The sequence below is a fragment of the Rhizobium sp. 'Codium 1' genome (assembly GCF_020889605.1).
Lineage (GTDB): Bacteria > Pseudomonadota > Alphaproteobacteria > Rhizobiales > Rhizobiaceae > Allorhizobium > Allorhizobium algae.
Genome location: NZ_JAJGPW010000002.1, coordinates 225459 through 283129, shown reverse-complemented (window position 1 = coordinate 283129; position 57671 = coordinate 225459). Strand labels below are relative to the sequence as shown.

Annotated in this window: 50 protein-coding genes and 1 tRNA gene (1 of these 51 only partly in view); 19 read left to right on the top strand and 32 right to left on the bottom strand. The window is 59.7% G+C overall.

What is annotated here, in order from left to right; translation table 11 throughout:
- Nucleotides 1-273: 273 nt before the first annotated feature.
- From LJE98_RS06560 to LJE98_RS06545, 4 genes are read right to left on the bottom strand one after another with little or no spacing between them, the layout of a single operon-like run.
- On the bottom strand, nt 274-1074 hold the full coding sequence (locus tag LJE98_RS06560) for a hypothetical protein (protein WP_229574344.1): 801 nt from the start codon (nt 1072-1074) through the stop codon (nt 274-276).
- A 9-nt stretch (nt 1075-1083) separates the two neighbouring features.
- Entirely contained in the window at nt 1084-2445 is a 1362-nt protein-coding gene (locus tag LJE98_RS06555; RefSeq protein ID WP_229574342.1) for a LysM peptidoglycan-binding domain-containing protein, read from the bottom strand.
- Nucleotides 2442-2972: a hypothetical protein gene (locus tag LJE98_RS06550; RefSeq protein WP_229574340.1), complete on the bottom strand. Its 531-nt coding sequence runs from the start codon at nt 2970-2972 to the stop codon at nt 2442-2444. Before LJE98_RS06550 ends, LJE98_RS06555 begins: the two co-directional genes overlap by 4 nt.
- 13 nt (nt 2973-2985) lie before the next feature.
- Nucleotides 2986-3837: a hypothetical protein gene (locus tag LJE98_RS06545; protein WP_229574339.1), complete on the bottom strand. Its 852-nt coding sequence runs from the start codon at nt 3835-3837 to the stop codon at nt 2986-2988.
- 412 nt (nt 3838-4249) lie between these two features.
- Between LJE98_RS06545 and LJE98_RS06540 the strand changes: the two genes are divergently transcribed.
- Entirely contained in the window at nt 4250-4828 is a 579-nt protein-coding gene (locus tag LJE98_RS06540) for a hypothetical protein (RefSeq protein ID WP_229574337.1), read from the top strand.
- A gap of 148 nt (nt 4829-4976) precedes the next feature.
- On the opposite strand, the gene LJE98_RS06535 is transcribed toward LJE98_RS06540, so the two are convergent.
- The 7 genes from LJE98_RS06535 to LJE98_RS06505 all read right to left on the bottom strand — a co-directional run bounded on the left by LJE98_RS06535 (nt 4977) and on the right by LJE98_RS06505 (nt 17896).
- Nucleotides 4977-5240: a helix-turn-helix domain-containing protein gene (locus LJE98_RS06535; RefSeq protein WP_229574941.1), complete on the bottom strand. Its 264-nt coding sequence runs from the start codon at nt 5238-5240 to the stop codon at nt 4977-4979.
- Between the two features lie 182 nt (nt 5241-5422).
- On the bottom strand, nt 5423-7471 hold the full coding sequence (gene brxL / locus LJE98_RS06530) for a protease Lon-related BREX system protein BrxL (RefSeq protein WP_229574335.1): 2049 nt from the start codon (nt 7469-7471) through the stop codon (nt 5423-5425).
- Complete coding sequence (gene pglZ, locus LJE98_RS06525; protein ID WP_229574333.1) at nt 7471-9747, bottom strand: BREX-1 system phosphatase PglZ type B; 2277 nt, start codon at nt 9745-9747, stop codon at nt 7471-7473. The genes brxL and pglZ overlap by 1 nt, the downstream gene beginning before the upstream one ends.
- Nucleotides 9744-13100, bottom strand: a complete 3357-nt coding sequence (locus LJE98_RS06520; RefSeq protein ID WP_229574331.1) for a BREX-1 system adenine-specific DNA-methyltransferase PglX — start codon at nt 13098-13100, stop codon at nt 9744-9746. The genes pglZ and LJE98_RS06520 overlap by 4 nt, the downstream gene beginning before the upstream one ends.
- 4 nt (nt 13101-13104) lie before the next feature.
- Complete coding sequence (brxC, locus tag LJE98_RS06515) at nt 13105-16518, bottom strand: BREX system P-loop protein BrxC (protein ID WP_229574330.1); 3414 nt, start codon at nt 16516-16518, stop codon at nt 13105-13107.
- A gap of 12 nt (nt 16519-16530) precedes the next feature.
- Nucleotides 16531-17076 carry a DUF1788 domain-containing protein gene (locus LJE98_RS06510; RefSeq protein WP_229574328.1) on the bottom strand — a complete coding sequence of 182 codons (546 nt, stop codon included), beginning with the start codon at nt 17074-17076 and terminating at the stop codon, nt 16531-16533.
- Entirely contained in the window at nt 17063-17896 is an 834-nt protein-coding gene (locus LJE98_RS06505; protein ID WP_229574327.1) for a hypothetical protein, read from the bottom strand. The genes LJE98_RS06510 and LJE98_RS06505 overlap by 14 nt, the downstream gene beginning before the upstream one ends.
- Nucleotides 17897-19556: 1660 nt before the next feature.
- Here LJE98_RS06505 and LJE98_RS06500 point away from each other — a divergent pair.
- Nucleotides 19557-21332 (top strand): recombinase family protein, encoded by a 1776-nt coding sequence (locus LJE98_RS06500; RefSeq protein ID WP_229574325.1) that lies wholly within the window; start codon nt 19557-19559, stop codon nt 21330-21332.
- On the opposite strand, the gene LJE98_RS06495 is transcribed toward LJE98_RS06500, so the two are convergent.
- Nucleotides 21303-21379: transfer RNA gene (locus LJE98_RS06495), tRNA-Arg, on the bottom strand. The two genes, LJE98_RS06500 and LJE98_RS06495, sit on opposite strands and share 30 nt — an antisense overlap.
- 354 nt (nt 21380-21733) lie before the next feature.
- Between LJE98_RS06495 and LJE98_RS06490 the strand changes: the two genes are divergently transcribed.
- Entirely contained in the window at nt 21734-22186 is a 453-nt protein-coding gene (locus LJE98_RS06490) for a MarR family winged helix-turn-helix transcriptional regulator (RefSeq protein WP_229574324.1), read from the top strand.
- 3 nt (nt 22187-22189) lie between these two features.
- Here LJE98_RS06490 and LJE98_RS06485 read toward each other — a convergent pair whose 3' ends face one another.
- The 4 genes from LJE98_RS06485 to LJE98_RS06470 form a co-directional block, all read right to left on the bottom strand.
- On the bottom strand, nt 22190-22666 hold the full coding sequence (locus tag LJE98_RS06485) for a hypothetical protein (protein WP_229574322.1): 477 nt from the start codon (nt 22664-22666) through the stop codon (nt 22190-22192).
- Nucleotides 22667-22766: 100 nt separating this feature from the next.
- Nucleotides 22767-23588 (bottom strand): transglutaminase family protein, encoded by an 822-nt coding sequence (locus LJE98_RS06480; RefSeq protein ID WP_229574320.1) that lies wholly within the window; start codon nt 23586-23588, stop codon nt 22767-22769.
- Between the two features lie 14 nt (nt 23589-23602).
- Entirely contained in the window at nt 23603-24544 is a 942-nt protein-coding gene (locus LJE98_RS06475; RefSeq protein WP_229574939.1) for an alpha-E domain-containing protein, read from the bottom strand.
- 7 nt (nt 24545-24551) lie between these two features.
- Nucleotides 24552-25961, bottom strand: coding sequence for a circularly permuted type 2 ATP-grasp protein (locus tag LJE98_RS06470; protein ID WP_229574319.1), 1410 nt, complete (start codon nt 25959-25961; stop codon nt 24552-24554).
- 379 nt (nt 25962-26340) lie between these two features.
- Between LJE98_RS06470 and LJE98_RS06465 the strand changes: the two genes are divergently transcribed.
- Entirely contained in the window at nt 26341-27237 is an 897-nt protein-coding gene (locus LJE98_RS06465; protein WP_229574318.1) for a DMT family transporter, read from the top strand.
- A 67-nt stretch (nt 27238-27304) separates the two neighbouring features.
- On the opposite strand, the gene LJE98_RS06460 is transcribed toward LJE98_RS06465, so the two are convergent.
- The 4 genes from LJE98_RS06460 to LJE98_RS06445 form a co-directional block, all read right to left on the bottom strand.
- Nucleotides 27305-28720, bottom strand: a complete 1416-nt coding sequence (locus tag LJE98_RS06460; RefSeq protein ID WP_229574317.1) for a DEAD/DEAH box helicase — start codon at nt 28718-28720, stop codon at nt 27305-27307.
- 294 nt (nt 28721-29014) lie between these two features.
- Nucleotides 29015-29317 carry a DUF1905 domain-containing protein gene (locus tag LJE98_RS06455; RefSeq protein WP_229574316.1) on the bottom strand — a complete coding sequence of 101 codons (303 nt, stop codon included), beginning with the start codon at nt 29315-29317 and terminating at the stop codon, nt 29015-29017.
- Nucleotides 29314-30429, bottom strand: coding sequence for a DNA alkylation repair protein (locus tag LJE98_RS06450; RefSeq protein ID WP_229574315.1), 1116 nt, complete (start codon nt 30427-30429; stop codon nt 29314-29316). The genes LJE98_RS06455 and LJE98_RS06450 overlap by 4 nt, the downstream gene beginning before the upstream one ends.
- A 3-nt stretch (nt 30430-30432) precedes the next feature.
- Entirely contained in the window at nt 30433-30732 is a 300-nt protein-coding gene (locus tag LJE98_RS06445; RefSeq protein WP_229574314.1) for a hypothetical protein, read from the bottom strand.
- A gap of 84 nt (nt 30733-30816) precedes the next feature.
- On the opposite strand from LJE98_RS06445, the gene LJE98_RS06440 reads away from it, so the two are divergent.
- Nucleotides 30817-31494, top strand: coding sequence for a helix-turn-helix transcriptional regulator (locus LJE98_RS06440; RefSeq protein WP_229574313.1), 678 nt, complete (start codon nt 30817-30819; stop codon nt 31492-31494).
- A 4-nt stretch (nt 31495-31498) separates the two neighbouring features.
- Here LJE98_RS06440 and LJE98_RS06435 read toward each other — a convergent pair whose 3' ends face one another.
- Complete coding sequence (locus tag LJE98_RS06435) at nt 31499-33085, bottom strand: trimethylamine methyltransferase family protein (RefSeq protein ID WP_229574312.1); 1587 nt, start codon at nt 33083-33085, stop codon at nt 31499-31501.
- 239 nt (nt 33086-33324) lie between these two features.
- Between LJE98_RS06435 and LJE98_RS06430 the strand changes: the two genes are divergently transcribed.
- On the top strand, nt 33325-37314 hold the full coding sequence (locus LJE98_RS06430; protein WP_229574310.1) for a response regulator: 3990 nt from the start codon (nt 33325-33327) through the stop codon (nt 37312-37314).
- On the opposite strand, the gene mnmD is transcribed toward LJE98_RS06430, so the two are convergent.
- On the bottom strand, nt 37315-38040 hold the full coding sequence (gene mnmD / locus LJE98_RS06425; protein WP_229574309.1) for a tRNA (5-methylaminomethyl-2-thiouridine)(34)-methyltransferase MnmD: 726 nt from the start codon (nt 38038-38040) through the stop codon (nt 37315-37317). It lies immediately after the preceding gene.
- Between mnmD and LJE98_RS06420 the strand changes: the two genes are divergently transcribed.
- From LJE98_RS06420 to puuE, 3 genes are all read left to right on the top strand, one after another.
- On the top strand, nt 38039-39247 hold the full coding sequence (locus tag LJE98_RS06420; protein WP_229574307.1) for an NAD(P)/FAD-dependent oxidoreductase: 1209 nt from the start codon (nt 38039-38041) through the stop codon (nt 39245-39247). The two genes, mnmD and LJE98_RS06420, sit on opposite strands and share 2 nt — an antisense overlap.
- Before the next feature lie 136 nt (nt 39248-39383).
- Nucleotides 39384-40091 carry a DUF1045 domain-containing protein gene (locus LJE98_RS06415; RefSeq protein ID WP_229574305.1) on the top strand — a complete coding sequence of 236 codons (708 nt, stop codon included), beginning with the start codon at nt 39384-39386 and terminating at the stop codon, nt 40089-40091.
- A gap of 91 nt (nt 40092-40182) precedes the next feature.
- A complete protein-coding gene (gene puuE, locus LJE98_RS06410) occupies nt 40183-41103 on the top strand; it encodes an allantoinase PuuE (RefSeq protein WP_229574303.1) in 921 nt (306 codons plus the stop codon).
- 8 nt (nt 41104-41111) lie between these two features.
- Here the strand turns inward: puuE and LJE98_RS06405 are convergent, their stop codons facing one another.
- Nucleotides 41112-41984: a LysR substrate-binding domain-containing protein gene (locus LJE98_RS06405; protein ID WP_229574301.1), complete on the bottom strand. Its 873-nt coding sequence runs from the start codon at nt 41982-41984 to the stop codon at nt 41112-41114.
- Nucleotides 41985-42099: 115 nt separating this feature from the next.
- On the opposite strand from LJE98_RS06405, the gene LJE98_RS06400 reads away from it, so the two are divergent.
- Nucleotides 42100-42957 (top strand): urea carboxylase-associated family protein, encoded by an 858-nt coding sequence (locus tag LJE98_RS06400; protein ID WP_229574299.1) that lies wholly within the window; start codon nt 42100-42102, stop codon nt 42955-42957.
- Between the two features lie 12 nt (nt 42958-42969).
- On the opposite strand, the gene LJE98_RS06395 is transcribed toward LJE98_RS06400, so the two are convergent.
- Nucleotides 42970-44376 carry an MFS transporter gene (locus tag LJE98_RS06395; RefSeq protein ID WP_229574297.1) on the bottom strand — a complete coding sequence of 469 codons (1407 nt, stop codon included), beginning with the start codon at nt 44374-44376 and terminating at the stop codon, nt 42970-42972.
- Nucleotides 44377-44444: 68 nt separating this feature from the next.
- Between LJE98_RS06395 and LJE98_RS06390 the strand changes: the two genes are divergently transcribed.
- Both LJE98_RS06390 and uraD read left to right on the top strand, forming a co-directional pair.
- On the top strand, nt 44445-44933 hold the full coding sequence (locus tag LJE98_RS06390; RefSeq protein ID WP_229574295.1) for a helix-turn-helix domain-containing protein: 489 nt from the start codon (nt 44445-44447) through the stop codon (nt 44931-44933).
- 184 nt (nt 44934-45117) lie between these two features.
- On the top strand, nt 45118-45615 hold the full coding sequence (gene uraD, locus LJE98_RS06385) for a 2-oxo-4-hydroxy-4-carboxy-5-ureidoimidazoline decarboxylase (RefSeq protein WP_229574293.1): 498 nt from the start codon (nt 45118-45120) through the stop codon (nt 45613-45615).
- Nucleotides 45616-45861: 246 nt separating this feature from the next.
- Here uraD and LJE98_RS06380 read toward each other — a convergent pair whose 3' ends face one another.
- Nucleotides 45862-46041 (bottom strand): DUF2735 domain-containing protein, encoded by a 180-nt coding sequence (locus tag LJE98_RS06380; protein WP_229574291.1) that lies wholly within the window; start codon nt 46039-46041, stop codon nt 45862-45864.
- Between the two features lie 394 nt (nt 46042-46435).
- Here LJE98_RS06380 and LJE98_RS06375 point away from each other — a divergent pair, with 394 nt between their 5' ends.
- The 6 genes from LJE98_RS06375 to LJE98_RS06350 all read left to right on the top strand — a co-directional run bounded on the left by LJE98_RS06375 (nt 46436) and on the right by LJE98_RS06350 (nt 49853).
- On the top strand, nt 46436-47476 hold the full coding sequence (locus LJE98_RS06375) for a glutamine synthetase beta-grasp domain-containing protein (RefSeq protein WP_229574289.1): 1041 nt from the start codon (nt 46436-46438) through the stop codon (nt 47474-47476).
- 125 nt (nt 47477-47601) lie between these two features.
- Nucleotides 47602-47892, top strand: coding sequence for a nucleotidyltransferase family protein (locus LJE98_RS06370; RefSeq protein ID WP_229574287.1), 291 nt, complete (start codon nt 47602-47604; stop codon nt 47890-47892).
- Nucleotides 47889-48254 carry a DUF86 domain-containing protein gene (locus LJE98_RS06365; RefSeq protein ID WP_229574285.1) on the top strand — a complete coding sequence of 122 codons (366 nt, stop codon included), beginning with the start codon at nt 47889-47891 and terminating at the stop codon, nt 48252-48254. The genes LJE98_RS06370 and LJE98_RS06365 overlap by 4 nt, the downstream gene beginning before the upstream one ends.
- A 5-nt stretch (nt 48255-48259) precedes the next feature.
- Nucleotides 48260-48760, top strand: coding sequence for an ureidoglycolate lyase (locus LJE98_RS06360; protein ID WP_229574283.1), 501 nt, complete (start codon nt 48260-48262; stop codon nt 48758-48760).
- Complete coding sequence (gene uraH, locus LJE98_RS06355; RefSeq protein WP_229574281.1) at nt 48757-49113, top strand: hydroxyisourate hydrolase; 357 nt, start codon at nt 48757-48759, stop codon at nt 49111-49113. Before LJE98_RS06360 ends, uraH begins: the two co-directional genes overlap by 4 nt.
- Complete coding sequence (locus LJE98_RS06350; RefSeq protein ID WP_229574279.1) at nt 49113-49853, top strand: metallophosphoesterase family protein; 741 nt, start codon at nt 49113-49115, stop codon at nt 49851-49853. Before uraH ends, LJE98_RS06350 begins: the two co-directional genes overlap by 1 nt.
- Before the next feature lie 6 nt (nt 49854-49859).
- Here LJE98_RS06350 and LJE98_RS06345 read toward each other — a convergent pair whose 3' ends face one another.
- From LJE98_RS06345 to xdhC, 7 genes are all read right to left on the bottom strand, one after another.
- Entirely contained in the window at nt 49860-51005 is a 1146-nt protein-coding gene (locus LJE98_RS06345) for an alpha-hydroxy acid oxidase (RefSeq protein ID WP_229574277.1), read from the bottom strand.
- A 35-nt stretch (nt 51006-51040) separates the two neighbouring features.
- Nucleotides 51041-51472, bottom strand: a complete 432-nt coding sequence (locus tag LJE98_RS06340; RefSeq protein ID WP_229574276.1) for a potassium channel family protein — start codon at nt 51470-51472, stop codon at nt 51041-51043.
- A 31-nt stretch (nt 51473-51503) separates the two neighbouring features.
- Nucleotides 51504-51926 (bottom strand): hypothetical protein, encoded by a 423-nt coding sequence (locus LJE98_RS06335; protein WP_229574274.1) that lies wholly within the window; start codon nt 51924-51926, stop codon nt 51504-51506.
- 7 nt (nt 51927-51933) lie between these two features.
- Nucleotides 51934-53250, bottom strand: coding sequence for a guanine deaminase (gene guaD, locus LJE98_RS06330; protein ID WP_229574272.1), 1317 nt, complete (start codon nt 53248-53250; stop codon nt 51934-51936).
- Nucleotides 53250-54482, bottom strand: a complete 1233-nt coding sequence (gene puuD, locus LJE98_RS06325) for a urate hydroxylase PuuD (protein ID WP_229574270.1) — start codon at nt 54480-54482, stop codon at nt 53250-53252. Before puuD ends, guaD begins: the two co-directional genes overlap by 1 nt.
- 136 nt (nt 54483-54618) lie before the next feature.
- Entirely contained in the window at nt 54619-55518 is a 900-nt protein-coding gene (locus LJE98_RS06320) for a LysR substrate-binding domain-containing protein (protein ID WP_229574268.1), read from the bottom strand.
- Between the two features lie 403 nt (nt 55519-55921).
- On the bottom strand, nt 55922-56719 hold the full coding sequence (xdhC, locus tag LJE98_RS06315) for a xanthine dehydrogenase accessory protein XdhC (RefSeq protein WP_229574266.1): 798 nt from the start codon (nt 56717-56719) through the stop codon (nt 55922-55924).
- A 129-nt stretch (nt 56720-56848) separates the two neighbouring features.
- On the opposite strand from xdhC, the gene LJE98_RS06310 reads away from it, so the two are divergent.
- Nucleotides 56849-57671, top strand: the 5' portion of a protein-coding gene (locus LJE98_RS06310; protein WP_229574264.1) for a hypothetical protein. It continues 56 nt past the right edge of the window; 823 of the gene's 879 nt are visible here — the first part of the coding sequence; the start codon lies at nt 56849-56851; its stop codon lies off the right edge, out of view.

Sequence of the window (57671 nt, the reverse complement as noted above, 5' to 3'; positions counted from 1 at the left end):
GGACCACACGCGATACGGTCTACTAAGAGGCCGGGAGGTGCACCGACCCCATCTAGTCGTACATCACAGCGACGTTGGACGGGAATTTCGATAATCTCTTACTGACTGGTGCGGCGGCGACGATTGGGGCAGGCTACTCCTTCGACAAAAAAGAAGACGAGCTAATGTTGATGCGGTCCTGATGTGAACTGAACCCAGGCAGCGGCTCCCTCGCCGCTGGCCATTGGGATTGCCATCTACAGCGACTAGCGAGTCAGAGACGCACAGCCAGGCTCATTGCGTCAGGTGCCAATGTTCATTTGTCTGGCCGGCAAATTCCAACATGACACCCGAGAAGAGTTTCTCAGCCTCGACGCGAAAGAATTCCTTCTGGATGTCGTCCATGGTCTGGCTTCGTACATCAGCGTGCCGACCTTCGCGGTGTGTCTGATGAGGCCCTCCCCAAGTGCCGTCAATGTCGAAGAGACCACCCCACACTAGGCTCATGTCGTTGACAGCAATGGGCATGCTGAACTTGGCAAAGAATTTATCTGCCAACGAGTGCAATTGGGTATTCATCTGCGAGGTGCCATAATGATTGTCGGGATGCCTCGAAGTCGCTCCGATCAGAATGAGGCTTTTTGATCCGCTTAGGGCCTCCAAGCCTTCGACTTTAATATGCACATAGTCTGTATCGGGAGCACCGGATGAGAATTTCCAGACAATTTTTATTATACCGCACGCCGCTGGTGCGCGGTATATGACTTTTTTGTTCTGCGGGTAGGGGCCTGTAAGCATAAATTGACTTGGGGAGGCCGACCCTATGGGGCCGCCGGTATGCTGATGCCCACCGCTATTGGCTTCGCGTGTCAATATAACGTTGACGGTGTCGCCCTCCTTACCACGGACGAACCAATCGCAGGACGTGCCCGGTCTGCAAATTTGCGTCTCAGTAGTAAAGGGCTGCGCCAACAAGGTCTTGTAGGAGCTCGTGTCGCCGTGCTGGCGGACCTTCCTCTTGCGAGACCGCGCAGTAAGGTCCTGCGGAAGATCGCAGTGTCCATCATCGACCCAACTCTGTTTCGACACGGTCATCGCCGCCTCCTATTTAGACAACACGTCAAGCGGGTATATGAGGTCTGGCTCCACGATCTCATTTTTTTTCACTAGCTGCTGATATTGCTGTCCGGTGCCGTAGAGCTCGGATGCGATCCCCCATAGCGTATCACGATCACCAACAAGGTAGCCGGAATTGACAATCTGCTCGATGCTGGGCATCCGTATCGTGTCACCCGGCTGAATGATCGCCTCGGAGTTGAGTCCATTTGTCTTTATGACAAATCGAAAAAGCTGTTCATTTTTATAGAAATCGCGTGCGAGACGCCAGACGTTCTCGCCAACGGCAATCGTGTGTTGCTGTTCGAAATTTCCGCTCGTCTCAACGACCATTGGGTCCAACGGCTTGAAATAGTCCGCTGCACCGACCTTCTGCTCTAATACCGGGCGGATCGCAGCGCAGAAATCCGCGTATTCGAAAAGGCCCTTTGCATCATCTTTGGTTGTCTTGCTGAGCTGGTAGCCCCATGGTGGGGCTAGTTGGAATCCTGTGGTCGGTGAGTCGATTACCATTGCGTTCAGGATGAGCTCAAGCCTAGGCCAATAATAAGCACTGACCTCGTCGGCCCCAAAATACGCCTTTAGGTACTCTGAAACACTTTGTCCCGGAAGCGGTGCGCTCGGCTTTCCTATCCCGTCCTCGATGTTTTGCATTATTTCGTCGATGGCCATGTCCGTGAAAGCGAGCCCCAGCCACGCAAATTGCGGCACAATCGCCCCGGCAAGCCCCAAGCCAGCCAGAAACTCGAGCCAGGTCGGCGTATCCTCCACATCAACATTTACCGTGGCGAAGCTGACGGTTGTCTGATCCGCGCTTATCTTTTGCGAAGAGTCAATGTCGATATTTGTCGTCCGCTCCCAAAGGCGAGTCTTCCACTCGCATCTCCGGCACGAAAATCCTTTGCAGCAAAAGCCCGTCATGCTGCCCCATTTTTCCGCATGGAACCCAAAGTCCGTACGGAGGTCGTCCTTCGAGGCCGGACTGGAGCGGATCGCGCCAATGCTGGTGTCGAGGCCGTTGTGCTCGGGCAAGTAGCCCTCCTTTGTCAAGCTTTCGCGGATGCCCTTATCCACAAATGATTGGAATGTGCTGCCCGCAACGACGGAGGCGATAGTCATCCCCACGCGTATCTCCGTCTTCGGTGTGCAGCCTCCCCCCTTTTTCGGAAGGCAGACCTCCCTCGTGAGTGGACGAAATGCGAAGCGCACGTTCTCTACGGGAATACTTGACGAGACTGTCGGCTTAAAATCGATAGGTTCCATGCAGGCGTCGGTCTGAGCAGCCGCGCCATTTGACCAGACAAGATTGATGGCCAGAAAGCCTTGCAACAATTTGCGGACGGTCTTCATTTCGACGCTCCTCCCATCGGACTAAGCGACCCGACCAGCCTTTCCCCCACTTCTCGACAATCCTTCACCTCCGAGACCTCAAGCTTAACCGCTTTTGCCTGCTGCTCCCGTGCTTCCTCGGTCAGGGTCGGGTCGGATGTGATCAACATCAGCAGCCGCTCCAGGCTCTCGATGTTGAGATCGAAGTCTTCTTCAAAAAGCTTGTATCGGGCAGCGCAGTAGGTTCTGTCGGCTACAACAAGCCAGTCAGTGAACGATATTGAGGACCCTGGGGCCTCGGTTAGCACCTCCAGGCCCGGCTTCCCTTCCAGTAGCTTTGCAATACGCGTCAGCCTCTTGGGCAAAGGCGACATGGGCAGAGTGCCGAATGCCTTCAGATATAACTCGTCGTCGAACAATGGTTCAACATTGGGAGTACTCGCCAGCTCTATGAGCTTCTCCTGCGCAGCCTGTACCTCTTGCTTTGACTGGGCGGCGGCAGGCAAGGTCAGAGCAAAGTAAATTGTCGAAGCAACGATGATCCTCACGCGCCACATTTCGCTACTCCAATGATAACGCGATGCAGGAATTCGGCGTGCTAAAATACGCGTTTCCCCCGGTTACATCGACATTGGTAACCGCCCCTCCGTACTTTTGATTGAGTAGTGCATCGCCGATCTGGATGGTGCCGGAATGCTCGTCGTCGGGGAAGCGGATCGAGAACACGCCTCCAGCGTCCGAGATTGTCCCTTGGATCTTCTGTGAGATTTTCAGTGTCAGCGGGATTTCCTTCGCGCCGATCGAGAAAGCTGTTTTAATATCGCAGTCGTATGGTCCGCGATTTTCTAGTACATTGCCTGAAACGATGACCCCTTGGCGCCGGCAGGTGTCGGCCGAAGCCATCACGTTGAAGATGTTATGGATCTCGGAAACCGGAATCTCGCCGTTAGCGGAGGCAAGGCGCTTTTGGAACGTCTGCAACTGTTGTGCGGTGGTTGGAACCACTTTGGCGGCTGCGCATGCGCCGTTGTCGGTATCCTCGCATATGACAGCGCAGTCGAGCGGGTCGTCTGTCATCTTGACCTTGATTACAGGCGTTTGTGGCGCCTCGATTAGACCACCTGCGTCTGCCTTGAAAAGCGACTTCTTTCTCTCGCCGGTCTTGCAACCTTCATAAGTGTAGGTGTCTTTCCAGCCGCTTTCTTCCGCAGGGCAGCTCGGAGATCCCCCAGACTCGGAGGCCGCCTTGATGCAGTCCGTACAACTAGGGACGCAGTAAGATACCTTGCTATCATCGCCATACTTAATAGCACAGCAATTTGGAGCGCCAGATCTGCCGCAAATTTGGTATTCGCCACAACCAGCAATGAACAACGGGCTCGCAACCGCGAACCAATACAATGTTCGTTTCATGCGAGCCTCCCAGAACACTCTCAGCTTTGCACGGAACGGCTTCAACCGCAAGGGGTGTTTTCAGGAAATACTCGAGATAATGGCGGCCAGTACTGTGGTCTAGCTCTTCGTGCGTGTCGACGTCTGTATGGATGGAAGTTGTTCGGAGACCGTCATACTTCACGATATTGATCTCGCCGTGAAAACGATCAGCAATTTCGGTGATGGTTTTCATACGTCTGCAATGGTGGTGACGCGATGCACAAATCGGCTATGGTCGCGGACTTGAGTTAAGGAACGTTGCAGTGACTGAGAAATCTCAAAAGCCATTAGCCGAACGGCTGGCTGCCATCGAAGACATGGAAAAGAGACTGGTGCGGAATGCGTCGTTCGTTGTGTCGAAATCTACTAATCTAACGGTCGTCGATACATTTTGCTTGGTGCGATCAAACGGACATTGTCGCAAGCGTTGGCCTTCCGGACGTTAGTGGAAGGCTGGAACTTCTCATCGGCTGCGGTCATGGTTCGCACGCAACTGGATACGGCCATGCGGATCAACGGGATCAAATACATGACCGACCCGGAGCATGATATCGCGGAGATCTTCTTCGGCAGGACGACGTATCGGAAGCTGAAATCGACCGATGGCGAGAAGATGATGGATGCCTATCTGAAGAACAAGCTGACTGACGAACATCCTTGGACTAGGCCGTTCTACGATGAGCTCAGTGATTTCGTTCATCTCTCCTTCCGGCATTTCTGGCCTGTGCTGGCCGGCACTGATGATGCAACACGTACAGCGCAATTCGTGATCCTTGGTCAGGATCCCAGGAAGAACGAGGCCAACTACTACGATATCACAGACGGCTTCTTTAAGGTCACCCAACTAACATCGATTTTGCTCGTCAGCTTCCTCATGGTTCGCCATGGAGTTCCGCCGTTGGAGTATCAGAAGATGTGGGGAGTAGCAGGAAAGGGGGGTGAAGATGAACAGGAAACCCCCTCCACATGAAGCAGTCGTCGAGCAAGATAACGGAGCAGTCATTCCGAATTTAGGCTGAAGGTGTGATTACTATCCTGAATCTTGATGCCGACATGATGCCATGACGTCGGTTGCTACGCTGTCACACAAGCAGCGTTACGTGGTAGGCGTACCGGGTTCATGTGGCGATGTAGAGCTCCGCACTGCGTTCCTTCGTTACTTTTCTCGACAAAGCCACGCCAGGACCATGGTCGCGGCTTGCCTCAAGAAATATGACACCCCGCGTTTCTAGTGCGACACGTACCTTCGTCACTGCATCCACCAAGACGCTGCCATCCGCTTTCTCGATCCGCACGACCATTTGTCGGCTCACCCCGGCGACGTCAGCCAGCTCATCCTGACTGAGTCCTAGAAGTGACCGCGCAGCGCGGAGAGCAATCATTATTTCCGGCAACGAATCCATCGGCTCACATGGCCAAAAGGCTCGGCGGTTGTCAACAATTCATGAGTTCACTGGCCGCGACCTGAATCCTTTCCAGCAGCAGATTAGGTCGATGCGACTTTACTGCAGTTTTAGATATGCAGCGTGCGTTCGACCATCGACCACGGCGCCGAATGTCGTGGCTAATCGTGCAGCGACTTCTTGAGTGCATCCTGCGCATCCGCGTAAAAGAGGACTTGAATCTTCGTCGCCACCTCATCTGAAAGGTCAACGAGAGTTCGTCGGCAGGACACAGGCATCATCACCGTTGTGGCCCCCTTTTCAAGTGCCAGTTCAACGACATTAACGGGATTGTGAATTGGGTCGATCGAGCCCCCTAGATTGATCCCTCCAACAATAATCAGGCCCCCCTTCAGCGGCTTGCCAATGAGTGCGGAACTTAGAGCGATCAGCACTCCAACACCCGTTTGAGAACCGCTTTTCGCCGCGTCGAAGGAGCGGATTTGAACCGAGAATTCGTGCGCGCGGGGATTTCTGTCACCGACTAACTCCATCGCCCTTGAATATAGGTTTTGCTCGGCGAACTTTACGCTCTCTCGGAAAGAAGGAGGCGGTGATTGGTTGAGGATGCGCACTCCGCTGCCTGAGCCTTCGGTCACCTCGATCCGAAACAAGCCGGTCGCTTCGTCTGCCCCGCCAGGACTAATTACCCAAACCTGCCCCGCGGGAAGAGGATCAGAACCAATGCTATCCTCGCTTTGAAGTTCGGGCGTCGCGACGAACTTCTCCACGCCATCCATTCCAAACATGTAACTGAACTGCGTGTTGCGAAACTCTGCGGAGCCGATGCGCTTCTGCTGCTCCTTCACTCTGCGACGCACCTCAAGCGCCAGGCGAACCGCCCATTCGAGGTCCTCGTCAGTTACTTTCATTGATGAATCTGGATACAAAAGCTTTAGCAGGCCGGACACGGTTTTGTTGACCGCATTTTGGTCTCGTCCGGAAAGCGCGCCGCCGAAATGGACACGCCCGGGAAGTGCGTTCACTCGTGTTTGCGCTCGCAGCCTTGAGAAGCATTCCGCCAGCACGTCGCTCACCATGCCGAACCGGCTCGTGAATAGATCCTTGCTTACCTTCGGAATATCCCATCCTGGGAGGTAGCAATGGATTCGATCCATAAAGGCGGTATCATTGCGCATCTCGGGGGGCATCGGCCCGAACAAGTGGCCGACGCGCTGCTGATGCTGTACGTCTATGTCAAAATTACCCACCATGACGATGCTGCCCTCGGCTCGAATACTTTCGCGACCACGCGAGAATTCGCCCGACTCCATGTAGCCTTTCATGATGTTTACGCCGTCCTTCTGATCGAAGGAGATGCCTGACACCTCATCGAAACAGACAACATCGTATTGACACACCAAGCCACGTTGCCCGTTCGACATATTCACGAACATCCGGGCTACGGTTGCCTTGCCGCCCGAAACAAGGTGTGCATAGGGCGAAACCTGCTGGAATAGGTGACTTTTCCCCGTACCGCGAGGCCCGAGCTCGACCATGTTGTAATTGCTCTCAACGAAGGGCACCATTCGTAAAAGCATACCGTCTTGCGCTCTCGGCGACAGCTTGTCGGGCTCAAGGCCAACGCTCCGAAGAAGGAAATCTCTCCACTCCTTCGTGGAGAGCTGTGCGCGTCCATGTGCAATCCTTTCCAGGATGTCACGGCTGGATAGCTGGATCTCTCGCAGGCTCATGATTTGGAAAGGTCGACCGCCCGTCTCCTGCGCAATGCTCGCGTCATAGCCAAGTTCGACTTCGGCGTAGAAACCGCCTGTGAGCATGCGCTCGTGCGCCTGCACCAGCTTGTCGTCAATGCGTACATCCGTCAGCCGCAGGCTGGGCAATGCTGCGAGATAGCTGTCCGTCTTGGCGTCCAGGCGTGCGGTGACAATATCAATAATCTTGACCGAACCCCGCTCTCTCGCCCGGGCCTTAAACAGCTCTTCCTCGCCGGCACGAACCGTGCGATCGGAGAGCTGCGACTGCACCATCTCCAGACCTTCTTCGATCTCAACTGGATCGGTGCTGGCGGCGTATCGCCCCAGCATGAACTCAACAACGTAAGTCGGTACTGGGAACTGGCCGCGAAAACGACGCACCAGATCCTTTCGCACGATATACCCCGGGAAGGCTTCTGCGGCCTTTCTGTCAAGTGCGTCGAGTTCCAGCATTATTCTCCCCCGACCTTCAGGACGCGATGGGCCAGAATGGTACCGTTGTCGTCCACTAACACCAGGCAGGCCGTGTGGCCAACGTTCTCGTCGCTAACCAAGAAAGAAGTTTTTCCCTTGTCATCCAGCACTCGGCCACCTTTGATCATGCTCGGACCGCTCGTCTCCGATCCTAATCGAAGATCAATGCGGAGGTCAGTTGCGCCAGATACCTCGACCCGAAGCCTCAAGCCTTCCCACTTTGTCTTCAAGTCACCAATATCTTTTTGCGGAACCCCACTCGCCGTGATGTCCAGGATGGGCAATATGCATTCCTGTGGGCTCACCCCACCGTGAGCATATTCCTTCCCAGCAAAGAATGAATGCGCGCCTGTCGCCGTTGCGACAAACACCTCCGGGTTCCATGTCCACGGGATTTGAAGATAGGTGGTGTGGGCCTTCGCCTTCACCATCGCGCATCGGGATCGCTTGCCTTGCGGTTCGGCGAGACCAGTTTCGAGGGCAGCCTTAGGAAGCCCGCCTGGCATCAACAGCCAGCCATGGTCTGTAACGATCCGGACAGCCCGTCCACTCCGTATCAACTGCACCACAGAATCAGCTACATCGCGGATCCCTGCCGCAAGCTGGCCAGCGAGCCTCGCGCCTAGTGCGTGGCCGTCCTCGTCAAACCGTCCGGCCTCTGCCCAAAGCTTGGTGTCAGCGAGCAAGGCATTGCCAGTTTCCCAACCTTGTTCTTCCAGAAGTTTGTACAGCACCGGCTTTGTAGCCGCCTTGCCCTCGGAGGTCACGGGCAGCATGTCTGATGTGATGGGCGGTCCGGAGAGAAGCGAAGCGACGGGCGAGACGAGCGCCTTACAGGTGGCGGTCACCGTGGGGAAACCAGACCATTTCCAGGATTGAACGACTTTCAAGCTTTCGGATTCGAGAATGCGAGCCAACTCTTGGGCCAGGTCCATGCGCAAGCCATCGACAAAAAGGATAGTGGTCGCCGCCGACTTCGCATCCTCTGGCTTCTGCAGCTTCACGCCACCCGACCGGATCAGTTCCTGAAGGGCGTTGGCTCCGTCCTCAAGCCACGGTAGGTAGACCGCTCGCAGAGCTATTGAGACTGCGTTGCGATCGACGTCGCGGGATGCCGCTGCCAAGGCCCGCATGGCTGCGAAATCAACGGCGGCGCCGCTCTCGATATAGGCTTCCGCCAAGGTGTTGCCGTCATGAGCCTGGAGCGGTCTGGCCTTGGCTACCTCGAGCAGAAAGGATAGCGCCTGCGCCAAGGGCGCTTCTCCACGTTTCGCCCATACCGTCTCCCGCCGCCAGCCGTGCTGGCCCTCCAGTTCCAGGATTCGCGAGCGAGCATCAGGAGCCGAGAAGCTCTCCAGCTTCGACAGGCTGTCCCTCAGCTCTTTCTCACCTTTGAGGTTCTGCTTGGGATAGGCTTCAGCGTTCTCGAAGAGCGTAGCCGGTTCCTCCGCCCCGAGAAGCCCCACTACGCCACCGTGCCCCATGCCCGAGGCGAAGCGTGACCAGACATCCGCCCAGTTTCCCTCGCGTTGGGCCAGGCGCCTGGCCGCGTCCTGGACAGATAGCTTGCGGGGGTCGAATTTGAGCTGCTTTTCGGCAATGCTAGCGAACGCGGTGAACCGGGCCGGATCTGCTGCGGCGTCGAACACGCCCTCCATCCAATCCAATATGTCCGCCGCAAGATCCGGAGCCAAGAGGGCGTTCAGTGCGTCAGCATCCCACCGCTTTCCTTTTAATTCCTCAAGCGGCTTGGCGCAGAAGCGCAGGGACGCATGGGAGAGCGCCATCCGGGTGGAGGCATCATCTGCGATGTTAAGCTTCAGTGGCCCTCGATCCGAGGTCAGGAAGGCGCGCAATGTCCAGTCCTTGCCGTTCACATGGCCGAAGAGGTTTCCCGCCACAGTGAACCAGACCAACGGCTGCAGCAGCGTCGGGCAATCCTCGGCACCCTTCAACACTTCCCGGCCTACGCCAGGGAGATAAAGGATCGGTGTTGCCTCGTCTGGGATTGAGACTGACGGAACAGCTCTGGCTGCCACTGCGCGCAGCCAGACTGCGGGTCCGGTACGGGTGGCCAGGTCGTGATCGCCGTAGGTCAGGAGTTCGGGAAGGCGCTCGCGTAAGGTGGGAATGAGGGTCAAGAACTCCCCGTTCGGATCGCACCAAACGATGGCCTCCGGGGCTGATTCCGCACCAGGATTGTAGCTCGCAGTCTCCCGCAGCGCGGCGACCAATGTGTCGAGAGGTGTCGTCACTTCGCTGCCACCATCTCCGGATTACCTGGTCGGGCGGCGTTCTTCTCTTCAATTGTCGTATGATGGTGGTTGATCCGCTCGCCCTTAAAGACGGGGTACCAAGGCGCCGAAGGAACGTCATTGCCACGGTCCTTTGTCCATTTGATCCCCTTGGGTTGCTCGCGAAGGATTCCCGCCTCCACGAAAGGCCGGATGTTCACGCGGACCCCATCATCAAGGTCCGGGTCCCATCCGAGCGGCTGGTCAGCGAGAGACTTCCAACGAACGAAAATGTCGTACGGCGTTTCGCCCTCCAGCACATTCTCCAGCATCTGTTGAAGCTCGCGCCCCTTTTCGTAGCGCAGGTCGTTGTTCTCATCCTTGGCGCGGCGCAGCCAATCGCCCAGCGTAGTGTAGGTCAGCTTGCGCAGATTAGCTTGTGTGAAGCGGTGGTAATGGACGAAAACCGAAAAGCCATCCTTCAGTCCATCCCAGACATGCCAAAGGAAAGGACGCTGGTGGAACAAGGCGCAGTGCTGGCGAAAGGCGCGGTCGCTCAACCAGCCTTCCAGGGAACTGTCTTTCGTTTGCTTTCTATCCAGGACCTCATCAGCTTCAACGACCAATCTCCTCTCTAGTGCATCGGACCATTCCGCGCCGAAGGCGATCGCGAGGTAACCGCGGAGACGATCAGCGAGAGGCTTCTCCCCTGCGACTCCGGCGGTCGCAAGCAGTCCATCCAGATCGCCGGCCGGGAGTGCCGAAGCCTTCGTGATCCATCCACGCGCTTCCGTCGAGAGTCGCATTTGCTTGGCTGTTTCTGCAGGCCAGCGATAGCCGCAAAGCCGAGCAAGCGCCACGTGTAGTGAAGTCCCTTTATCGGCCTTCGCCGGATGCCCGTGGAATAGCCATTGGGTCGGATCCTCAGAATATGGCTCGGGAAGTCCATGCACGAACTTGCCAGAAGCGATTTCCGTCCAGGCTGCCAGGTCGAACGGTACTTTCACAAGTGTCGCATTCGTAACCTTCAAAGATTGATCTACAGTTCGGACATCGGTGTGAAAATCATCCGATGAACAGTATGCCCAAATCGCTGGAAGGTATTCTTCCCGCTTGGGGACGATCACAGCACTGGATTGATCATAGAGATCGCCTTCATAGAGTCCCGCTGGAAGACTTCCCATATGGCGAATGATTACACCCTGTCGCTTCCAGGCTTCTCGACCTTTCACGAATGCTTGCTCGCTCCGAGCTAATTCGCCCGTGCCGCCTTCCCACTTCAATATGGCCGTACGTCCGTTGAAGGGGATCGTCTGGTCGGAGGTCATCTGAAAAAGTGACCACTTCCCATCCGTATTCAATTGTTCCCAGAAACTCCGTATCCATCGCGGTGAATCGCCGTTTTGAAATCCGACATAGCTATCAGCGTACTGCGATAACAGTGTTCCGGTCGGCGAAGCAGAAACCGTGATTCTACTGTCTGGATTCCGAAGCTGTTGGCTTTGTAATGCTATTGTTGGCTCGTCATTACGTATGGAAATCTGCTTCTCACGAAAATCCCGTCCCTGGTTTGCATCAATTCCAAAGAAACTGTGATCTACACCCGGAGCGCTGTTGTCAGCGCAGAAAAGGACTGTGTTTACGACCTCTCCAGAGATCGTTTCGAAAGCGCGTGATCCCAGAGGAGTTACTGTTCGTAGAGATGCTTGCGTGAGAATTGTTTCGCGCAGCGCCTTATAGCTTCCCAGAAATAGCCAACCCTGAGGAGTTACAGCGGCAACGCTTCCTCCGACTGAAGACAATCGAAACATCCGGACAAGCATTGCCGTTGCCAAATCTGTTTTGGCGACGTCAAAGTATCTCTCCAGATGATGAGCCAGTGCTGTGGCTTGCCTACCCTTACCAAGAAACGGTACGTTGGTAACCTGAAGCGTGTACTTGCGGGTCAGGAAACTTGCGGCATCAGCCATCCCTCGCGCTGCGATCACACCCTCCGCAAGTTCGGCCTCGCCGCTTCTAGCCTTCTCCAGAAGCGGCTCCAGCAATTGCTCCACACGAGCAATCCGCATAGGATCGATCAGGTCGCCACCGATTGGTTCCAATAGACTACCGAGTGTGGGTGCCTGCGCAAAGAGCCCGTGCAGAGCGGCGAGCGCTTGCTCTAGTTCCTCGTCCCCGTTCGCGAGCGCGACAAATTCGAGCTTGGGTAGTGGCGGCGGTGAGCCGACCCAGGCAATGTGCGGCAACGGAAGCGTCTGCCACCCGCCGACACGCCAAGCGGTTAAGGCCACAGCAAACGCTGCGATCTGGACGCAACGACCGTCGATTTCCAATCCATGCAAATTGTCCCGCAAAACAGCGGCAACGCTATCCGGGGCCGTCAAATCTTCCTCGACCTTCCGCAGGGACACGAGGATCGTCAGTACCTCCGTCAGGAAGTGACCCGATCCGCAGCACGGGTCGAGCACGGTAATGTTCTTCGCATCTTGCGGCCAGCCTGGAAACGAGCCTGATGCGGGCCGCCATTGCGCCCCATCACCGGCGTCCTCCCTAACGAACCGCAGCATGTCGAAGGAGTAGCCGGGGAGGCTGCAGGCCGCCCTCAGCTCATCTTCGCCCACAGCGCTTTTTGCAAGGTCTGGAATGCGCGCGAGGACCTTGCCGGCCCACCAGGCGCCAAGCGTATTGTGCAGAAGGAATCGAACCATGTATGGCTCTGTAAAGAGCTGGGTGACGGCGGAAATCTCGTCCGGCCCAATCTTGTCGCCCTTCTTGTTGACCGCGTCCTTCTCCGACGCCCGCCAAAACTGGTAGGTCCAGCCGAGGCTATCCTCAGCCTGAAAGACGTCATCGTGAAGCTCCGTCACAAGGCGATGCAACGCTTGGTTCTGCGCCGCGTCAAGCGTTACGGACAGGACGGGATCGTCAATACGAAAGACGGCCGGAAGCATGGATGAGGCATAGCGTTCGGCAACAGCCCACGCATCGGATAATCCATTCTCTTGCGCAATCTCCCTGCAGTCCTCCAGGGTCACGGGTACATTGTGCTCGGGGTGTCGTAGCAGGCCGCGCTCCGCGAGGAAGCGAGCAAACAGCATGCGATGCCAATGCGCGTAAGCCGCAGCCTCGGTCAGCCGCTTCACCTCCTGCCCATCAGAATCTTTATCGAGCCGGTCACCGAGCGTGCGTGCATGCGCCCGCAGACGACGCCGCAACTCCTTTTCCTCCTCCGACAGATAAGTCGGAGCCTTAGCCTCCGTGATCCCAAGGCGACGGATGGCGTCGGATGCTCCCGCTTCGGCGATGACGCGGGCTTCCTTGATGGTTTTCTCTAGCGCACGCCGGAGGGAGGTTGTCAGGTAGTGCAGGGTCATTTTGTCAAACCTTCGGAATCACAGGACCCAGAACCAGGGCGTTCTTCAGAGCATCGCGCGCAGTTTGAAGCCATACTTCAACGTCCTGCTCACTCTTTAGCAACGTACCCGGAAGACTGATGGTCTGTGCCGTAGGTTCAAGCAGGATTGCCGCACTTGCCAGCGTTTCTTCAATTCTTGTTGGAAGTGCCTTCGTCGCGTTCTCCCACCCCATGAACGAACGTTGAGTGAGAGAGTCCAAAATCGAGGCGGGCGTGTCAACCTGAGGCTTGTCTAGGAGCAAAAGACCAGCTTCGCTGCGAATGGCGTGCTTCTGCTCAGGGTTCAACTTGTTCCAAGTCTCGCTGTTTAACAGGCGAGCTTCCCCGTCGTCCCAAGCTTTCTTCCAGGATATATAGGCCTCGTTCAGGCGTCCGCGGAGTGCGTCGGCTGCCGCGGATATGACCGGGGGAACAGGATCGGGGTCTGCCAGTAGCTGGCGATTTTCTCGAATAGTATCGAGTTCCGCCTTCTGTGCCTCCGCACCTAGTTGCACCAAGCGCTCGGCGGTCCTGAATGAAGGCAGGCGCTGGCCAATCTTGGCCGATGCCGCCTTCCATCCTTTCAACTTGTCCCTGAGCGACGGCGCGTCCTCCGCCATTGCAGCCAGGAGGTCGTTGCCGGATAGCGACTTGAAGCTAGACAGGTTCGGTACTGTATCGGCCACCGGCGCGGGCGCGCTGCTGCCCGAACCCGTTGCAGCGGTTTCTAGCTTTTCGAGGAGAGCTGAGAGCGCGTAGGCTTCCTGCCCGTTCTCGAAGTGCACGCCAGCTTCGGCCAGCAGCCCACGCGCGGCCATTCGCTGACCAATAGTGATGACGATCGTTTCCGCGCGATAGGTGCAGACTCCAATTTTGGAGCGCGGAAGGTCCGGTAGTGAAACCTGCTTTCCGTCCTCTCCCGTCACCTTAATCACGCCTGCATTGGCAAGAACCACCAGGGCACCGTCGATGGCATCTTGGGGCCAACCGTATTCTGGTTCGGTGAACTTCGTCCGCAGGTACGATCCTTTGCGCCCGGGACCAAGCTCGGCCAGAAGTGCCTTGCAAATGGGGTGCGTTTCGGGCGCGCCCGAATGGTCCACTGCTTTCAAGGCATCTGGGTCCTTCTTCATCCCGCGATCGAAGACCTTGCTCCATCCTGCGTGGTCGCCCTCCGCAAATCTTGGATAAAGGCGCGCTAGCGCATTTGAAGCTGCTTCTTTTGCGGCATCAGCAAGAGCGCCATTCACGGCCTTGCCGCCTGCCTGTACGACTTTTGCCTGGCGAAGCGCTTCACGAATAAGTTCGTTGGCCTGGGATAGCGCTTTGGACGAGCGGGATTGCATAGCCTTCTGCGCTTCCACACCCGCATCTGTGCCGGGCACACCCTTCAACTGCAAAACACTATCGGCGGCTCGCCATGCGGCGATCTCCCGCGTCAGATCCTCTGGCCTATGCCGAGGCACCAAGAGATGGATTGTCGGATCGTTGGGAGACGCGCCAGCGATTTCCTTTTCGACCGTGGACAAATCCTCATCCCAGCCGATGCGGAGCCGCAGCGGCACACCGTCCGTCGGGGCTTTATCACCCACCTCGAGACGATGAATTTTCCGCTGCTGCTTGCTTATGCCATGCGCTACGCTACCCGCGCCAGCAAGAGCAGTGTCTATGGCCCCGCCCAGAAGCTGACGGCGTTTGCCGGATAGACCTGCTTGATCCGCCAGGACCGACTTCACCTCGGTTCGGTAAGCATTCTCCCAATCCGCGCTCTCCTTGGTCTGAAGCCGCCACTCGCCTTGCACCTCGATCGCGGCACCGTCTTCGAACAGTTCCAGAAGGAGCTGGGGAACCTGCTTCCGGAGCTCGGCATCGCCTCCGAGATCTACGATCATCAAGTCCGCTATCGTTTCCGGAGTTGAACGCACACCATGCCGGTCCGCTTCACCGGAGATGCGACCGAGCATGTACACCAACATGAGGATCCGGGCCTTGCTTTGATCCTTCGCGTCACCACCCCGGAGAGCTTCGATTCTGTTCCGGGTTTCCCCCGGAAGTAGCCCGGCATTGTACGCCTCATTCGAGAAGCGGCCGTACAGGAAATCCACTGGAACTGCATGCCCCAGTGGCTTGCCGCCATAGGACTTTGCGGCGTCGAGCGTTGTCCTCAACTGTCCACGGAGGGTTCCCCCCAATCCTGTACGGTCAAGTTCACGTAGGATGTGTTCCCAGACCCGCCGTCGTGAGGGAAGTAGCGGCCAATCGAGAACGGCTTCGTCGGTATCATTGACGGTGTGCGCCAGCTTACTGCCATGCAACTGACGACTGATTTCGCCTGCATGTTTGCCGAGCATCCCCTTGATGTCGGTCTCCGCGCCCGGCTTCTTGCGAAGCACAGTCTTGCGAATGACCGTATCGATGTCGGCTTCGCCGAGTGCGACTTGGACGGGGAAACGGTCAAGGAGCTTCTGCAGGTTCGGGACGTCGCTAAGAGCCTGCTGTCCGGTTCCGACAATGAGAATCCGACCATTGAACCGACTCGACAACCGCTCGACCAGAGTCTGAATCTTCAGGGTAAGGCTAGGGTCCTGGCGGATGAATTGTTGCACCTCGTCGAGAACGATCAAAGTCAGCGGCAATTCATTGCGGCCGAGAAGTAGCGCCTTACGCGCCATGCTCTCCAGCAGATCGACTGTTACGGGCGGGGGCTCCGGGAATAGTGCCTGGAGTTTCGATCCCAACTCCCGCGGGGACTCGGCAAGTTCCGGTTTCGCTTTAAGAACAGCGGTCCCGAATTTCGGCGAAAGGATGAAGTTTCGGATATGGGTGTCGAATCCATCGCCGAGCTCGGTGCGAACCTCGTTCAGGATACCGGTATCGTCGAGCCAAAACGCCACTTGAGCGGCTCGCAGATCGCTCGGCAGGCCCACGGCGCGCAGGATGATGCCGAGGGTAGCTTCGGCGGGATCCTCAGCTCCTGTTCCGAGGGTGTCGCCTGCTGCGACAACGCCGCCCGCACGTTGTGCGGCGATGCGCAGTTCCTTCAACGGAGCAGCGACTTGTGGTGGTAAATCGGTTAACCCCTCGGCTGTGGCTCCGTCCGCAAATTTTGGATTTGTCCAAAGAGCAGCGAGCATGCTTGCCAGATGCGATTTTCCAGACCCGTAAAAGCCGGAAATCCAGACTGCTGGAGAGGAGCCCCCTTTGCTGACAGAGCCCAGAAACGCTTCCAGGATCCGAGCCAATCCTTCCGCATAAGCCCCATCGCAGACGAAGGTTTCCAGTTCTCCACGCAACGTGTCCAGGCCCTCGGGCGCTGGCGGAAACTGAATCTTTGCAACACCCTGGTTTGCAAGACGATAGTCGGCCGGATCCTTGTAGAACGTATCCTTGTTAAGCATTTAATTTCACCCTCATAACGCGTGGTCCGGTGGTATAGGAATAGCGTGATAATTCCAACCATCCCGTGCATCCAGCAGCCGATAGACGCCCCCGGCCTGTTTGCCAGGGAACGTCACCATCATCCGCCCTGGTATCGCATCCGCGATCTTGCCGATAAGGGTAGAGACTCGGACGAGGCCGAACAAAGATCCGAAGCCGTCCAGGGCCAACACATCATTCGAGGTGCACTGACCCAGAGCGCCCCTCAACTCGCCAACAAGCGCGCTCTCGGCGTCGGTCAACAATCCTCGTATTTCTTGCGGATGCTCGACAAGTGCTTCGAAAAATTCATGCTTCGCAATCCATCGTCCAAACCACGGAGCAAGATCGACGTGATGCCATCCCCGACCGGCTTTCATCGTAGAGTATTCGAACTCGCCGATCCTTCCCGAGATTTTCCGTTGCATCGACTTGTCGTACCACAACAGCCAGACCCGCCCCGCAGGGGGAACGTCATCTAGCCAAGGCAACTGAACTTGGCGGTCATAGGCGCCGAGTATGTCGTCAAACGTATTCAAGCTCAGGAATCCCCGAAGTTGTCGCAAGCTGCTGCCTGACCGAAATCTCTATGACGTCGCCTGCCGACCGGAGCCGAGCGAGTCCCTGAACTTCTGCCGATCGCAGCGCATCCATGGCTGTGTCAGGGTTAAGGTCGAGGATGCGAAACCATCCAGATGAAAGAATTGCAGGGCCGCTAAATCCACATACCGTCGAGATTAACGCCGCCAGAGCAGCGGCTGAGGCAGAGGGATGTACTCTTTTTCGTACCTTTCCGCTGCCCTCGAGGTGGCCGCTCTGTGTCCAAGTGGACGCGCAATTCTGTGACAGGGATCGAACCATCTTCTCGCTAAAACGTCCCGGGTAGATGGCGTTAAACTTCGCTGCAAAACTCGGCCACTGAATGGACCCCCCCACTGCTGTGCCCGCAACAGTGGATGCAGTGTCTCTTAACAAGGGATCGCGTGCTAAGGCGATCAAAACCGCCAGCAATTTCAGGCCTTCGTTGTCGTCCTCCGCCAATCGCAGGAAAACTCTAGTCAAAAGCGGAACGGTGGACAGGCCGTAGAGAGAAGAAAGATTTTTGAACACCGATTCGCGGCCGCTTGATGTTGCCTTTCCTAAAATATTCTCGTCCAGTACTCTTGATCGAAAATCCGTCGCTTCCGTAGCGCCTGCTCGCATCAGTTCTGCTATTTCGGCAAGCATAAGAGTTTTGGACTGGTGAGCCCCGCCACCGGAAAGGCGGAAACCAAAGGTGATAAGACGCTCGTCTTTTCTCGTTGGACCGTACCAGGTAAGGGGCCAATCAGTGGGTGCTAGTTGTCCCGTCGGATTCATTCGATTTTCTCTTCAACAGTTCATTTCTCCGGACGCCGCTTTATGGACCGGATCATTTCCTATAATCAATCGACAGTGGTCATGTTCGCGAATTGGTCGACGCGACGGTTTTGGTGCATCAAGAGCATTCTCGCCGACATGCTGCATTCGCAGACAAGTTGTGCTGACAAGGGGCTATCTTGTTTGTACCAAGATGCTGGGACCTGACGGCGCGTATCTCCACGTGGGCACGGAGTTGATTTTCTCGAATTCATCGAGCGAAAGAAAAGTAAACTTCGTCCCGAGGCTAAGACGAAGGTAATTCCAAATCCGCCAAACCTGAGGACTGGGTTCAACAGGATTGGACAGAAACCGCGCTATGTAGGAGCACGTAGCGGACGCGCTGTGCACACATAAGCGATCCGACGGTTCTGCAGTTGCGCGATCGCATTGACGTTATCATTCGTCGTGGCCAGTAAGCGGAAGGATTCACAGTTCATCTCCAGAGGCTCTATTACTTCGTTGTGCAGGCCGTCCGTTAAGGACTCGGCCGTGTGTCCTTGCTGCTATACAGCCCTGAAAAAAAATTCTCTTTTTCAGGAAAATAGAATGCCACGCACCAAATTGAACAGCAAAAGCGAAATTATCTTCTATCTTATTTCAGTGCGGACTAATTAAAGAATCGCAGAGGTTCGCACAAAAAATAGGCATTTTAAGGATTCGATTGGCGCAGAACAGGATTGAGTCCTTCCCATTACGGGTCCGAGTTGCACTCTAACATCATCAATTCCCTACCACTTTTCTCGCGGAATCGTCGCTCGAACACCGTAGACCCGGGATGGACCAAATCGGTGGACTGTGTATTCTATGCCTATTGCAAGCAGAAAACAGCATAAAAAATCAGCATACACAGATTTGAGCGGTAGTCCTCGTTATAATCGGCAACGGCGTGCTATGCCCTGAACTTTCGTCGCTGTGGAACAGCGCGACCTGTTTCTCCTCGAGCGAGGAACATGAAAGGCGTCCTGTCACGATTTTACACGCGCGAAGTCCAGAATACGGCGAAGAACAGATTCGCGACCAGCTTCTACATTTGTACGATTACTCGATTACCCAGAGGGGGCAAGTTCACTCGTGCCTCTTCGACCATGGCTACGCCTGGGGCGGACCAGGTTGTCCATCATTCGATGCGATGACGTCGATGATATCGGCCGGCGCATATGACAACGTTTTGGCGCGAGGCCAGTCGCGAATTTCCCGCAACATCATATACTTTAGAGCATTTGAGCGCTTTGTCGCTGCGAAGCGGGTACGACTTCATTTCCTGGCATCCACCGAATTACCAGCCTGATCCCCTGTTGGAACCGAAGCTGTCGGGGAATTCGAGATGACCCAAGGCACAAGGGCAACCGATTGTATCTTGTAAGGGAGTTGACCGTGAAGGACGGCATCAAAAAGAGAAATGCGAGAGTCGCGATAAGTTGTCGGCGAGCCACGTCTGCCGAGGTCCCAAGGACAAGCACGATCGCATTCACCCGAGATCAGATCCGGCGGAGTGGTCGTTGGTCTGCCAACGCGCAATCGCTACGAGATTTTCCGGTGACATCTTCCGAAATTCGGCTGCTCCTAGCGCATCTCCGCGGCGACATCAGCAATATACTCGAACCGAAAAGGGACATCGATGACCAGTTCAAGAAAACACAATAGCAAGCGGATTCAGTCAGTGCCTTCTTTGGTAGAAGGACTTCCGACAAAGCGGCTCTCTGTCGCCGAAAGAAGGCAACTTCTCGACACGGCGCCTTCTACGACTGTGACGGCCACAAAGCGTTTGCGCGTCGCTGTCTATTCACGTGTGTCAGAAGACGACAGCGTCGAGAGCAACCTTTCCTTGCCTAGTCAAGAGTCATTGGCAAAGAAACATGCCGAGGCTAACGGTTGGGAAGTATGTGCGATCTACCGGGAAGAAGGCAAATCTGCGAAAACTGATTTGCGGCCAAAATTCCAACAGATGATCGGAGACGCGACAGGGGGCGATCATCCATTCGATCTTATCATTGTCCACTCGACCAGTCGGTTCGCTCGCAACCAGTTGGATTACCGGAAGTACAAGCATCTACTCCATCAACACAATGTAGCTCTGGTAAGCCTCACCCAGACCTTTGCCAATGATACTGGCGGGTTCATCGCCGAGACTACCACCGCGGTATTCGACGAGTATCATTCCCGACGCACGTCGGCGGACGTTACTAGAACCATGACGGAGATGGCTGCGGCGGGATACTATCCTGGCGGGGTATTACCGCTCGGCTACAAGGCTGTCGCCGCCCCAGACAATCGTAGGCGTAAGGTCATAGTAATTGACGAACTGGAGGCTTCTGTCGTCAGGATGATTTTCCAATGGGCCCTGTATGGCGATGAACATAATGCCCCCATGGGGACGGACGCGATCCGGCGGCGGCTAAATGAAGGCGGTTATCGGACGCGCGTAGACTCCTTGTTTGGTAAGCAAACCATACACAACATACTGACCAACTCCATTTACATGGGGTCAAAGATTTTTAATGCCAATCCGCAGAGGAAAGAGTGGGAGAAGGCGCCTGCGGAGCGGGTTATCATACCTGTTCCGGCTATCATTTCACCTGACGAATTTGAGCGGCTTCAGAGCTTGTTGCGGTTGAAAGATCCCCGGCAAGGCACTGCAAAGGTTCTGAGTAGTCCGATGCTTTTGTCCGGATTGGCCCGATGCGCCAAGTGCGGGTCCGCAATGATAATAGCGACCGGAAAAAGTGCCCGGGGGCCTGTCTATCGATACTATCGATGCAATCGGATGGGCAGGCAAGGCAAGATTGCGTGTGACGGCAAGCCTATACCGGAAGCGCTGTTGGACGACATGGTCCTCACAGAAGTTGAGGCGCACCTCCTGGGCAGTGGTCGGCTTACTAACGTGCTCGGTCGCCTGAAAAGCGAAATGAATAAAGAGAAAGAACAGAGCAACCTCAGGCTCGCAACGCTTCGACAGGAAGCCGCGAAGGCGCGGTCAGTCTTTAACAACCTGCTGAATGTCGCTTCACTCACGGATGATTTGCAATCCGATCCCGTTCTCATCGAACGGATCGCAGAAGCACAGGGCAACGCAATGAGGCTGGAACGCGCGCTAGAAAGCCAAGTCTCTCTCATCGACGTTTCGGCCGATCCCACGTCTGATCAAATTGATCAGTTCTCTACGGTAATGGCGGAACGGTTGAGGTCGGACGATCGTCGACTCGCCAAGGGTTTTCTTAACATCATGTTGTCGGAGGTTCTCGTCGCTGCCGACCAAATAACGATTACGGGATCTGTGACAGATTTGAAGCGGCATATCGCAAAAATGGACGCGGAAGTCATTGAAAACGAGTCTATGCCAGCGGTTCATAGATATGGACGTAGATGGCGCACCCGACAGGATTCGAACCTGTGACCTTTGGAATCGGAATCCAACACTCTATCCAGCTGAGCTACGGGTGCTTCCGACGACGGTTTGACTCGCCGTTCCTGAAGCGGTCATAGCGCAGTCGATTGGCAGCTTCAATCGGAAAAAACACTTGGCTCCGGCGGAAACATCCCGCATCGGCGCAAATGGTGCTGCCGGATGGCCGAATCGCAAGCCGATCGGGGACTGGCCGGCCGGTCTGGGCTGTTGATGCCGGCTAAACCCCGTGGCTAAAGCGCAGGAATTGGCGTTTTACGGGAAGGCAAGGGCGGTTGCGCCTTGTGACGGGGGTTTAAACGGTTAGTATCGGAATGTCGGCTCGCAGGGGAAAACAGCGGGCCGGCTGAGGGGAAAATACAAGAATGGCAGGGGAAATGCCGGAACTTACAATGAATGAATTGATACCCAACCCGTCCAAGCTCGACTTCTCGATGATGGACGACGCCGTGGGATATCGCTTGAGGCGAGCGCAACTCGCGGTGTTTCAGCATTTCAACGAAGCGTTTTCTTCCAAGGGAATGCGTCCGACCGATTTTGCCGTGCTGCTTCTGCTCACCAACAATCAGGGTGCCAAGCAGAGCGAAGTGGCCGAAGCGCTGGGCATCCAGCGGGCGAACTTTGTCGCGATCGTCGACGGGCTCGAGAGCAAGGGGTTCATCGAGCGCCGCAAGTCGGAGACCGATCGCCGCGTGCAGTCGCTCTACATGACGCCGGCGGGGGACGCCTATCTCGAAGAGCTGATGCCAATCTGGCTCGATCACGAACAGTGGGTGCTGGACCAGCTCGGCGGCGTTGCCGAGCGGGACACGGTCAACATGCTCTTGCGGCGGCTCTACGACTGATCCCTAACGGCCGAGACCGGTAGCGAACCGGCTGATCGCGTCGTCGATGAGCCGGTTGGCGATCTTCATGCGCATGGTGGCTTCCTCGCGGAAATCTGCGGCGATACGGTCGGGATGGTTGTCTCGGGCAAATGCGCGCCGGCGTTCCTGAAGGCGTTCGCGATCATCGCCGGGATCGAGTCCGAGGTCGGCTGCAATCTCCTCCGGCGACAGGCGGTTGATCCAGGCCGGCGGTTGCGGCGGAGCGGGGGGCTCAGGCGGTTCTGGCTCGCGGTCTTCGGGCATCAGGAAGAGATAGGCGTCGAGCCGTTGATCCGTGCCGGGATCCACGGGTGTGGAGCCGCTTGCCGGTGTCATCGGAATGAAGCTCGATGCCAGTCCTTTGACGCGGAAGGCCACGTCCTCTGATGGCACATCTTCCTTCGCCTCTTCGCCGAGCCTGTCGACAACCGACTGGAAGAGCGATTTTCCGAACAGCATATGTGCCTCGACCTCCGCTGCGGCCCAGCCGCGTCCCGGCCTGACATCATCATATCGACGTGGTGCGGGGCTTGTGCCGCGCGCTGCGGTCTCGTGGTGGTCAGCTTTGCGTCTGGCTCTGGCTCTGGCTGGGCTCGACGACGAGCGTGACGGTCAGGTCTTCGCCGGCGACGCCGATCCGCATGCCGGAAACAGGCGCCGCATCAGCGTAGCTGAGCCCGGTTGCGATCCGGACGTAGCGGGCGTCCGGGCAGTGATTGTTGGCGCCGTCGAAGCCGACCCAGCCGAGACCCGACAGATTGACCTCGGCCCAGGCATGGGTCGCGACCTGCTCGGCGCGATCGTCCATCAACAGGTATCCGGAGACGTAGCGGGCCGGAAGCCCCATGGTCCGGGCGGCGGCGAGGAAGGCGTGCGCGTGGTCCTGGCAGACGCCACGCCCGGCCTCCAGGGCCTGTTCGGCGGTGGTTTCGGTTCCGGTCGTGCCGGGTTCAAAGGCGATCGCTGAATGCAGCTTGCCCATGAGGTCGTGCATCTTGGTGAGCTCGTTGTCGCCGGTCAGACTGCGGACGAGCTCGCGGGTGAGCTTGCCGGGCTTCGTGTGTGGCGTCTCGCGCAGGTAAAGCCAGAGCGGTACACATCCCTGATGCGGGCCGAAGACTCCGGAACGGTCCTCCGTTTCGACCTCGCCGGAGGCGACGATGTGGACACTGTGGCTGTCGCCCTCGGTCGATACGAGGTGCGTGTGGTTGCCGAACTGATCGTTGAAGCCGGCCTCGACCGTTGCGCCATCGACAGCGATGTTCCACGACACAACCTTCTGGCCGGGCCCGTCGAGCGGGCATAGCCGGAGCCGTTGCAGAGAATACTGGACGGGATCGTCGTAGCGATATTCGGTGGTGTGGCTTATCCGCAGACGCATGGGATCATTCCTGCTCAGCTGTAGAACCGATAACCCTCGGTGATTTCATTGCCCAGCTTGTTGTTGCTGGCGATGAAGTCGTCGAGGAATTCGTGCAGTCCCTGGTCCATGATGGTGCCGATCGTCGTCGACTTCAGCGTGGTCAAGACATTGTCCGCCGTCTCATGCGCCGGCAGCTGGTGTGCATAGTCCCGTGCCAGATAGCCGAGGTTGGAGGTGATCTTCTCGTAACAATAGGCGAGCGAGCGGGGCATCTGGCCGTTCAGGATCAGGAAGTCGGCAATGTTGGCCGCCTTGTATTCTCCATCATAGACCCAGCGATAGGAGCGGTGGGCAGAGACGGAGCGCAGGATCGATTCCCACTGCATGTTGTCGAGCGAGGAGCCGACATGGGTGATCGCCGGCAGAAGCACGTAATACTTGACGTCCAGGATGCGGCTGGTGTTGTCGGCACGCTCGATGAAGGTGCCGATGCGGGCGAAGTTGTAGATCTCGTTCCTCAGCATGGAGCCGTGGAAGGCGCCGCGAATGAGGCCGGCACGGCGTTTCACCGTGTCGATGACCTCGGGCAGGTCGGCGGATTTCAGTTTGCGGGCGAGCACCTGTTTCAGCTCGATCCAGCATTCGTTCGTGGCTTCCCAGGTTTCGCGGGTGAGCGCCGTTCGCACCATGCGGGCATTGTTGCGCCCGGCGTCGATGCAGGACACCACGCTCGACGGATTGGCAGGATCACGCAGCATGAAGTCGATGGCGTCCGATGCCGTGACCTTGCCGTGGCGTTCGGCAAAGAGCGGGCGCACGTCCGCGCTTTTCAAGACGGCGTCCCAGTCTTCGTCCGAGGCACCGCTGCGGGTGAGCGACATTCTCAGGCCGGCATCGACGAGACGGGCAATGTTTTCGGCCCTTTCGATGTAGCGGAACATCCAAAAGAGGCCGTTGGCGGTTCTTCCGAGCATGACCATGTCAGTCCTCCAATACCCAGGTGTCCTTGGTGCCGCCGCCCTGGCTGGAATTGACCACGAGCGATCCCTGTTTCAGGGCCACGCGGGTCAGGCCGCCGGGGATGATTTGCACCTTGTCGGAGACGAGGACATAGGGACGCAGGTCGACGTGGCGCGGCGCAATGCCCTTGTTCACGAGGATCGGCACGGTCGAGAGGGACAGGGTCGGTTGGGCGATGTAGTTGGACGGTCGCGCCTTCAGCTTTTCGGCGAACTCGGCGCGTTCCTTCTTCGACGCCGTCGGGCCGACCAGCATGCCATAGCCGCCCGAGCCGTGGACTTCCTTGACGACGAGCTCTTCGAGATGCTCGAGCACGTATTTCAGGCTGTCGGCTTCCGAACAGCGCCATGTCGGCACGTTTTCGAGCAGCGCCTTGCGGCCGGTGTAGAATTCGACGATCTCCGGCATGTAGGAATAGATTGCCTTGTCGTCTGCAATGCCGGTGCCCGGCGCATTTGCGATGGTGATATGGCCGGCGCGGTAGACATCCATGATGCCGGGAATGCCGAGCGCCGAATCCGGACGGAAGGTGAGGGGGTCGAGGAAATCGTCGTCGACGCGGCGGTAGAGCACGTCGATCGCTTCGTAGCCGCGCGTGGTGCGCATCTTCACCTTGCCATCGATCACGCGCAGGTCCGAGCCTTCGACCAGTTCCACGCCCATCATGTCGGCAAGGAAGGAGTGCTCGTAATAGGCGGAGTTGTAGATGCCGGGGGTGAGAACCGCGACGCGCGGCTTGCCCTTGCAGCCGGGAGGCGCGAGCGAGGCGAGCGACTGGCGCAGCAGATAGGGGTAATCCTCGACGCGCTGTACCTTGTTGAGCTGGAAGAGCTCCGGGAACATCTGCATCATGGTTTCCCGGTTCTCCAGCATGTAGGAGACTCCGGAAGGCGTGCGGGCATTGTCTTCCAGGACGTAGAACTGGTCTTCGCCCGTGCGCACGATGTCGGTGCCGACGATGTGGGTATAGACGCCGCCCGGCGGACGAAAGCCGATCATCTCGGGCAGGAAGGCGACATTCTTCTCGATCAGTTCCCGTGGAATGCGGCCGGCCTTGATGATCTCCTGCTTGTGATAGATGTCGTCGAGGAAGGCATTGAGTGCCAGCACGCGCTGTTCGATGCCCTGCGCGAGCTTGCGCCATTCGCGGCCGGAAATGATGCGTGGGATAATGTCGAATGGAATGAGCTTTTCGGCGCTGTCTGCATGGCCATAGACGGCAAAGGTGATGCCGGTCTTGCGGAAGATGGTTTCGGCATCTCTCGACTTTGCCAGAAGCCTTGCCGGGTCCTGACTGGAATACCAATCGAAATAGTTCTGGTAAGGTCCGCGCGGATCGTTGTCCGCAGTGATCATTTCATCAAATGCCAATGACGCCATCCCTTTTTTTGTCATTTGAATACAACCATTTTGGCAATGCAAGCATGTTCAAGGGCCGACCTTGCAGAAATGCCGGGGACCAATAGTGGTCGAAAATCGGGCAAAAGCGCAAAATCTGTGCGAAAATCTTGTCCGATTGGCTGTTGGCGGCTCTCTACTCCTGCGTGATTTGGCATATCGTCAAGTTCTCAGGCTCCGGGTTTCGGACCTTCGCTGAAATTTTAGGCAATCTTTCCGGAATAATTCTTTCTTCGCGTGCACGGAATTCATCCTTGCCTGCAGGAAAACTCTTTTGACCGCGCGACGGTGCCGCAGTATCGAGGCGCACCGCCGGCGGTATGCGTTCCGGTGCAGGAAAGACAGCGATATCATGACCCTTGCCCGGCTCGCGCCCGTTCTCTTCGTTCTTCTCTGGTCGACGGGCTGGATCTCTGCCAAATACGCGACCTTCTTCGCCGAGCCGCTGACCTTCCTCGTCGTACGCTACGGCACGGCGGTGGTGCTCTTCTATATCGTCTGTCGGCTGGGCGGCGTTTCCTGGCCGAAGCAGCGATCCGGGTGGCTGCATGCCATCATATCCGGCATGTTCCTGCACGGGCTCTATCTGGGCATGGTCTGGTGGGCGATCGGGCAGGGTGTGCCGGCGGCACTCTCGGGCATCATTGCCGGCCTGCAACCGCTCATGACCGGGGTTGCTGCGGCCTTTTTCGTCGGCGAAAAGCTGAACGCCGGCCAGCGGGTCGGGCTCGTGATCGGGTTCCTGGGCGTCGCGATCGCCGTGCTGCCCAAGATGCTGGCGATCGATTCGGCGTCAATACCGGCCTATGCGGTTGCCGTGAATGTTCTTGCTATGGTCTGCGTCACGGCAGGCACGATCTATCAGAAGCGTCTGGTGAAGGATGGCGACCTGAGGGCTGTCGCCACGCTGCAATATGTCGGGGCGCTGATTGTGACAGTCCCCGCCGCGCTTGCGCTGGAAGACCTGCGTGTCGACTGGAGTCTCGGTTTCTTTGCGACGCTTGCCTGGTCGGTGATCGGCATATCCATGGGGGCGATCGCGCTCCTGCTCTACCTTATCCGTCGCGGGGACGTGTCGAAGGCGGCATCGCTGATCTATCTCGTTCCGCCGCTTGCAGCGCTGGAGGCGGCCATCGCCTTTGGAGAAGAATTGACCGTGCCTATGATGATTGGCACCTGCGTGGTCATGGTCGGGGTCTATCTCATCAACCGCAAGAGCAAGGCTCAACCGATCATTCTGAAAGACTGACGACACGAAAAATGGCGCGGTGGGGACCGCGCCATCGTGATTCTCAAACTTCGGCCAATCGCGAAACTCAGGCTTCGCGGCGGCGTCCGCCGGCAGTGCCGGAGCGGGCCGGGCGTGCCTGGCCATTGCCATTGCCGGGACGGCCCTGGCCGCCATTGGCGCTGCGGTTCTGTCCGCCGCCATTGCCACCCTTGCGGTGACCGGACTTGGCCGGACGACCATCGGCCTTGGCTCCGCCTTCGGGCTTGCCGCGACCCTGGCCCGGGGCCTGGTGATTGCGGTTGTTGCCACCGCCACCGCCACCGCCGCCGCGACGCTGCGGACGGGCCGGGCGTGCGAGGTTTGCCGGGGCTTCGCCGGAGGCGACCGGAATGTCGATGCTCATCAGCTTTTCGATGTCGCGCAGCAGGCGACCTTCATCGGGACCGCAAAACGCGATCGCGATGCCGTCGCGGCCGGCACGGGCAGTACGGCCGATGCGGTGGACGTAGGCGTCCGGAACTTCCGGCAGGTCGTAGTTGAAGACGTGGCTGACGGCCGGGATGTCGATGCCGCGGGCGGCAACGTCGGTGGCGATCAGCGTCTTGATCTCGCCGTCACGGAAACCCTTCAGTGCCCGCTCGCGCTGGCCCTGGCTCTTGTTGCCGTGGATCGAGGCGACCGAGTAGCCGGTGGCGTCGAGATGCTTCATCAGCTTTTCCGCGCCATGCTTGGTGCGCAGGAAGACGATGGAGCGGCCGTCCGGATTGTCGTTGAGGATCTTCTTGAGCATTTCCGTCTTGGCATTCTGGCCGGCGACGAAATGCACATGCTGTTCGACCTTGTCGGCGGCCTTGCCCGGAGGGGACACGGCGACCTTGAGAGGGTCTGTCAGGAAGCTTGCGGCAAGATCTGCGATCGACGACGGCATGGTGGCCGAGAAGAGCAGGGTCTGGCGCTTCGGCGGGACCATCTTCGAGATCTTGCGCAGGTCGTGAATGAAGCCGAGATCCAGCATCTGGTCGGCTTCGTCGAGAACGAGGTAACGCACGGCGCGCAACGAAATCGCATTGCGGGAGATCAGGTCGAGCAGGCGGCCAGGCGTCGCGACGAGAATGTCGGTGCCCTTTTCAAGCTGCAGCTGCTGCTTGCCGATGGAGGCGCCACCGACGACCTGGTTGATCTTCAGCGGCAGGCGGCGCAGGTAGCTGCGCAGGTTCTCGCCGATCTGGTTCACCAGTTCGCGGGTCGGGGCAAGAATGAGGGCGCGGGTGGTGCGGTTGTCAGGGCGCTTCTCATCCTTGAGAAGCATCTCGATCATCGGCAGACCGAAGGCCGCCGTCTTGCCAGTGCCAGTCTGGGCGAGACCGATCAGGTCACGGCCGCCGAGAACGACGGGGATGCCCTTCTCCTGGATCGGAGTGGGGGTCGTGAAGCCGAGCGTCGTCAGCGTCGCGACGATATTCTTGGAGAGGCCAAGATCATCGAAAGTTGTCAAAGTCATACCTTTCGGGGCGCCAAATGCACAAACCCCGGAACGCGTTCTTCGCGAACCGGTTGGCATTGGCGTCAAGAACCCCGCGTGATTTGGGAACTTGCAAGTTGGAAAAAAGCTTTCCAAGCGCATCGGCGGAATGTCCGCCCAGATGTCATGCGCCTTATCCTTCGTCACGTCTCAGTTGTCGCTGGGCACGCTCACGCGGCGGCCGGAAGGTAAAAGCTGAGTTGGAAATGGGCCCATTCGCGACAGAAGTCAAGATTTCTTTTGCGATGCAACGTGAACGTCTGCGTCCACGGGTCACGCATTGAGCGTCAAATGAACCGGGATCCGGCTTCCCACCTTGATGTTCTCGCAGCGGCGCAGGTCTGCCTTCAGCGGCAACAGAAAGCTGTCGCGGCGCTTGTCGGGAAAGAGCGAGGTGCGGACCCTTGTCGTGCCGATCAGCACCTGAACCGCGATTGCGCCCAGCCCGTTGGCGCGGCCGAAGAAGCGCGCTTCGGCCGCAGCATCCGGCGGCAGGAAGACGGCATGCCAGCCGCCGGGCGCGTCAAAGCGCATGACCTCGGCCTCGAAATGGATCGCATGGCCGTCCTCGCTCATGCTGTCGTTTCCTGCGGCATGACGAGGTCGAAATCGGCGCTTGCGACGCTTGTGCCGTTCAACAGGATTTCCAGCCGGTGCCCCCCGGCATTGTAGGCTCTCGTGGTGATCGGCCGAAAGGCATGGCGCTTTGCCATCGTGACGCTTTCACCTGCGGCAATCGTCAGGCTTCTGCCTTTGAAGACCTTGGGCGACAGCGCGCCATCCTTCTTCTTGTGATGGATTGCGTAATCGATCAGTACCGGGCGCGCCGCGATGCCATTGTTGGAAAGGCTGATCTCGAAGCCGAGGTCGCCCGGAAACGTGACGCGCTCACTCGTCAAGGCGAGCGTCACCGTCACATCGGTGAGTGCTGCGAAGCCGAAATTGGCGAGCGCCTTGCCGTGGCCCTTCTTGATCAGGGTTCGAGAGGCGTGCTTGAGCAGCCAGAGCCTATGCTTCGATGCGCCATCTGTGTGACGTTCGACGAAATCGGCGACCAGATCCGGGTGATCCTTGGCGATGTCGTTGAGGCTGTTGGCGACGGAGCGGCGAACATAGTCCTCGTCGTCGTCGATCAGCGCTTCCAGGATCGGAAGGATCGGGGAGGGATCCTTGACCAGGGCGGGCAGGCGCATCGCCCAAGGCAGGCGAGGGCGTGTTCCCTCGCTGGCGAGGCGCCTGACATGGTGGTTCGCATCGGTCACCCAGTCGGAAATGATCGCAAGTGCTGCCTCCTGCTCCTCGGCGATGAAGGGGCGAATGCCGAATTCCGCGGTGAAATGCGGCGTCAATGCCTTCAGAAGGCCAAGGGCAGTCTTGAGTTCGCCGCGCCCATGCGCGGCGATATACTGGTTGAAGGAAAGTAGTGCCCAGCCGCTCAGGCCTGTATGGTTCGGCGTTGGCAGGCAGGCATGCAGGATTGCCGCCGCCGACCCGAAATCCTCCGGGAGGTGACGGTGCAGCGCGTCGGCAATGCGTTGTCCGCGCTGCATCAGTTCCAGGGCCTCGAGGGCCGGCAGGGTGTCGGCAAGGAAGCCCTGGTGGTCGAACTTGCCCCAGGCCCGCGCCACGGCGTTGGCCGTGTCGCGGGCGGTGTGGGCGCCGATCAGATGTTTCAGCGGTTCGGCCATCGGTCAGATCGTGTCTTGCGTTTCGAAATGCTGCATCAGGGTAACACCCGAGATCGCCGACATGTAGGGGGCAAAGGCCGGATCGACCTGTACCTTGGCGGCGGCGGCATCGGCGCTCGCCTTGTCGGCCCATTCGACGAGATCGGCAATCATGTCGCCCTGTTCGAGGGCGGTGAGCGCCCGCCAGCTGACGAAGCCGGCATAGGTCCTGACCGCAGCCATGGCGGAGCGTCGTGCCTCTTCTGCCGCGGGCTTGTCGGTTACGGTGCAGACGGCCAGTTCTAGGATGGTGGTGGTGCGCATAAGGGGCTCCCGTGGTTGATCACGGCTTGACCTAGCATGGGTCAACTGACAACCTTCTGGCCATTACCTGCGAAGGAGGCACGCATGCGCCCCGCCGACCGACTCTTCCGGATCATCCAGCTGATGCGATCGACGGGTCGTGCCATGACCGCTGCCGAAATCGCCGAGAAGATGGAGGTCGCACCGCGCACCATCTACCGGGACATGGAACATCTGATGGCCTCGGGCGCGCCGATCGAGGGCGAGCGCGGCGTGGGCTACATGCTGCGCGAGGCCTTCGATGCGCCGCCACTCACCTTTACCTTCGAGCAGCTTGAGGCCCTGGCCTTCGGGCTGCGCGCCGTCGAAATGCTCGGCGATCCCCGGCTCGGCCAGGCGGCGCGCGAGGCGAAGGAGAAGATGCTCGGCATGCTGCCGAAGGAGCACGCCGAGCGGCTGATTTCAGCACCCATCCATGCCTTCCGGTCGTCGGCGCAGCCGGTGGTTCCGGATTGCCTGGGGGATGTACGCTCGGCGCTGTCGGCCAAACGCAAGGTCTGGATTGCCTATCATTCCTTGCCCGGCGAGCGCAGCCAGCGGGTCGTCTGGCCGCTGGGGTTCGCCGCCTTCGGGGCGATCTGGGTAATGACCGCCTGGTGCGAAATGCGCAATGGCTTCCGTGACTTCCGCCTCGACCGAGTTGAGGACTGGAAGGTGATGGTGGATCGGTTCGAGCCGGAGCTGCACCAGACCTACCAGGCGTATTTGAGGACGCTCTCGTGACGGATCAGAAATCCGTCGCAACGCCGCCTTCGGCCTTGCGTTTCGCCACGAAGGCGTCGAGTTCTTCTTCGACGGCTGGATCGATCGGCGGACGCTCGTAGCTTGCCAGCTTTTCCTTGAACACGCGGTTGGCGTGATCATAGGTAGTCGGACGGCCGGCATCCGTCCAGGTCTCGAAGTTGCGCCAGTCCGAGAGGATCGGCGAATAGAAGGCCGTCTCGTAGCGGGCGAGCGTGTGGGCCGTGCCGAAGAAGTGGCCACCGGGGCCGACTTCGCGAACCGCGTCGAGTGCCAGCGCGTCCTGACTGACATCGAGAGGCGTCAGGAATTCGGCGACCATCTGCAGCATATCGACGTCGAGGATGAATTTTTCGAAGGAGGCCGTCAGGCCGCCCTCGCTCCAGCCGGCCGAATGCATGATGAAATTGCCGCCGCCTTGGGTGAGCGCCCATAGCGAGAAAGCGGATTCGTAGGCCGCCTGAGCGTCCAGCGTATTGGCGGCATTGGTATTCGACGTGCGGTAGGGAATGCCGTAGCGGCGGGCGAGCTGGCCGCCGACGATGACCGCCTTCATGTATTCGGGTGTGCCGAAGGCAGGCGCGCCGGTCTTCATGTCGACATTCGAGGTGAAGCCGCCGTAGACGACGGGCGCGCCGCGCTTGACCATTTGCGTAAACGCGATGCCGCAAAGGGCTTCGGCATTTTGCTGGACGACGGCGCCGGCGATGGTCACCGGGGCCATGGCTCCGGCCAGTGTGAAGGGCGTCATGACCACGACCTGGCCGCGCGACGACATTTCGATGATGCCCTGTAGCATGGGTCCGTCAAGCCGGAGCGGCGAGGAAGAGTTGATGATGGTGAAGAGCGAGGGCTCGCTCTCCATCTGCTCCATGGTCACGCCACGGCCGATGCGGGCGATCTCGATTCCGTCGAGATTGCGCTGCTTGCCGAGCGAATAGCAGTGAAACACCTTGTCGGTCAGCTTCACCATGTCCGACAGGCAGTCGAGATGGCGCACCGAGGCGTGGATGTCGATCGGCTCGACCGGATAGCCGCCCGTCGTGTGGATGACGTCATAGGACTGAGCGAGCTTGACCAGCTTGCGGAAGTCTTCCTGGTTGCCGGCGCGGCGTCCGCCTTCCCGATCGGCGACGAAGGGGGCCGAGGCGATCTGGGCGAAGACCAGGTTGTTGCCGCCCATTTTGACGTTGCGCTCGGGGTTGCGGGCAAACATCTGGAATTCGCGTGGGGCAGACGCAATCATGTCCATGATCAGGTTGCGGTCGAAGCGGACGCGATCGGATCCCTCTGTCACGTCTGCGCCATGCGCCTTCATGATCGCGCGGGCTTCCGGCAGCATGACATCCATGCCGATCTCTTCGAGAATGGTCAGCGACGCCTCATGCATTTCGTCGAGGGCCGAGGGATCGAGTAGCTCGGTCTTGCTCAGACGATTGACGAGATTGCGATATTTGCCTGGGGCTGCACCTCTGCTGCGCTCTCCACCGCGGCCGCCAGTGCGTCTGCGGCGCTCGCCGCCTGCGGCTTGTGGTTCAGTCTCGGACAAGGCGGGGCTTATGATGTCGCTCATGGTCGATCCATTGTGTCAATCTCGACATCAAGTCTCGCAGGTTCGGAAGCCAAAAGGCATTGCCGTTTGCGACGAAAACCCGGCTCATCTGGAACAGTGGGAGGAGCGGCAGGATTTCACGAGCTGAGTATGCCTCGGGCTCCTCTTTTGAAGCGTCAGATCGTGATTTGCTTACCAGCTGTTTACCGAAACCAGTCATTTATCGAAGTGTGAACAGAGATTTGATCCGGGGAAGCGACTTGCTCGACCTAGTCCGCGACAAGATTGCCGCGCTTGACCTGCCTTCGTATGTCAAGGACAGCGAGCTGCGCTATGTCGCGGTCAACGCACCCTTTGCCCGACTTCACAATCTCGTCCCCGAAAGCTTCACCGGACGCAGCGACAGGGAGATCTTCGGCAATGAACTGGACGGTCACCGCGACGACCGCGAACGGCGCGTGCTGGTTTTCGGTGACGAGGAAGAGCTTCGCCTGACGCCGTCTCCGGACGGTCCGGCCCAGATGTTGCGGATCGAGCGCTTTTTCGACGACGACGACCGGATGTATTTGTTCGGCTTCATGGAAGAGAGCGTTGCCGTTGGCTCGTCTCCGTCTCCGTCTGCGACCGCTGTCGCTTTGCCGCCTGCTGCTCTGTTTCAGGCTGTCCTGGAGCAGTACCCGATCGCGACCTATGTGCGCAGTGCCGATCACCGGCTGCTTTTTGCCAATTGTGCCTATGCCGAAATCGTTGGGCGTCCGATCAATGAACTGCTTGGTCGCACCGAGCAGGAGAACTTCCAGGGCCTGGGGCAGAACTACTTCGAGGAAAATAGCCGGGTACTCGAAAGCGGCATCACGGAAGAGGTTCAGGACACCTTCGTCCGTGCAGACGGCACGCAGGTGCCGGTTATCACCCGGACCGGTGCCGTGACCGGTCCCGATGGAGCACGCTACATCGTCGGTTCCATCACCGATCTATCCCCGCTGCGGCGTGAACAGAAGATGCTGGAAGACGCGCGACAGGAGTCGGAGGCGCTGCAGTTGCAGCTCCAGAGCCTCATGGCGTCGCTTCCGGTCGGCATCATCGTGCTCGGCGCCGACCTGACGATCTCCTTCGCCAATCCTGCCGTCGTGGAAATGCTGGAACTCGATCCGCCTGTGCCGCTGGTGGGCATGACCTATCGGGATTTCCTGTTGCGAATGATGGGACGTGGCCTTGCCAATCTGGATGCCAAGGAACTGCAGGAACGGGTGGCATACCGCATCGAGCAGGTCGTCGGCCTGATCGAGGGGCCTCTGATCGACATCAAGACGCCCTCCGGTCGCGCCTTGGCCGGTGGCAGCCGCCGCATGGATGGCGGTCGTATCCTTCTGACCTATTCCGATGTTTCGGACATGGTCCAGCGCGAGGAGGAGACCCTTCTTTATCGCGCGACGCTCGAACAGATGCCGGTGCCGGTCTTCATTCGCGACACCAACAGGCGGATGATCTATGTGAATACGGCCTATGAAGAGCTTCACGGCCAGCGTCGCGAGGACGTTTACGGCCTGACGGAGGTGGACCTCTGGCCCGAATACGGCCAGATGATGATGGAGGAGAACCTCCGAATCCTCGCCACTGGCGAAATGATCGAGAAGAACCGCGAAATCGTCGTCCGCGACGATCAGGAGATCTCGGTCATCACGCGCCTCAGCAGGATCACCACCGCCGAAAACAAGCACTATGTGGTCGGGTCGGTGAACGACATCACCGTCCTCAAACAGGGGCAGCTGGCGCTACTCAAGGCGCAGGAGCGGACTGAAGCCCTTTACAGCAGCATGGTCGCGATGCTGCAGGTCATGCCGGTCGGGGTTGTCATCATCGACTGTGACTACATGGTCGAATTCGCCAATGAAAAGTGCCGGGAAATCTGGAAGTGGCCGGATGAGCTGCCGCTGCGTGGCCTTCCCTTCCGCACCTATTGCGAGGAAAATCACAAACGCGGCTGGACATGGCCCGGGGTAGAGTTCGAGGAGGGCTATCGCCGTCGCCTCGCGCAATTCGATGTGCTCGAAGGCTCGCGTGTCACCGAGCTGGAATACGACGACGGCAAGTTCGTGCTGGCGACGATCACGCGCCTGCACGACCGCAAGATCCTGCTCACCTATTCGGATCTGACCGAGATCCGGCAGCGCGAACGGGACATTACCGAGGCGCAGCAGCAGCTGGAACGCCTGGGCGGCTTCGTGCAGGAATCCATGCGGTTGATGTCGCAGGGCTTGATGATGATCGAGCACGGTCGTATCGCGGAGGTCAATCCGTCCTTTGCCCGCATTCTCGACCTGCCTGACGATATGCTGGTCGCGGGCGAGAGCTGGCGGCCGATCTTCGAGTTTTGTGCGGCGCGTGGCGATTTCGGTACAGAGGCGGATGTGGTTCTGCAACAGTGGCAGTCTGCCATGCAGAACTCGAACGCGCTCTCGACGAACTTGATGGTGGAGGGCAAGACCTGGGTCAAGCTCGAAGCAACCTTCGGGGGCGATCGCAGCTGCGTCGTCGTTCTGACCGACTTCACCGAATTGAAGGCGCGCGAAGCGGAGCTGGAAGTGCTGCTCGCCCGCGCCGAGGCGGCCGACAAGGCCAAATCCGACTTCCTGGCCAATATGAGCCACGAGATCCGCACGCCGATGAACGGGGTCCTGGGTATGGCGGAGCTCCTGTCCAAGTCCGAGCTCGACAGCCGGCAGAAGACGTTTGTCGACATCATGGTGAAATCGGGCAATGCGCTGCTTACCATCATCAACGACATCCTCGACTTCTCCAAGATCGATGCAGGCCAGCTGAAGCTCAGGAAATCGCCCTTCGATCCGGTTGAAGCGATCGAGGATGTGGCGACCCTTCTGTCATCCGCTGCCGCCGAGAAAGACATAGAACTCCTCGTTTCCGGCGATGAGTCGGTTGCACACACCTTCATGGGCGATCCCGGACGCTTCCGGCAGATCGTCACCAACCTGCTCGGCAATGCGGTCAAGTTCACCGAGAAGGGCCATGTGCATGTCGCCGTGTCGACCAGTGGAACGCAAGACGGGCATTCCCTCCTGACCCTTCGCATCGAGGATACCGGCATCGGTATTCCCCCCGAGATGCAGGCAAAGATCTTCGAGAAATTCTCCCAGGTCGACACATCCTCGACACGACGCCACGAGGGCACCGGACTGGGGCTGGCAATCACGGCCGGTCTCGTCAAGCTGTTTGGCGGGAGGCTCGACGTTTCCTCGGAAGTCGGAAAGGGTTCGACCTTTTCCGTCGAACTGCCGCTGACCATCGTTGCCGAGCGTCGAAGGCAGAAGGAATTGCCGGCGACGGTCAAGGATGCCCGGGTGCTCGTCATCGACGACAACGCCGTCAATCGCCGGATCGTCACCGAGCAGCTTCAGATGTGGGGCTTCGACGGCCTTGCGGTTCCCGACGGACCGACCGGCCTGCAGATCCTTGGCGCGGCGCATGCGGAAGGTCTGAAGATCGACGCCGTCATCATCGATTACCAGATGCCCGACATGAATGGTCTCGATGTGGCGCAGGCGATCCGCAGCGATTGCCGCTTTGACGGGATCGCCCTGATCTTCCTCACTTCCATGGACATGGTGGGCGACGACCGTCTGTTCGAAAGCCTGAAGGTTCAGGCCCATCTGATGAAGCCGGCGCGGGCGAACGTATTGCGCGGGGCGATCATCGATGTGGTGCGCACCGCCCGTGTGCATGGAGTCAACTCCAAGCGCTTGCGACCTTCGCCACAGCCGGTTCTCGCGACCCGCTCCTCCGCACTGCCGGCCGAACCTGCATCCGTCGAAAGCGGCTCGGTGGCAACAGGCCTCAGAGTGCTGATCGCCGAGGACAATGCCGTCAATCAGATCGTCTTCCGGCAGATCCTCACCGGAAGCGGGATCGCCTACCGCATCGTCGGCAATGGCGAGGAGGCGGTCGAGGCCTGGTCAAGCGAGCCGCCGGATCTGATTCTGATGGATGTCTCGATGCCGGTCATGAACGGCCATCAGGCGACGCAGGCGATCCGATCGGCGGAGCAGGGGACGGGGCGCCGGATACCGATCGTCGGCGTTACGGCGCACGCGCTCGACAGCGATCGCGAGGCCTGCCTTGCGGCGGGCATGGACGACTATCTGTCCAAGCCGATTTCGCCGGAACTCCTCCTGCGCAAGATCGAAGAATGGAGCGGCAGGCCGGTCGCCGCTCTCGTTCGAGCCGATGGGTGATCAGGCTGCGTGCCTGATGCCGTAGAGCATTTCCCGCTTGCCGGCGAAACCCGGACGCCGCTCGACGTCGAAGCCTGCCGCGATGAGATTGCGCCGCACGAAGCCGGCCGCGGCGTAGGTTGCAAAGCTGCCGCCCGATGTCGTCGTGTCGAAAACCCGCTGCATCAATTCGGCCGACCACATGGCACCGTTGCGCGATGGCGCAAAGCCGTCGAGGAACCAGGCGTCGAAAGCAAGGGAACTGGCTGAGAGGTTTTCGAGCGCATCGCCGCAGACGACGGACAGTCGCGTCTGCGCATCGAGATCGATTTCAACGACACCGGAAGGATCTTCGGGCCAGAGGGTGACAAGTGCCTGACGCTCGGCATCTATCTGCGACCAGCGGGACAGAGCCCGGTCGATCTCACCGGCCTGCATGGGCAGGAGTTCAAAGGATACGAAATGGAGATGAGCGCCGGGCAGACGGTGCTCCTTCCACTGGCGCCAGGTCTCGCAGGCGTTCAGCCCGGTTCCAAAGCCCAGTTCGCCGATGGTGAATTGCTGGGTCTCCCGCCAGCGTTCCGGCAGGCCGTTTCCGGCCAGGAAGACATGGCCGCATTCCAGCCGGCCATCGGTCTGGCAATAAAAATGATCGCCAAAGGCAGTGGAAAAGGGCATATCGCCGTCATGCCAAGTGAGCGGTGCCTGAGCGTCGCCAGTGTCCGGTGTGGAATTCGAATGGGTCATGACCATGTCCGATAAATCGGCAATGATGTCAGGTCAATTGCAGGCAGACCTCGTGATCGTCGGCGGCGGCATCATGGGCCTCTGGGCGGCGCTGAAAGCCGAGCGCCGGGGCATCGATACGATACTGATCGATGGCGAAAGAACCGGTAGCGGTGCCAGCGGCGGGCTGCTCGGCGCGCTGATGGCGCATATGCCAGATCGCTGGAACGAGAAAAAACAGCTGCAGTTCGACGGGCTGGTGTCGCTGGAGGTCGAAATTGCCGGTCTCGAATCCGAGACCGGCTTGTCGGCGGGCTATCGCCGCTGCGGGAGGCTCATCCCTCTGCCGAAACCGCATCTGCGGCCGATCGCCGAACGGCATTCGCAGGAAGCCGGGACGAACTGGCGGCAAAGGGGCCGTGTCTTCGACTGGACCGTGATCGAGGAAAGCCCCTGGGCCGGCTGGCCATCACGCAGTTTCTGCGAGGCGGGCCTGGTGCATGACGGCTTTGCTGGACGCGTGTCGCCGCGCGCGCTCATTGCAGCACTCCGGGCTCGACTGGAGCAGACGGCGCGTGTGCGTGTGCTTGAAGGCGTCACCGTGCAGTCGATCGATGCAGGCGCCCGGAGACTGACGCTCGCCGATGGTTCTTCGGTCGGCTTCGGAAACCTTCTGGTCGCAGCCGGTGTCGGATCCTTCCCGCTCCTCGACACCCTCGGGCCGGAACTTGCCAAGCCGCTTGGCCGGGGCGTGAAAGGGCAAGCCGCGCTGCTGAAGGTGGATCTCGTGGACGACCTGCCACTACTCTATCTCGACGGGCTTTATGTCGTGCCGCATGAAGGTGGGCATGTCGCAATCGGCAGCACCAGCGAGAACCAGTTCAGCAATGCCTTTTCCACGGATGGGTTGCTCGATGCGCTGATCGCCGAGGCGCGACAGCTGGCGCCTGTGCTGGAAACGGCCGCAGTGGTCGAGCGCTGGGCGGGCCTTCGGCCCAAGGCCGTCGACCGCGATCCGATGGTCGGACCCCATCCGGAGCACGGGCACATTCACGCGCTCACCGGCGGCTACAAGGTCAGCTTCGGCATTGCCCATCTGCTGGCGGATGCGGCACTCGATGCGATCGCCGGACGCGCGCTCCCCCTGCCTGACAGCTTCTCGTTTGCCCATCACCTTTCCGTGGCTGCTCATCGCGTAGCCGATGAGGGATATGCCGAAAGACCCTGAGCTGACAGGGCGTCGCCGCCCGGCAGTCCCGGGTGCGCCTTTCCCGCTTCGTGATACTGTCATGCAAATCACCTATCCACCGGGTTGAAACGGCATTTGCTAAAGTGCCGAAGCGGGCCAGTGCGAGGTGCTCGACATGCGTTATGCCATCTGTTTTACACCGCCTGCCAATGATCCGCTTGCCGAGGCCGCGGCGCGGTGGCTTGGCCGCAACGTGTTTTCCGGAGAGGCGGAAGAGCATCCGGGGCTCAAAGGGCTCGGCGTGCACGAGATCGCATTTCATACCGCCCTTCCGCGCCGGTTCGGCTTTCATGCGACGTTCAAGGCGCCGTTTCGCTTGAGCGAAGGATCCACGGAGTCTGCGCTGCTGCGGGAATTGATGCATTTTGCGGGGCGCATGGACCCTGTGATGCTCCAGGGGCTCGCTGTCGGTCGCATCGGTGACGTCTATGGACTGATTGTCGAGCGGCCATGCCCGTCCATCGACTATCTCGCGGCGTCGATCGTCCAGACCTTTGACGGTTTCCGTGCCCCTCTGTCCGAACGAGAGATCGAGCGACGCAATCCCGAGCGGCTGTCGGCCCCGCAATTCGGCAATCTCAGCCGCTGGGGCCATCCCTATGTGATGGACGAATTTCGTTTCCACATGACGCTGACGGGGCCGCTTCTGGCGCGGGATTTTCCCCGAATCGAGCAGGCTTTGAAGGCGCATTTCGATCCTGTTCTGGCCGGGCCCGTCATGGTGACCAATCTCGCGCTCTTCGTCGAGGCGGAGCGCGGCGCACCGTTCACCGTGCATTCGCTGCATCCGCTGGGCCGGGTTTCGAGCCGCAGGATCGCCTGATGTCTTTGCGCTGCAATATGCGCTGCGTTTTCCATCTCGACAGCTGCCGTCGTCGCCAATAGCCTCGCGTCAAGACACGAGAGGTGAACCGATGACGACTGCTCCCTATCCCCGCGACCTGATCGGCTATGGCCGCAACACTCCCGATCCGAAATGGCCGGGCGAGGCGCGGATCGCGGTACAGTTCGTGGTGAATTACGAGGAGGGCGGGGAGAGCTGCATTCTCGATGGCGATCCGGCATCGGAGTGCCTCCTCTCCGAGATCGTCGGTGGGCAGCCCTGGCCGGGTCAGCGCAATCTCAACATGGAATCGATCTACGAATACGGTTCCCGTGCCGGTTTCTGGCGGCTCTGGCGCCTGTTCACCGAGCGCCGAGTGCCGGTCACCGTTTATGGTGTGACGCTCGCCATGGCGCGCAACCCGGATGCCGTAGCTGCCATGAAGGAGGCGGACTGGGAGATCGCCAGCCACGGCTATCGCTGGCTCGAATACAAGGATTTTCCTGAGCATGTCGAGCGCGAGCATATCCGCGAAGCGGTGCGACTTCACACGGAACTGACCGGTTCTCATCCGCGCGGCATGTATCAGGGCAAGCCTTCTGACAACACGCTGCGCATCGTGATGGAGGAGGGCGGTTTTATGTATTCTTCCGACAACTATTCCGACGACCTGCCGTTCTGGGTGCCGGATCTGGAGGGCAAGCCCTTCCTGATCATCCCCTATACGCTCGAGACGAACGACATGCGCTTTGCTACGCCGCAGGGCTTCAATTCCGGCGATCAGTTCTTCACCTATCTCAAGGACGCCTTCGACGTGCTCTACGAGGAGGGTAAAAACGGCAGCCCGAAGATGATGTCCGTCGGCCTCCACTGCCGGCTGGTCGGGCGTCCGGGACGGGCAGCGGCGCTGGCGCGGTTCGTGGATTATGTGACTGGTCACGAGAAGGTCTGGGTGCCGAAGCGCATCGAGATTGCCGAGCACTGGCACGCGCATCACAAACCGGCCTGGTGAAATCCCGCTTACGGACTGTGGTCAGAGCGCTCCGCCAGCAGCCAGTCGCGCAAGACCGCGGCTGGTTCGGGCAGATCGGCGCCTGACAGCAGCCAATAGGCCTTGTCCTCATCGGCGGGCGCGTCAAACAGGACCTTCAACGTGCCCGCGGCCAATTGGTCGGCGATCAGCGCGGTCGGGCACAGGCCAATGCCGAGGCCTGACAGCACCGAACTGACCAGAAGGTTGAAATCGGCGTAGAGCGGTCCTGTGGGTGTTGGTCCCGCGACGCCGCGAGCCGCCAACCAGGCGTGCCAGGCAGCCTCGGTCGCATCGTGCAGCAGATGCTGCTTCAGAAGGTCGGCCGGCGTGATGATCGGCCCGTGCTGGTCGAGGTAAGCCGGCGAACAGGTCGGGCGGGTTGCGGCCTCCAGTATGCGTTCGGCCCCTCCCGGCGGGCGCGTGCCGTGGCGGATCAGGAGATCGGTACCGGCCTCGTCCGGCGTCAATGCGCCGAGCGGATAGACCACCGATACCTGGATCTCCGGATGCGTCGCACGAAAACGGGGGAGGCGGGGTCCAAGCCAGTGGTTCACAACGGAAGGTTTGCAGGCAAGGCTGACGCGCAGTCCGCTGCGGCGGGCCGTCAGACGTTCTGCCGCGCGCGCGATATGACCGAGGCCCTCGGAGCAGGCGGCCCCGAGTTCGCGACCATCTGCTGTCAGTCGCACGCCGCGCGTGCGGCGCTCAAACAGGGCAAGCCCCAGCCAATCTTCCAGCGCCTTCACATGCTGGCTGACGGCCGCCGCCGTCATGCCGAGTTCGGTCGCGGCCTGCAGGAAGCTTTCGCGGCGGGCGGCGGCCTCGAAGGCGCGGAGCGTGGGAAGCGGTGGGAGTTTCATCACTTCATGACTAAGCCAGACTTGGTCATGGGGCAAGAAGAGAGCCGGTTGTCTTGGTGGGGCAAGTGGGGCAACTTGCCTCTCTCTTATCCTGATGCGCATCCCCGGAGCCGCCATGTCGCCCCTCAACACCACTATCCCCGTTCCCGCCGATGCTGCCGAGCGTCGCGCGGTGAAGCCCGTCGTCTGCTATCCGGTGGAAGCACTTGAGGCTCCCGACATGAGCGTGCTGGAGCGCGCCCGGGCGACGATGGAAAAGGTCGGCGAAGTCATCGTGCCGCCGCGCGAGGGAAATACGTTCGAGGTGCCGAAGGGGCATTTCTTCCGCATCGTCAGCGTCGAGGGGCCGCAGGTCGGAGACCTCAACCTCTGGAACGCCAACGACCTTTCCGAGCGGTTCTTTTCCGGCAAGACGCGGGCGCTTCATGCCACCCATGTGACCACCGGCAACCGTCTCTGGAGCAACCTTCCATCGCTGCGCCCCATGGCGACGATCAGTCACGATACGCTCGGCTGGTATGGTTTCGACGAATTCGGCGGAGGCGTGCATGACGTGATCGGCACGCGCTGCGACCCCTATACCAACCGGCTCTTGTCCGGCGGCGACTATCACCATTGCTGCCATTCCAATCTCTGCCGGGCGCTTTCGCATCACCAGGGCATCGACATCAAGTCGGCCGAACCGCATGTGCATGACGTATTGAATGTCTTCATGTGCACCGGTTTCACCCGCGACACGCAACAGTATTTCATGAAGGCGAGCCCGGTGCGTCCCGGCGATTTTCTCGAAATCTTCGCCGAGATCGATCTGCTGGGCGCGCTCTCGGCCTGCCCGGGCGGTGATTGCAGCACGAGCCATTCGAGCGATGTGGCGGCATGCTATCCTTTGAAGGTCGAGATTTACCGGCCGGATATGGCGCTGCTGGCCGGTTGGCCGTTCCCGGAGCGGAACGGCTACCAGCTGCAGGTCTGAACCTGGCAAAGCCTAGATCTGCTTTGCGCTGCCTGGGCCCGTCACGCGTCCTCTGACGAGATCGGCCATGAGAGCCGTGACCGGCAGGGCGGTTGCCATCAGGAAGGTGAGCCTGAAGGCGTGGGCGATCAGCGACGGTTCGGCCCTTGCGAGTTCGACGTCACCGAGATTGAGGGCAAACAGGCTCGAGATCGCCGAAGCGCCAGTCACGAAGCCGAGGTTGCGTGACAGGCCGAGCAGGCCCGACAGTACGCCGCGCTGGTCTTCTGCCACGGTTTGCATGGTCACGGTATTGTTGGCTGCGAGAAAGATCTGGAAGCCCGGCGTGAGCAGGATCAGAGCAAGGCCATATCCCCAGAGGCCGAGCCACTGCGGCAGGAGGGCGAGGGCAATCAGGCCGGCGACGATCTGCGCGAGGCCGGCCGGCAGCATGCGGGCCGCGCCGAAACGATCGGTCAGCCGACCGGCCGGCAGCCCCGACAGTGCAGCCGTCAGCGGCCCGACCGCCATGACCAGCCCTATCGCGGATTCGTCGAGGCCGAGCCCGAGCGACAGCATGTAAGGCCCGACGACGAGCGTCGACATCATGACGGTGCTGATAAAAAGATTCATGGCCAGTGACAGACCGATCCGGCTGTTGCGCAGAAGGACGATTGGCACCAGCGGGCTTGTGGTCACGATCTGGCGCCAGACGAACAGGGCGGCGAGCACGGCCGTGAGCGGGAAAAGCATCCGTGCATCGAGCACATCCCCCGCCGACGTCATCGACAAGGCATAGGCCGACAAGGCCAGGGCCAGCAGGAGGCTTCCGAACCAGTCGATCGCTGCAGACGCCGTTGTTTCGCGCCGGGGCTGGCGGGAAAAGACGATGACGGCCATGGCGAGAAGCATGAATGCCACGAGGCCCACCGTGACAAAGCCGGCACGCCAGCCATAGTGCTCGATGGTGATGCCGCCGAGTGATGGTCCAAGTGCAGTGCCGACCGCCGACATCGTGCCGAGCAGGCCCATTGCCGACCCCGTTTTCTCCCCGGGGACGACTGTGCGGATGATCGAGATTGGCAGTGCCATCAGAACGGCGCCGCCGAGCCCCTGGAAGATGCGGGCGGCAATCAGGCTCGACAGTGTCGGAGCGAATGCGCAGGCCAATGATGCAAGCGCGAAGACGGCGAGGCCAAGGATCAGGACCCGTGTGTGTCCCAAGAGGTCGCCCAGCCTGCCGAGCGCGACGATGCTGGCGGTGACTGCGACGAGGTAGGCAATGATGACCCATTGCACCGACTGGAGGGGCGCCGCGAAAGCTCTTGCCAAAGCCGGCAAGGCAACCGTCGCGAGGCTTATGCCAAGCGACCCGACCAGCATGCTGCCGGCGAGAATGACAAGGGCGGGATTTGCAGAGGTGGCAGGTGAGGCTTTCATGACGTTTCTCGTTGTGTCGTGGAGGGGAGAAGGATAGCTTGCCACTTCAAGTCGACTTGAGGTCAAGGATGAAATTTCTCGATATCGGCGAGCTGGCACAGAAGGCCGGGGTCTCGGCCGCGACACTGCGGTATTACGAGGAGGTGGGGCTGATCCGGTCGGTCGCCCGTCATGGCCTGCGTCGACAGTTCGAGCCTCGCGCCTTGATGCAGCTGTCGCTGATTGCGCTCGGCAAGACAGCCGGCTTTTCGCTGCAGGAGATGAGGGGCATGTTTGGTCCCGACGGCATGCCGGAGCTTTCGCGGATGACCCTGCATGGCAAGGCGGACCAGCTGGACGCGCAGATCCGCAAATTGACGAGCCTGCGCAACGCCCTGCGACATGTGGCTCAATGCAAGGCGGAGTCGCACATGGACTGCTCGAAGTTTCAGCGTCTGCTGCGGGTATCCTCGACGTCCAGGCAGAAAGTGCCGAAAGCGACCATGGCGCCGGAGATGTCCGGTGCCGCCTTTTCCTGCGACCCGGTTGCAACGCTGCCGCGATCCAGGGGCCGATGACGCTCATCCCGTCTTGATGACGAAGCGCTGGCGCGCATCGCCGCCATTGTCCTGTGCAGAAACTCGACAAGCCTCGGAGGCTCGGCTAATCCTTGCTGCGAATCGCTTCGCGGCACCTCGCAAGGACCTTCCCCCTGCATCGCCCCAACCAGGTGATGCTCTATTTTTTTAAGTGGAATTCTGAATGGACAGAGCTGATTTCGTTCAGCGTTTCGGCGGGGTCTTCGAGCATTCGCCCTTTATCGCGGAACGCGCCTTCGATGCCGGCATGATCGAGGAGCCGCTGACGGCGCTCGACATACATGATGCGATGGCCGCCATGTTTCGAACGGCAAGTCCGGACGAGCGGCTCGGCGTCCTCAAGGCGCATCCCGATCTGGCGGGCAAGCTCGCCATATCAGGCGAGCTGACGGACGACAGCAAACGAGAACAGGCCGGTGCCGGTCTCGATCGCTTGAGTGCCGAAGAGCATGCCCGCTTCACCGAGCTCAATGCGACCTATGTCGAGACCTTCGGCTTTCCCTTCATCATTGCGGTGAAGGGGCTGACCAAGGACGACATTCTGCAGGCTTTTGAAACGCGCATTGCGAACGGCCGCGACCAGGAATTCGAAACCGCTTGCCAGCAGGTGGAAAAAATCGCCCGGCTTCGTCTGGAAAGCTTGCTTCCAGAAGCGCGTTGACCTGCTTGGGACCTCGCCTGGACCGACCACGGCGCATAGGAGCGCCTGATCGGATTTTGATGCGGGGATTTCGACAAGATCGGATCCCGGGCGCGCTGCACGATCTTGGGTGATCGGATGGAGTTCCGTCGACCTACATCACTGCAAGGGCAGTCGCAGAATGCAAAAAGAGCGGGCTCTGGCCCGCTCAGCGCATGTTTTCCGTCCGTCCGCAATGCGGACGGCATCCAGTCGCCATGATGGCGCTTACTGCTTCGGCGCCCGTTCGGCCTCGCGGATCGCTTCTTCGTGATACCAGCTCGCCGAACCGCTCTCATAGATCACGGGCTTCGGCGTCTGGCGCTCACGCATGGCGTTCAGCCGGGCCAGGTCACGCACCGGGAATTCGTAGATCTTCGCCGATTCCCGAACGATGTTCGTTGCCATGCTACTACCTCTCGTTTCACCGATAGTTCTCTCAGTGCTTCATGCTTACCACGTCCAAAACTCAAATGCACATGAAAAGTGCAAAATGCCTATTTTATGGGCAGTAATGAAGCAGAAGTAGTGATGAATTTAAAATCATCACCGCGCTTTCGTGATCTTTTGCGGGCTGAGAACACCTGACAGGCGCCTTCAGTTCCCTGAATGTGCGGTCATTCTATTAATGAAAGGCCTGTACTCTTCCCGCTTTGGCCGCCGTTCTGCGACAAAATGGCCGAATCTCGCAGTCTCTCCGCAAACTGGCACGCTTCCTGCTTTTTCATTTCCGACTCCCGGGCGAACCGGAGAATCACCCCTCTGTTGCGCATGAATGGCGCGAGACTGAAGAGAGAGCACCATGACCAAGTTTAAGCTCGAGTATATCTGGCTCGATGGCTACAAGCCGGTAGCAAACCTGCGTGGCAAGACGCAGATCAAGGAATTCGACAGCTTTCCGACCCTGGAACAGCTGCCGCTCTGGGGCTTTGATGGCTCCTCCACGATGCAGGCTGAAGGCCACTCGTCGGATTGCGTGCTGAAGCCGGTCGCCATCTATCCCGATCCTGCTCGCACCAACGGCGCTCTCGTCATGTGCGAAGTCATGATGCCCGATGGCGTCACCCCGCATCCGTCGAACAGCCGCGCCACGATCCTCGACGACGAAGGCGCATGGTTCGGTTTCGAACAGGAATACTTCTTCTACGAAAACGGCCGTCCGCTCGGCTTCCCCGAGCAGGGTTATCCCGCTCCGCAGGGTCCGTACTACACCGGCGTCGGCTACAAGAATGTCGGTTCGGTTGCCCGTGAGATCGTCGAAGAACACCTCGACCTGTGCCTGGAAGCCGGCATCAACCACGAAGGCATCAATGCCGAAGTCGCCAAGGGCCAGTGGGAATTCCAGGTGTTCGGCAAGGGCTCCAAAAAGGCCGCCGACCAGATCTGGATCGCCCGCTACCTGCTGCTGCGTCTGTGCGAGACCTATGGCATCGACGTCGAATTCCATTGCAAGCCGCTCGGTGATACCGACTGGAACGGCTCGGGCATGCACTGCAACTTCTCGACCACTTTCATGCGCGAAGTGGGCGGCAAGGAGTATTTCGAAGCCCTCATGGCATCCTTCGCCAAGAACTGGCAGGATCACATCGACGTCTACGGTCCGGACAACCATCTGCGCCTGACCGGCAAGCACGAGACGGCTCCGTGGAACAAGTTCTCCTACGGCGTTGCCGACCGTGGCGCCTCGATCCGCGTTCCGCACTCCTTCGTCAACAACGGCTACAAGGGCTACCTGGAAGATCGCCGCCCGAACTCGCAGGGCTGCCCCTACCAGATCGCTTCCGTCGTCCTGAAGACGATCGCCGAAGTTCCGACGGCTGATTACGCGCGCAGCGCTGCCTGATTTCAGGTCAAAACCCGTGATACAGCGCCGGTGGAAACGCCGGCGCTGTTTTCATTTGGGGGGCTCGATGTGGAGCTTTCTCGGGCTTCGGGTTTGTTTTACGATCGCGTCCAGGGAGATCTGCGATGAGACCGTCAGTAGTGCTGGAGACGAACAGGCAGGCGATCCGCGAAGCGACGGCACGGCACAAGGCGACAAACCCGCGCGTCTTCGGTTCTGTCGCACGAGGCGAGGACGGTCCGGACAGCGATCTCGATATCCCGGTGGATGGCCTCCCCGGCGTGACGCTGTTCGATCTTGGCGGGCTACAGGCTGAGATGGAAGACCTGCTGCCCTGTCGGGTAGACATCGCCTCCTCGGGCGGCCTGAAAGAGCGGATGCGGGAGCGGATCCTCGCCGAGGCGCGCGCCATATGACTCCCGAAGAGCGGCTGCTCGATAATCTCATAGACATGGAGGAGGCCGCGGCCGAAGCCATAGGGTTCCTCGGTGGGGTCAGTTTCGAGGCGTTCGAGGACGATCTGTTGCGCCAGCGCGCGGTGGCCATGACCTTCGTTCTGATTGCTGCAGCCGCCGCCCGTATCCAGGCCAGGTTTCCCGATATTGCTTCTGAGCAACCCGAGATCGCCTGGGCACAGATGCGGGGGCTAAGTAATCTTGTGGTCCATCAATATGACCGGCTGGATTGGCGTCAGGTCTGGGATACGGTTCAGTCTGACCTTCCGAAGCTGGTTCGCCAGATCCACCAGCTTCGCCACCCGCATCTCCAGGGAGAATAGCCCCTTTGCCCATCGAACTCCCCATCCGTCCGCTGACGGCCTCCGCCTTTGCGCCATTCGGCGAGGTGATCGAGGCCGATCCCGCCACCATGCGGCTGATCAATGGCGGCACGACCGAGCGGTTTCATGCGCTCTTTTCGCCCGAAGCGACAGGCGAGGGGGCGCGGGTGATCGTCAATATCTTTCGCGGACAGCCACGCGCCTTTCCCTATGCGGTAGACATGATGGAGCGGCATCCGTTCGGCAGTCAGAGTTTCTCGCCGCTGTCGGGGCGGCCGTTTCTTGTTGCCGTTTCGCCCGATGAGGATGGCAAGCCGGGGGATCCCCAGGTGTTTCTGGCGGCGCCGCATCAGGGGGTGAACTATCGGCGCAACACCTGGCACCATCCCTTGATGGCGATCGGTGCGGTCTGCGATTTCCTGGTTGTGGATCGTGACGGACCCGGCAACAATCTCGAAGAGTTCTTCTTCGACACCCCCTTCGTGATTCGGGAGCCCCAGATATGACCGGCCTCACCACCCATGTGCTCGACACAGCACTCGGCAAGCCCGCTCAGGGCCTGCGCATCCAGCTGATGCGGATGAACGGCGAAGAGGCGGAACTGATCAAGACCCTCTTCACCAATGACGATGGTCGTGTCGATGGCGGTCCGATCCTTGCCGGTGACGAGTTTCAGATCGGGCAGTATGAACTGCTCTTTCACGCCGGCGATTATCTCAAGGGAACGGGAGCCACGCTCACCGATCCGCCCTTCCTCGACGTGATCCCGATCCGCTTCGGGATTTCGGATACCACGGCGCATTATCATGTGCCGCTGCTGCTTTCGCCCTATGGCTATTCGACCTATCGGGGCAGCTGATGCGTTTCGCCGCGATCGCCGACATCCATGGCAATCATCTGGCGCTCCAGGCCGTTATTGCCGATATCCGTGCACAGGGGATCGATGAGATCGTCAATCTCGGAGACAGTTTTTCCGGGCCACTCGAGGCGGGTCTGACGGCTGATCTCCTGATGCCGCTCAATGCGCTGACGGTGCGGGGCAATCATGATCGAGCCTTGGTCGATCGGCCTTTCGAGGCAATGGGAGACTGGGAAAAACCAAGTTATCCGCAATTGTCCGCCACCCATCTCGACTGGATCCGCAGATTGCCGGAGACAGCCTATATGGGCGACGAGGTGTTTCTCTGTCACGCGACGCCGCAGGATGACAATACGTACTGGACCGAGACATTGTCTGCGGACGGCATCTTCCATCTGAAACCGCGCGCAGAGATCGAGGCCCTGGCGGAGGGCATCGACACGCCGCTCCTTCTCTGCGGCCACAGCCATATCCCGCGTGCGGTTCAGCTCTCGGATGGTCGCCTGCTCGTCAATCCCGGTAGCGTCGGCTGCCCCGGCTTCGATTATGACGTGCCCGTCTATCACAAGGCCCAGGCCGGGACGCCATTTGCCAGCTATGCGATCCTCGAAAGGAGCCCGCGTGGCTGGCAGCCGAGTTTCCGGCTTGTGCGCTACGACAATCTCGCCATGGCAGAACTCGCGCGCCGCCATGGCATGATGGATTGGGTCAGTGCGCTGTCGAGTGGCTGGATCGCTTGAACCGGCTCAGAACGGGCTTTCCGCGATGATGCTCTTGTCGACATCCGACAGCTGTCGCTTGCCGCAGAGCGCCATGGTGACATCCATCTCCTTGGCGATGATCTCAAGAGCCTTGGTGACGCCCTGCTTGCCCATGGCGCCGAGGCCGTAAAGGAAGGGGCGGCCGATATAGGTGCCCTTGGCGCCCAGTGCCACGGCTTTCAGCACGTCCTGACCGGAACGGATGCCGCCATCCATGTGGACTTCGACCTTGTGTCCGACGGCGTCGACGATTTTCGGCAGCATGGAAATCGAGGAATGGGCACTGTCCAGCTGACGGCCGCCATGATTGGAGACGACGATCGCATCGGCGCCGGTTTTCGCCGCCATCTTGGCATCCTCGACGTCGAGGATGCCCTTGATGATCAGCTTGCCGCCCCATTGTTTCCGGATCCAGTCCACATCCTTCCAGGAGAGCTTGGGGTCGAACTGTTCGGCCGTCCAGGCATGCAGCGATGAGAGGTCGGTGACATTCTTGGCGTGGCCGTGAATGTTGCGGAAGGTACGGCGGTTCGTCTGCAGCATGTTCCAGCACCAGCGTGGACGTGTCGCCATCTGGTAGAGATGTTTGGGCGTCAGCCGCGGCGGGGCTGCCAGGCTGTTGCGGATATCCTTGTGGCGCTGGCCAAGCAGTTGCAGGTCGGCGGTCAGAACGAGTGCCGAGCATTTGGCCGCCTTGGCGCGCTCGATCAGGTTCACCACGAAGTCGCGGTCGCGCATGACATAGAGCTGAAACCAGAAGGGGCGGGTGGTGACGGAAGCCACGTCCTCGATCGAGCAGATGCTCATGGTCGAGAGTGTGAAGGGCACGCCGAATTCCTCAGCCGCCCTGGCGGCCAGCATTTCGCCGTCTGCATGCTGCATGCCGGTCAGACCCGTCGGCGCCAGCGCCACCGGCATCTTGACCTTCTCGCCGATCATGGTCGTCTCGAGCGTGCGACCACTCATGTCGACCAGGACGCGCTGGCGAAGTTTGATCTTTGCGAAATCGCTCTCGTTCGCCCGGTAGGTGCTCTCGGTGTAGGAGCCGCTGTCGGCATAATCGAAGAAAAGTTTCGGCACGCGGCGGCGAGCGAGATCCTTCAGGTCGGAGATTTCGAGAATGGGGGCCATATCTTATGCCTTTCGGGATTGACGACAGTCGGTCATCAGAAGTGCTCGCCGGATTTGAAGGGGCCGACGCGGATGCCGGCGGCGATGAGGTAGGCTGTTGACCAGCCGATCAGGAGGAAGCCGTTGACGCTTTCCAGAGCCGCCAGCATGCGCCATTCGGGGTTGGGCACCACATCGCCATAGCCCAGGGTGGAAAATGTCGTGGTGGAGAAATACAAGGCCGTCTCAAAATCATCGACGACGCCAATCACCATGAACCCGGCGGCCCAGAGCCAGACTTCCGCCGTCAGGACTGCAAAGACGCCGATAACGACCGTGTTCATGGCCAGCAACCGGCTTCTGTGGCCATGCAGACGAATCCGGTCGGTGATCCAGGCCATGGCATGGGTCACGGCCATGAGGCCGAAGGTGTGGACCACCACCGTCAGCGAAATCATAAGTGTGCCGATAGCCAGATTGGCGATCATCGATAGACGCTCTCCCCGGCCGCATCTCCTCTCACGACCGCAACTCCTTGCGTAGCACGAATTTCAGCCCTGACCAGATGCCGTCGACCGCGCAGACCTTCACATCCACCAGTCCCGTCGGCAGGAAGATGGTCCGGAGGGCGTCCTCTGTGATGGTGGTGGGGATGCGTGAAGTCTTTTTCGGCCAGGAGATCCACAGCATGCCTGCTGGCTTCAACACGGACTTGAGCTGCGCCGCGTGATCTTCCAGCGCAGCGCGCGATGTCTCGAAAACATGGACGTAATCCAGGTCGCGCCCCGTGGCCGCGGCCAGATCGGGCGCGCACCGGGCGGCCGGCATACCCCCAGCCAGATAGGCAAGACCGTCCGGCAAGCCGATGAAGAGGGCGGCCAATTCCGGCTTCAATCCGAGTTTCTTCGGAAGAGGGGTGCTGGAATAGCCGCTTTCGCTCACTGGACCCTCACACCATGGCCCCGGGCTTGGATGCCCTGCCGGCGACATAGGTTTCGACCACCGAACGATCGTCGCCGAGCGTCTGCAACAGGAAAAGCTCTTCGCTCAACGAGGTCACCGTCTCCATCCGGAGCCGCATGGCTGGCGTAGCGGCGGCATTCAGCACAACGATATCGGCATCGGTGCCTTCATCAAGCGTTCCGATCCGGTCGGCGAGGTCGAGCGCCACCGCATTGCCAAGGGTCATGTGGTAGAAGCTCTCCAGCGGGTTCAAGCGCTCACCCAGCAATTGCTGGATCTTGTAGGCCTCGTCCATGGTCTTGAACATGGAGTAGCTCGAGCCGCCGCCGATGTCGGTGGCGACCGCAATGGTGACAGGCTTTTCGCGCCGCTTCATCGCCTTCAGCGGAAAGAGGCCGGAGCCGAGGAAGAGGTTCGAGGTCGGGCAATGAACCGCGACCGCGCCGCTGTCCGCCATGGCATCCGCCTCGCGATCCGACAAATGGATCGCATGGCCGAAGAGAGCCTTTCTCCGGAGCAGGCCGTAGCGGGCGTAAATGTCCGTATAGTCCTTGGCGTCCGGATAGAGTTCGCAGGTATAGCGGATCTCGTCGTGGTTCTCAGACAGATGCGTCTGGACATGCAGGTCGGGAAATTCTTCCGCCAGCGTCTGCGTCATCGCCATCTGCTCGGGGGTCGAGGTGATGGCAAAACGGGGCGTGATGGCGACGTGGTTGCGGCCCTTGCCGTGCCACTGTTCGATGACGGCGCGGGTCTCATCATAGCCGAGTTGCGGCGTGTCGAGCAGGCCCTGCGGGGCGTTGCGGTCCATCATCACCTTGCCGCCGATCATCAGCGTGCCGCGCTTCTGGCTCTCGGCAAAGAAGGCGTCGGCAGAGGTCTTGTGCACCGAGCAATAGGCAACTGCGGTCGTCGTGCCCTGGCGCAGGAATTCGTCGAAGAACTGGATCGCGATCCGCTCGGCATGGGCGCTCTCGACGAAACGGCATTCCTCGGGGAAGGTGTAGGTGTCGAGCCACTCCAGCAGGTTGGCGGCATAGGACGCGATCACCTGCATCTGCGGGAAATGCACGTGGCAGTCGATCAGGCCGGGCAGGATCAGATGCGGGCGGTGGTCGATCTCGGTTGTATCCGCGCCGGCCTTTGCCTTTACTTCCGCGTAGTCGCCGGTGGCAACAATCTTGCCGTCACGGACCAGCAGCGCGCCATCTTCCTCATAGAGATAGCTCTCGCGGTCGCCGGCATGGTCGGGTGCCCTCACAAAGGAGAGGAGGCGGCCGCGGATCAGGATCTCAGGTGTCATCATTTGCCTTCGACCGTCGTCTCGTACCAGGCGACGAGCAACTGGCGCTCTTCGGGCGAGAGATCGGTGATGTTTCCAGGCGGCATGGCATGGCTGCGGCCGGCCTGGAGATAGATTTCACGGGCATGGGCGGCGATCTCGCCGTCCGTTTCAAGCTTCACGTTCTTCGGTGCCCGCGCGATGCCGTCCCAGACGGGCTCGGCTGCGTGGCACATCGAACAGCGGCCCTGTACGACATCGCGCACGGCTTCGAAATGGCCGTTTGCAACAAAGGTCTGTTCACGGGTCGAAAGGCCCGCCTGGTCTTCCTCGCCGGTCAGCACCTTTGGCACCGTCGACAGCCACATGATGACGATGAAGATGAGCACCGTCACCAGCCAGGTCCAGGTCGGCTTGCCCTTGCGGGCATGGGTGGTGTTGAACCAGTGGCGAATGGTGACGCCCATCAGGAAAACGAGGGCCGCGATGATCCAGTTGAACTCCGTGGCAAACGCCAGCGGATAGTGGTTCGACAGCATGAAGAAGATGACGGGCAGCGTCAGGTAGTTGTTGTGCAGCGAGCGCTGCTTGGCGATCACGCCGTATTTCGGATCGGGTGTGCGGCCCGCGACCAGATCGGCCACGACGATCTTCTGGTTGGGAATGATGATGAAAAAGACATTGGCCGACATGATCGTCGCGGTAAACGCGCCGAGATGCAGGAAGGCGGCGCGACCGGTGAAGATCTGGGTGTAGCCCCAGGCCATGGCGATAAGCACGATGTAGAGCAGGGCCATCAGGCCCCAGGTGTTGCGGCCGAGCGGTGACTTGCACAGGAGGTCGTACAGGATCCAGCCGACGGCCAGCGACGCCAGCGACAGGCCGATCGCCTGCCAGGACTCGATGTCGAGCACCGTGCGGTCGATGAGGAAAAGGTCGGCGCCGCCGTAATAGACCACGGCCAGCAGCGCAAAACCCGAGAGCCAGGTGGCGTAGCTCTCCCATTTGAACCAGGTGAGATGCTCCGGCATCGAGGCGGGGGCGACCAGATATTTCTGGATATGGTAGAAACCACCGCCATGCACCTGCCACTCCTCGCCATAGGCGCCGACCGGCAGGCCTGGACGCTTCACCAGGCCGAGATCCAGCGCGATGAAGTAAAAGGATGAGCCGATCCAGGCGATCGCGGTGATCACATGCAGCCAGCGGACGGCGAAGTTCAGCCATTCCCAGGCGATCGCGTATTCATACATTCGGAGTTCCCCTGTTGTCCTCCCGACCGCCTAGTGTGGAAAATATTGCTTTGCAAGGGAAGCCCTCTCACGTTCGGGCGGGGTGATGAAGGTCGATTTATGCAGGGATTCTTTTCTTTCGCAGAAACCCGTGAAATCATGGCGCTTTTTCGGCTTCGAGCGTGGCCGTGATCCAGGCGTGGAAGGCCCTGATCTTCGGTGCGTTGCGTCTGGAGTGGGAATAGACAAGCTGGATGGGCGCATTGGCTGGGCAGGCGAGCTCGAACGGGCGGATCAGGCGGCCCGAGGCCAGCTCCTCCTTGAAGAAGAAGGGGCTGATGATGGCAACGCCAAAGCCAGCGATTGCGGAATTGGCCTCCAGATCCTGCGCCTCGTAGCTGTGCAGCTTGGTGTCGATCAGGGTGGGATTGTGAATGCCGACGGCGGCAAACCATTGCGGCCACCAGGGGTCGCCCGGGCTGATGATCGGCAGCTTCAAAAGATCGGCCGGTTCATGCACGCCGCCGATGCTTTCCGCCAGCTTGGGGCTCAGCATCGGTGTGAAGTCCAGCCGGATCAACGGATGTGCGATGGTGCCCGGCCAAGGGCCATTACCCCAGGGGATCGCGACGTCAGCGCTCTTGGTCGCGAGGTCTTCGAACTTGCTGACGCGCAGCAGGCGCACCGCGATATCTGGATGGGCGAGCTGAAAACTGCCGAGATGGCGGGCCAGCCAGTTTGAAGCGAAGGTCGGCACCGAGTGGATCTCAAGTGTTTCGACGGCACTGCGCTTCGCCTGCTGCACGGCGTCGACCAGCACCTCAAAGCCTTCCGTCACCTTCGGATGCAGGCGCGCTCCAGTTTCGGTCAATCCGATCTGGCGCGGACGACGCCAGAAAAGCGGCTCGCCGACATAGTCCTCGAGGAGCTTGATCTGATAGCTCACGGCTGTCTGGGTCATGCCCAGTTCTTCGCCGGCCCGCGTGAAACTCATCAGGCGTCCGACCGCCTCGAAGACACGAATGGCGTTCAGCGGGAGTTGGCGCGACAGTTTCATGGATCAGCTCTCTTTATCCATCGCAAGCCTAATTGAATTGGATCAGCCTCGCAACCACAGGCATGATCGGTCCATCAGACAAGAATGACATCAATCGCGTGGAGGCGAAAATGGTATCCGCGATCGGACGACTCGTGCCTGCAACTGAAGGCATCGAAACATGGTTTCGTGACCTGCTTCTCGCCGGGCGGACGCGGCGGCGGACGCGCCTGGAAGACCTGCCGCCGGACTTGCGGCGGGATATTGGTCTCGCGAGCGAGCCGCCCGCGGACTGCGCACTGCATGACTGGCGCGGCCGGCGCCGGCGCGACTTCATCTTGCCGGGTCCTTTGTAGAATCGCATGCGAATTCAGTGAGCTGTGCAGTCTGCTTGAAAGACGGCTCGAGAAAGATCGACGCTTGCTCACACGAGCAGAACGCCTGCCAGTTCTGCCGCCACCATCGCGGCAATCACCGCCGGGCGCTTGTCCTTCACCGCGCTCCCTCCGATCGGCAGTGTCAGTCGTTCGAGGGCAGCGCGTCCCATGCCTTCGCGCTCCAAGAAGGAGGCGAAGGTGGCGCGCTTGGTCTTGGAGCCGATCATGCCGACATAGGCGAGATCGCTGCGGGCGAGCGCTTGCCTGCAGATCAGAAAATCCAATGCATGGTCATGGGTGAGGATGACCAAGGCAGCGCCCGGTTTCGCTCGCGCCACCTCGGCCTCGGGCATGGCGACGCGGCGGAATGTGATGCCATCAGGGACCTCACCGTCGATTTCTGGCCGCGAGTCGATGAGGGTGACATTCAACGGTAGGGGGCTAAGCGCCCGGGTCAGGGCCAGCCCGACATGGCCGGCACCGAAGAGCATGACTTCAGGAAACCCGGCGCGTTCATCGGCGAGGCGCCTTACCAGGTCTGAAGTGACGGATGCATCGACCGCACGAAAGGACAAAAGCGTGCGGCCGCCGCAGCATTGGCCGATCTCCGGTCCCAAGGGCACGTCGAGTGTCTCGGCCACCTCTGCGCCTGCCAGACGCCTTCGGGCGTGCTCGATCGCCATAAACTCCAGATGACCACCGCCGATCGTGCCCCAAAGCGCATTTGGTGACACCAGCATCAGCGTGCCCATGTCGCGCGGGGTCGAGCCCTTGGTCTCGGCAACCTCGACGAGGACGGAATTGGAATGGGTGGCGAGAAAAGCGGGGAGGGTGGTAGCGGTCATGATGATGCGATCCTAGCACTCAATACCGGGAACTGGACAGCAGGGCTTGGGGTTTATTCCCCTGGGTTTCACCGCGCCTGTAACGGGACTGACGTGTTATGGTTCCGCGTCGAAGACATGGGAGCTTCAATGACCAGAACCAAAGGCCTGATCGTCTGGCTGCTCGTTGCGGTTTTCGCCGTGGCGCTTTTCCTCGTCAATCCGCTGGCGGATGTCGCCGCGCGCTTCAGCCGGGACGTGATGATCGGCAGCGGCGCGCTCTATGGCACGCTGCGGGTGGCCAATTCGGTGATGAGCGTTGCGCGCGATGCCGACATTACCGGCGGGGTGGGCGTGGCCTCCGTGACCGCAAGCCCCGGCCAACTGCTCCAGCCCGTCATCAATACCATTGAACGCCTGGTCGATCTTCTGTTCGGCCTTGCCATCGTCTCCGGCATCTTGTCGCTGGTACTCGTGCCGGTCGCGAAGGTGGCTTCCGTCGGCTTGGCGGTCTGTTCCCTGTTTTGCGCGGCGTTGACCCTGACGGCCCGGCAAGTGCCGCCCATGATGGACCGTCTCGCCCGGGCGATCATCGCGCTTGGAGTTCTGGGCGCCCTTCTGCTGCCCGCATCCTACACCATCGCCTTTTATGCCGGCGACGCCATCACTGACAGGGCCTGGAGCCAGGCCACAGAGGTCTTCGATCGCATGCAAGGTCAGCATGCGTCGGTGGACGGCGACGTCGCCGCGACGGCCGGCGTGCTTTCGCCCACCGACAGGATCGTGCCGGCGGAGGACGGCATGTTCGACCGGCTTGGCTCTGCATTTACCGGGACCCTGCAGGCCGCCTCCGATATGGCGGCCACGGCTGCCGCGAACGCGCAGGTCATCCAGGATGGCGTTGCCATTTCCGCAGACCTGTTCACCGCGTCCATCGGCATTGCGACCGCCTATCTGGTGAAGCTGCTTGTTC

Coding starts and splice junctions, on each gene's coding strand:
- LJE98_RS06560 (WP_229574344.1), bottom strand. CDS start 1,074: ATGACCGTGTCGAAACAGAGTTGGGTCGATGATGGACACTGCGATCTT.
- LJE98_RS06555 (WP_229574342.1), bottom strand. CDS start 2,445: ATGAAGACCGTCCGCAAATTGTTGCAAGGCTTTCTGGCCATCAATCTT.
- LJE98_RS06545 (WP_229574339.1), bottom strand. CDS start 3,837: ATGAAACGAACATTGTATTGGTTCGCGGTTGCGAGCCCGTTGTTCATT.
- LJE98_RS06535 (WP_229574941.1), bottom strand. CDS start 5,240: ATGATTGCTCTCCGCGCTGCGCGGTCACTTCTAGGACTCAGTCAGGAT.
- brxL (WP_229574335.1), bottom strand. CDS start 7,471: ATGCTGGAACTCGACGCACTTGACAGAAAGGCCGCAGAAGCCTTCCCG.
- LJE98_RS06520 (WP_229574331.1), bottom strand. CDS start 13,100: ATGACCCTGCACTACCTGACAACCTCCCTCCGGCGTGCGCTAGAGAAA.
- brxC (WP_229574330.1), bottom strand. CDS start 16,518: ATGCTTAACAAGGATACGTTCTACAAGGATCCGGCCGACTATCGTCTT.
- LJE98_RS06505 (WP_229574327.1), bottom strand. CDS start 17,896: ATGAATCCGACGGGACAACTAGCACCCACTGATTGGCCCCTTACCTGG.
- LJE98_RS06500 (WP_229574325.1), top strand. CDS start 19,557: ATGACCAGTTCAAGAAAACACAATAGCAAGCGGATTCAGTCAGTGCCT.
- LJE98_RS06490 (WP_229574324.1), top strand. CDS start 21,734: ATGAATGAATTGATACCCAACCCGTCCAAGCTCGACTTCTCGATGATG.
- LJE98_RS06485 (WP_229574322.1), bottom strand. CDS start 22,666: ATGCTGTTCGGAAAATCGCTCTTCCAGTCGGTTGTCGACAGGCTCGGC.
- LJE98_RS06480 (WP_229574320.1), bottom strand. CDS start 23,588: ATGCGTCTGCGGATAAGCCACACCACCGAATATCGCTACGACGATCCC.
- LJE98_RS06475 (WP_229574939.1), bottom strand. CDS start 24,544: ATGCTCGGAAGAACCGCCAACGGCCTCTTTTGGATGTTCCGCTACATC.
- LJE98_RS06465 (WP_229574318.1), top strand. CDS start 26,341: ATGACCCTTGCCCGGCTCGCGCCCGTTCTCTTCGTTCTTCTCTGGTCG.
- LJE98_RS06460 (WP_229574317.1), bottom strand. CDS start 28,720: ATGACTTTGACAACTTTCGATGATCTTGGCCTCTCCAAGAATATCGTC.
- LJE98_RS06455 (WP_229574316.1), bottom strand. CDS start 29,317: ATGAGCGAGGACGGCCATGCGATCCATTTCGAGGCCGAGGTCATGCGC.
- LJE98_RS06450 (WP_229574315.1), bottom strand. CDS start 30,429: ATGGCCGAACCGCTGAAACATCTGATCGGCGCCCACACCGCCCGCGAC.
- LJE98_RS06445 (WP_229574314.1), bottom strand. CDS start 30,732: ATGCGCACCACCACCATCCTAGAACTGGCCGTCTGCACCGTAACCGAC.
- LJE98_RS06440 (WP_229574313.1), top strand. CDS start 30,817: ATGCGCCCCGCCGACCGACTCTTCCGGATCATCCAGCTGATGCGATCG.
- LJE98_RS06435 (WP_229574312.1), bottom strand. CDS start 33,085: ATGAGCGACATCATAAGCCCCGCCTTGTCCGAGACTGAACCACAAGCC.
- LJE98_RS06420 (WP_229574307.1), top strand. CDS start 38,039: ATGACCATGTCCGATAAATCGGCAATGATGTCAGGTCAATTGCAGGCA.
- mnmD (WP_229574309.1), bottom strand. CDS start 38,040: ATGACCCATTCGAATTCCACACCGGACACTGGCGACGCTCAGGCACCG.
- LJE98_RS06415 (WP_229574305.1), top strand. CDS start 39,384: ATGCGTTATGCCATCTGTTTTACACCGCCTGCCAATGATCCGCTTGCC.
- puuE (WP_229574303.1), top strand. CDS start 40,183: ATGACGACTGCTCCCTATCCCCGCGACCTGATCGGCTATGGCCGCAAC.
- LJE98_RS06405 (WP_229574301.1), bottom strand. CDS start 41,984: ATGAAACTCCCACCGCTTCCCACGCTCCGCGCCTTCGAGGCCGCCGCC.
- LJE98_RS06400 (WP_229574299.1), top strand. CDS start 42,100: ATGTCGCCCCTCAACACCACTATCCCCGTTCCCGCCGATGCTGCCGAG.
- LJE98_RS06395 (WP_229574297.1), bottom strand. CDS start 44,376: ATGAAAGCCTCACCTGCCACCTCTGCAAATCCCGCCCTTGTCATTCTC.
- LJE98_RS06390 (WP_229574295.1), top strand. CDS start 44,445: ATGAAATTTCTCGATATCGGCGAGCTGGCACAGAAGGCCGGGGTCTCG.
- uraD (WP_229574293.1), top strand. CDS start 45,118: ATGGACAGAGCTGATTTCGTTCAGCGTTTCGGCGGGGTCTTCGAGCAT.
- LJE98_RS06380 (WP_229574291.1), bottom strand. CDS start 46,041: ATGGCAACGAACATCGTTCGGGAATCGGCGAAGATCTACGAATTCCCG.
- LJE98_RS06375 (WP_229574289.1), top strand. CDS start 46,436: ATGACCAAGTTTAAGCTCGAGTATATCTGGCTCGATGGCTACAAGCCG.
- LJE98_RS06370 (WP_229574287.1), top strand. CDS start 47,602: ATGAGACCGTCAGTAGTGCTGGAGACGAACAGGCAGGCGATCCGCGAA.
- LJE98_RS06365 (WP_229574285.1), top strand. CDS start 47,889: ATGACTCCCGAAGAGCGGCTGCTCGATAATCTCATAGACATGGAGGAG.
- uraH (WP_229574281.1), top strand. CDS start 48,757: ATGACCGGCCTCACCACCCATGTGCTCGACACAGCACTCGGCAAGCCC.
- LJE98_RS06350 (WP_229574279.1), top strand. CDS start 49,113: ATGCGTTTCGCCGCGATCGCCGACATCCATGGCAATCATCTGGCGCTC.
- LJE98_RS06345 (WP_229574277.1), bottom strand. CDS start 51,005: ATGGCCCCCATTCTCGAAATCTCCGACCTGAAGGATCTCGCTCGCCGC.
- LJE98_RS06340 (WP_229574276.1), bottom strand. CDS start 51,472: ATGATCGCCAATCTGGCTATCGGCACACTTATGATTTCGCTGACGGTG.
- guaD (WP_229574272.1), bottom strand. CDS start 53,250: ATGACACCTGAGATCCTGATCCGCGGCCGCCTCCTCTCCTTTGTGAGG.
- puuD (WP_229574270.1), bottom strand. CDS start 54,482: ATGTATGAATACGCGATCGCCTGGGAATGGCTGAACTTCGCCGTCCGC.
- LJE98_RS06320 (WP_229574268.1), bottom strand. CDS start 55,518: ATGAAACTGTCGCGCCAACTCCCGCTGAACGCCATTCGTGTCTTCGAG.
- xdhC (WP_229574266.1), bottom strand. CDS start 56,719: ATGACCGCTACCACCCTCCCCGCTTTTCTCGCCACCCATTCCAATTCC.